This window comes from Pseudomonas sp. B414 (genome assembly GCF_055408445.1).
Genome location: NZ_JBUZTQ010000031.1, coordinates 1 through 56,896 on the forward strand (window position 1 = coordinate 1; position 56,896 = coordinate 56,896).

The 56,896-nt window shown below is 57.2% G+C and carries 49 protein-coding genes and 2 pseudogenes (1 of these 51 cut by a window edge); 26 read left to right on the forward strand and 25 right to left on the reverse strand.

Going from position 1 to position 56,896, the window contains the following annotated elements:
* Positions 1–368 precede the first annotated feature (368 nt).
* Positions 369–1,796 (forward strand): arginine-ornithine antiporter, encoded by a 1,428-nt coding sequence (gene arcD / locus ACZRMH_RS20525; RefSeq protein ID WP_464015007.1) that lies wholly within the window; start codon positions 369–371, stop codon positions 1,794–1,796.
* A gap of 127 nt (positions 1,797–1,923) precedes the next feature.
* Here the strand turns inward: arcD and ACZRMH_RS20530 are convergent, their stop codons facing one another.
* The 7 genes from ACZRMH_RS20530 to gap form a co-directional block, all read right to left on the reverse strand.
* Positions 1,924–2,343, reverse strand: a complete 420-nt coding sequence (locus ACZRMH_RS20530) for a YbaN family protein (RefSeq protein ID WP_464015052.1) — start codon at positions 2,341–2,343, stop codon at positions 1,924–1,926.
* 57 nt (positions 2,344–2,400) lie between these two features.
* Positions 2,401–3,009 carry a biliverdin-producing heme oxygenase gene (locus ACZRMH_RS20535; RefSeq protein ID WP_464015008.1) on the reverse strand — a complete coding sequence of 203 codons (609 nt, stop codon included), beginning with the start codon at positions 3,007–3,009 and terminating at the stop codon, positions 2,401–2,403.
* Positions 3,010–3,120: 111 nt separating this feature from the next.
* The gene (locus ACZRMH_RS20540; RefSeq protein ID WP_464015009.1) at positions 3,121–5,718 is read right to left on the reverse strand and encodes a TonB-dependent receptor; all 2,598 of its coding nucleotides are present in this window, start codon (positions 5,716–5,718) and stop codon (positions 3,121–3,123) included.
* 266 nt (positions 5,719–5,984) lie between these two features.
* A complete protein-coding gene (locus ACZRMH_RS20545) occupies positions 5,985–6,890 on the reverse strand; it encodes a FecR family protein (RefSeq protein WP_464015053.1) in 906 nt (301 codons plus the stop codon).
* Between the two features lie 99 nt (positions 6,891–6,989).
* Positions 6,990–7,508, reverse strand: coding sequence for an RNA polymerase sigma factor (locus tag ACZRMH_RS20550; protein WP_464015010.1), 519 nt, complete (start codon positions 7,506–7,508; stop codon positions 6,990–6,992).
* 111 nt (positions 7,509–7,619) lie between these two features.
* Positions 7,620–8,084: a methylglyoxal synthase gene (locus ACZRMH_RS20555; protein ID WP_464015011.1), complete on the reverse strand. Its 465-nt coding sequence runs from the start codon at positions 8,082–8,084 to the stop codon at positions 7,620–7,622.
* A gap of 4 nt (positions 8,085–8,088) precedes the next feature.
* A complete protein-coding gene (gap, locus tag ACZRMH_RS20560; protein WP_464015012.1) occupies positions 8,089–9,090 on the reverse strand; it encodes a type I glyceraldehyde-3-phosphate dehydrogenase in 1,002 nt (333 codons plus the stop codon).
* A gap of 209 nt (positions 9,091–9,299) precedes the next feature.
* Between gap and edd the strand changes: the two genes are divergently transcribed.
* The 4 genes from edd to ACZRMH_RS20580 all read left to right on the forward strand — a co-directional run bounded on the left by edd (position 9,300) and on the right by ACZRMH_RS20580 (position 14,583).
* Positions 9,300–11,126, forward strand: coding sequence for a phosphogluconate dehydratase (gene edd, locus ACZRMH_RS20565; RefSeq protein WP_464015013.1), 1,827 nt, complete (start codon positions 9,300–9,302; stop codon positions 11,124–11,126).
* Positions 11,123–12,079, forward strand: a complete 957-nt coding sequence (locus ACZRMH_RS20570) for a glucokinase (RefSeq protein ID WP_464015014.1) — start codon at positions 11,123–11,125, stop codon at positions 12,077–12,079. The genes edd and ACZRMH_RS20570 overlap by 4 nt, the downstream gene beginning before the upstream one ends.
* A 322-nt stretch (positions 12,080–12,401) precedes the next feature.
* Positions 12,402–13,133, forward strand: coding sequence for a response regulator (locus ACZRMH_RS20575; RefSeq protein WP_464015015.1), 732 nt, complete (start codon positions 12,402–12,404; stop codon positions 13,131–13,133).
* The gene (locus tag ACZRMH_RS20580; protein WP_464015016.1) at positions 13,123–14,583 is read left to right on the forward strand and encodes an ATP-binding protein; all 1,461 of its coding nucleotides are present in this window, start codon (positions 13,123–13,125) and stop codon (positions 14,581–14,583) included. Before ACZRMH_RS20575 ends, ACZRMH_RS20580 begins: the two co-directional genes overlap by 11 nt.
* On the opposite strand, the gene ACZRMH_RS20585 is transcribed toward ACZRMH_RS20580, so the two are convergent.
* Positions 14,516–15,199, reverse strand: coding sequence for an AP2 domain-containing protein (locus ACZRMH_RS20585; RefSeq protein ID WP_464015017.1), 684 nt, complete (start codon positions 15,197–15,199; stop codon positions 14,516–14,518). The genes ACZRMH_RS20580 and ACZRMH_RS20585 overlap by 68 nt on opposite strands.
* A gap of 352 nt (positions 15,200–15,551) precedes the next feature.
* Between ACZRMH_RS20585 and ACZRMH_RS20590 the strand changes: the two genes are divergently transcribed.
* The 6 genes from ACZRMH_RS20590 to ACZRMH_RS20615 all read left to right on the forward strand — a co-directional run bounded on the left by ACZRMH_RS20590 (position 15,552) and on the right by ACZRMH_RS20615 (position 22,228).
* Positions 15,552–16,841, forward strand: a complete 1,290-nt coding sequence (locus tag ACZRMH_RS20590) for an ABC transporter substrate-binding protein (protein ID WP_464015018.1) — start codon at positions 15,552–15,554, stop codon at positions 16,839–16,841.
* 103 nt (positions 16,842–16,944) lie between these two features.
* Positions 16,945–17,856: a carbohydrate ABC transporter permease gene (locus ACZRMH_RS20595; RefSeq protein WP_464015019.1), complete on the forward strand. Its 912-nt coding sequence runs from the start codon at positions 16,945–16,947 to the stop codon at positions 17,854–17,856.
* On the forward strand, positions 17,846–18,682 hold the full coding sequence (locus tag ACZRMH_RS20600; protein ID WP_464015020.1) for a carbohydrate ABC transporter permease: 837 nt from the start codon (positions 17,846–17,848) through the stop codon (positions 18,680–18,682). The genes ACZRMH_RS20595 and ACZRMH_RS20600 overlap by 11 nt, the downstream gene beginning before the upstream one ends.
* 3 nt (positions 18,683–18,685) lie before the next feature.
* Positions 18,686–19,846: an ABC transporter ATP-binding protein gene (locus ACZRMH_RS20605; RefSeq protein WP_464015021.1), complete on the forward strand. Its 1,161-nt coding sequence runs from the start codon at positions 18,686–18,688 to the stop codon at positions 19,844–19,846.
* 83 nt (positions 19,847–19,929) lie between these two features.
* Complete coding sequence (locus ACZRMH_RS20610) at positions 19,930–21,267, forward strand: carbohydrate porin (RefSeq protein WP_464015022.1); 1,338 nt, start codon at positions 19,930–19,932, stop codon at positions 21,265–21,267.
* A 97-nt stretch (positions 21,268–21,364) separates the two neighbouring features.
* A complete protein-coding gene (locus ACZRMH_RS20615) occupies positions 21,365–22,228 on the forward strand; it encodes a D-hexose-6-phosphate mutarotase (protein ID WP_464015023.1) in 864 nt (287 codons plus the stop codon).
* 20 nt (positions 22,229–22,248) lie between these two features.
* Here ACZRMH_RS20615 and ACZRMH_RS20620 read toward each other — a convergent pair whose 3' ends face one another.
* From ACZRMH_RS20620 to ACZRMH_RS20630, 3 genes are all read right to left on the reverse strand, one after another.
* Positions 22,249–22,494 (reverse strand): hypothetical protein, encoded by a 246-nt coding sequence (locus tag ACZRMH_RS20620; RefSeq protein WP_464015024.1) that lies wholly within the window; start codon positions 22,492–22,494, stop codon positions 22,249–22,251.
* Between the two features lie 446 nt (positions 22,495–22,940).
* Complete coding sequence (locus ACZRMH_RS20625; RefSeq protein WP_464015025.1) at positions 22,941–28,241, reverse strand: SpvB/TcaC N-terminal domain-containing protein; 5,301 nt, start codon at positions 28,239–28,241, stop codon at positions 22,941–22,943.
* Between the two features lie 304 nt (positions 28,242–28,545).
* A complete protein-coding gene (locus tag ACZRMH_RS20630) occupies positions 28,546–29,406 on the reverse strand; it encodes a MurR/RpiR family transcriptional regulator (protein WP_173430580.1) in 861 nt (286 codons plus the stop codon).
* Positions 29,407–29,610: 204 nt separating this feature from the next.
* Between ACZRMH_RS20630 and zwf the strand changes: the two genes are divergently transcribed.
* From zwf to ACZRMH_RS20645, 3 genes are read left to right on the forward strand one after another with little or no spacing between them, the layout of a single operon-like run.
* A complete protein-coding gene (gene zwf / locus ACZRMH_RS20635) occupies positions 29,611–31,080 on the forward strand; it encodes a glucose-6-phosphate dehydrogenase (RefSeq protein ID WP_464015026.1) in 1,470 nt (489 codons plus the stop codon).
* On the forward strand, positions 31,067–31,780 hold the full coding sequence (gene pgl / locus ACZRMH_RS20640; protein WP_464015027.1) for a 6-phosphogluconolactonase: 714 nt from the start codon (positions 31,067–31,069) through the stop codon (positions 31,778–31,780). Before zwf ends, pgl begins: the two co-directional genes overlap by 14 nt.
* Before the next feature lie 17 nt (positions 31,781–31,797).
* A complete protein-coding gene (locus tag ACZRMH_RS20645) occupies positions 31,798–32,463 on the forward strand; it encodes a bifunctional 4-hydroxy-2-oxoglutarate aldolase/2-dehydro-3-deoxy-phosphogluconate aldolase (protein WP_464015028.1) in 666 nt (221 codons plus the stop codon).
* 107 nt (positions 32,464–32,570) lie between these two features.
* On the opposite strand, the gene ACZRMH_RS20650 is transcribed toward ACZRMH_RS20645, so the two are convergent.
* Complete coding sequence (locus tag ACZRMH_RS20650; RefSeq protein WP_464015029.1) at positions 32,571–33,758, reverse strand: aminotransferase class V-fold PLP-dependent enzyme; 1,188 nt, start codon at positions 33,756–33,758, stop codon at positions 32,571–32,573.
* Positions 33,759–33,770: 12 nt separating this feature from the next.
* A complete protein-coding gene (locus ACZRMH_RS20655) occupies positions 33,771–34,007 on the reverse strand; it encodes a DUF3820 family protein (protein WP_464015030.1) in 237 nt (78 codons plus the stop codon).
* Between the two features lie 208 nt (positions 34,008–34,215).
* Between ACZRMH_RS20655 and ACZRMH_RS20660 the strand changes: the two genes are divergently transcribed.
* On the forward strand, positions 34,216–34,683 hold the full coding sequence (locus ACZRMH_RS20660) for a ferritin-like domain-containing protein (RefSeq protein WP_464015031.1): 468 nt from the start codon (positions 34,216–34,218) through the stop codon (positions 34,681–34,683).
* Between the two features lie 137 nt (positions 34,684–34,820).
* Here ACZRMH_RS20660 and ACZRMH_RS20665 read toward each other — a convergent pair whose 3' ends face one another.
* Together ACZRMH_RS20665 and ACZRMH_RS20670 are read right to left on the reverse strand one after the other, a co-directional pair.
* Positions 34,821–35,291: a MaoC family dehydratase gene (locus tag ACZRMH_RS20665; protein ID WP_019829146.1), complete on the reverse strand. Its 471-nt coding sequence runs from the start codon at positions 35,289–35,291 to the stop codon at positions 34,821–34,823.
* Positions 35,292–35,378: 87 nt separating this feature from the next.
* Complete coding sequence (locus ACZRMH_RS20670) at positions 35,379–36,323, reverse strand: alpha/beta hydrolase (RefSeq protein WP_464015032.1); 945 nt, start codon at positions 36,321–36,323, stop codon at positions 35,379–35,381.
* A gap of 222 nt (positions 36,324–36,545) precedes the next feature.
* On the opposite strand from ACZRMH_RS20670, the gene fadD2 reads away from it, so the two are divergent.
* Together fadD2 and fadD1 are read left to right on the forward strand one after the other, a co-directional pair.
* Positions 36,546–38,234 carry a long-chain-fatty-acid--CoA ligase FadD2 gene (fadD2, locus tag ACZRMH_RS20675; RefSeq protein WP_464015033.1) on the forward strand — a complete coding sequence of 563 codons (1,689 nt, stop codon included), beginning with the start codon at positions 36,546–36,548 and terminating at the stop codon, positions 38,232–38,234.
* A gap of 349 nt (positions 38,235–38,583) precedes the next feature.
* The gene (gene fadD1, locus ACZRMH_RS20680; RefSeq protein ID WP_464015034.1) at positions 38,584–40,275 is read left to right on the forward strand and encodes a long-chain-fatty-acid--CoA ligase FadD1; all 1,692 of its coding nucleotides are present in this window, start codon (positions 38,584–38,586) and stop codon (positions 40,273–40,275) included.
* A 153-nt stretch (positions 40,276–40,428) separates the two neighbouring features.
* On the opposite strand, the gene ACZRMH_RS20685 is transcribed toward fadD1, so the two are convergent.
* Entirely contained in the window at positions 40,429–40,806 is a 378-nt protein-coding gene (locus ACZRMH_RS20685; RefSeq protein ID WP_464015035.1) for a hypothetical protein, read from the reverse strand.
* Positions 40,807–41,084: 278 nt separating this feature from the next.
* Here ACZRMH_RS20685 and ACZRMH_RS20690 point away from each other — a divergent pair, with 278 nt between their 5' ends.
* Positions 41,085–42,038: a YihY/virulence factor BrkB family protein gene (locus ACZRMH_RS20690; RefSeq protein ID WP_464015036.1), complete on the forward strand. Its 954-nt coding sequence runs from the start codon at positions 41,085–41,087 to the stop codon at positions 42,036–42,038.
* A gap of 2 nt (positions 42,039–42,040) precedes the next feature.
* Complete coding sequence (gene def, locus ACZRMH_RS20695) at positions 42,041–42,580, forward strand: peptide deformylase (protein WP_464015037.1); 540 nt, start codon at positions 42,041–42,043, stop codon at positions 42,578–42,580.
* Here the strand turns inward: def and ACZRMH_RS20700 are convergent.
* Positions 42,570–42,980, reverse strand: a complete 411-nt coding sequence (locus ACZRMH_RS20700; RefSeq protein WP_464015038.1) for a GNAT family N-acetyltransferase — start codon at positions 42,978–42,980, stop codon at positions 42,570–42,572. The genes def and ACZRMH_RS20700 overlap by 11 nt on opposite strands.
* A gap of 706 nt (positions 42,981–43,686) precedes the next feature.
* Between ACZRMH_RS20700 and ACZRMH_RS20705 the strand changes: the two are divergent.
* A pseudogene (locus ACZRMH_RS20705) lies at positions 43,687–44,358 on the forward strand (PAS domain-containing protein); the annotation flags it as partial.
* A gap of 120 nt (positions 44,359–44,478) precedes the next feature.
* A pseudogene (locus ACZRMH_RS20710) lies at positions 44,479–44,907 on the forward strand (methyl-accepting chemotaxis protein); the annotation flags it as partial.
* Positions 44,908–45,066: 159 nt separating this feature from the next.
* Here the strand turns inward: ACZRMH_RS20710 and gntR are convergent.
* The gene (gntR, locus tag ACZRMH_RS20715) at positions 45,067–46,098 is read right to left on the reverse strand and encodes an HTH-type transcriptional regulator GntR (RefSeq protein WP_464015039.1); all 1,032 of its coding nucleotides are present in this window, start codon (positions 46,096–46,098) and stop codon (positions 45,067–45,069) included.
* A 229-nt stretch (positions 46,099–46,327) separates the two neighbouring features.
* Between gntR and ACZRMH_RS20720 the strand changes: the two genes are divergently transcribed.
* Positions 46,328–46,861 (forward strand): gluconokinase, encoded by a 534-nt coding sequence (locus ACZRMH_RS20720; RefSeq protein ID WP_464015040.1) that lies wholly within the window; start codon positions 46,328–46,330, stop codon positions 46,859–46,861.
* 85 nt (positions 46,862–46,946) lie between these two features.
* Complete coding sequence (locus ACZRMH_RS20725; RefSeq protein WP_464015041.1) at positions 46,947–48,299, forward strand: GntP family permease; 1,353 nt, start codon at positions 46,947–46,949, stop codon at positions 48,297–48,299.
* A 119-nt stretch (positions 48,300–48,418) separates the two neighbouring features.
* Here ACZRMH_RS20725 and alaC read toward each other — a convergent pair whose 3' ends face one another.
* A complete protein-coding gene (gene alaC / locus ACZRMH_RS20730) occupies positions 48,419–49,627 on the reverse strand; it encodes an alanine transaminase (RefSeq protein ID WP_464015042.1) in 1,209 nt (402 codons plus the stop codon).
* A gap of 198 nt (positions 49,628–49,825) precedes the next feature.
* On the opposite strand from alaC, the gene ACZRMH_RS20735 reads away from it, so the two are divergent.
* Positions 49,826–50,317, forward strand: coding sequence for a GyrI-like domain-containing protein (locus tag ACZRMH_RS20735; RefSeq protein ID WP_464015043.1), 492 nt, complete (start codon positions 49,826–49,828; stop codon positions 50,315–50,317).
* On the opposite strand, the gene ACZRMH_RS20740 is transcribed toward ACZRMH_RS20735, so the two are convergent.
* From ACZRMH_RS20740 to ACZRMH_RS20755, 4 genes are all read right to left on the reverse strand, one after another.
* On the reverse strand, positions 50,314–50,820 hold the full coding sequence (locus ACZRMH_RS20740) for a GNAT family N-acetyltransferase (RefSeq protein WP_464015044.1): 507 nt from the start codon (positions 50,818–50,820) through the stop codon (positions 50,314–50,316). The two genes, ACZRMH_RS20735 and ACZRMH_RS20740, sit on opposite strands and share 4 nt — an antisense overlap.
* Before the next feature lie 119 nt (positions 50,821–50,939).
* A complete protein-coding gene (locus ACZRMH_RS20745) occupies positions 50,940–52,118 on the reverse strand; it encodes a GAF domain-containing sensor histidine kinase (RefSeq protein WP_464015045.1) in 1,179 nt (392 codons plus the stop codon).
* Between the two features lie 126 nt (positions 52,119–52,244).
* Positions 52,245–52,550 (reverse strand): PepSY domain-containing protein, encoded by a 306-nt coding sequence (locus ACZRMH_RS20750; protein WP_464015046.1) that lies wholly within the window; start codon positions 52,548–52,550, stop codon positions 52,245–52,247.
* A 95-nt stretch (positions 52,551–52,645) separates the two neighbouring features.
* Entirely contained in the window at positions 52,646–53,779 is a 1,134-nt protein-coding gene (locus ACZRMH_RS20755) for a glycerophosphodiester phosphodiesterase (protein WP_464015047.1), read from the reverse strand.
* A 233-nt stretch (positions 53,780–54,012) separates the two neighbouring features.
* On the opposite strand from ACZRMH_RS20755, the gene ACZRMH_RS20760 reads away from it, so the two are divergent.
* Positions 54,013–54,336 (forward strand): DUF2025 family protein, encoded by a 324-nt coding sequence (locus ACZRMH_RS20760; protein WP_464015048.1) that lies wholly within the window; start codon positions 54,013–54,015, stop codon positions 54,334–54,336.
* A gap of 24 nt (positions 54,337–54,360) precedes the next feature.
* Here the strand turns inward: ACZRMH_RS20760 and ACZRMH_RS20765 are convergent, their stop codons facing one another.
* Positions 54,361–55,440 carry a diguanylate cyclase gene (locus ACZRMH_RS20765; RefSeq protein WP_464015049.1) on the reverse strand — a complete coding sequence of 360 codons (1,080 nt, stop codon included), beginning with the start codon at positions 55,438–55,440 and terminating at the stop codon, positions 54,361–54,363.
* A 266-nt stretch (positions 55,441–55,706) separates the two neighbouring features.
* Between ACZRMH_RS20765 and ACZRMH_RS20770 the strand changes: the two genes are divergently transcribed.
* Entirely contained in the window at positions 55,707–56,735 is a 1,029-nt protein-coding gene (locus ACZRMH_RS20770; RefSeq protein WP_464015050.1) for an MBL fold metallo-hydrolase, read from the forward strand.
* A 10-nt stretch (positions 56,736–56,745) separates the two neighbouring features.
* On the opposite strand, the gene ACZRMH_RS20775 is transcribed toward ACZRMH_RS20770, so the two are convergent.
* Positions 56,746–56,896, reverse strand: the 3' end of a protein-coding gene (locus tag ACZRMH_RS20775) for a helix-turn-helix domain-containing protein (protein WP_464015051.1). Its footprint extends 167 nt past the window's final position; only the last 151 of its 318 coding nucleotides appear in the window; the start codon falls outside the window, past its right edge — the gene reads right to left on this strand; its stop codon occupies positions 56,746–56,748.

Here is a 56,896-nt window from a genome sequence, read left to right on the forward strand (position 1 = left end):
GAAGTCATGGGAGAGGTGATGCAGGAAGCCTTGGCTATGCGGCATGATGCTCCGGCTTCAATTCAATAACCGTGTTGCACTCAGCTCCTGCAACCGCCCGTTTGTTAACCACGGTGTCGTGGGGATTGAAGCTAGATGGTATTCGCAGATATGCAAATTTCATTTTCATGTTTCATGAACCTGTCGATGAAATTAAACAGTCATCTATATATGAGCGGTTTTTTAGGTTTCAATAGATAAGATGGTTATCAGCAACGCCGGGCTTATTGCGCGGCCTTATTAAACGTTCAATGAGTTGATATATTTAGTCAGGAAACGTCTGTAGCCTGATAATCATGGGTTTTAAACCGACAACAGCAGAGGTGGCGATGTCGCAACAGACGCAGAAGCTCCGGCTAAACGCCCTGATCGCATTGGTGGTCGGTTCAATGATTGGCGGCGGAATTTTTTCGCTGCCACAAAATATTGCCGAGCGTGCCGCAGGCGGTGCCGTGTTGATCGGTTGGGCGATCACGGCGGTGGGAATGCTGGCACTGGCTTTTGTGTTCCAGACCCTGGCCAATCGCAAGCCGGAACTCGACTCGGGGGTGTATGCCTACGCCAAGGCCGGGTTTGGCGATTACATGGGCTTCTCGTCTGCCTGGGGCTACTGGATCAGTGCCTGGATGGGCAACGTCGGCTACTTTGTGTTGCTGTTCAGCACCCTGGGCTATTTTTTTCCGGTGTTTGGCCAGGGCAATACGCCGATTGCCATCGGTTGCGCGTCACTGCTGCTGTGGGGCGTGCATTTTCTGGTGTTGCGCGGGATCAAGGAGGCGGCGTTTATCAACCAGCTGACCACCGTGGCCAAGATCGTGCCTATCGTGATGTTTATCGTGCTGGCTGGCGTGGCGTTCAAGGCCGATATTTTTACCCGGGATTTTTGGGGCGCCGAGACTCCGAGCCTGGGCAGCGTGATGGACCAGGTGCGCAATATGATGCTGGTCACGGTGTTTGTGTTTATCGGCATTGAAGGCGCCAGTGTGTACTCGGGGCGTGCCGAAAAGCGCTCGGATGTGGGCAAGGCCACGGTGATCGGATTTCTCGGGGTGCTGGCACTGCTGGTGATGGTCAACGTGCTGTCACTGGGGATCATGACCCAGCCTGAACTGGCCAAGCTGCAAAACCCGTCGATGGCCGGTGTGCTTGAGCATGTGGTGGGGGAGTGGGGCGCGATTTTGATCAGTATTGGCCTGGCGATTTCATTGCTGGGTGCACTGTTGTCGTGGGCGTTGCTGTGCGCCGAGATCCTGTATGCCACGGCCCGGGACAAGACCATGCCGGCGTTCCTGAAAAAGGAAAACGTCAACCATGTACCGGTCAATGCCCTGTGGCTGACCAATTCGATGATCCAGATTTTTCTGCTGATCACTCTGGTATCGGCGGGTACTTACACCAGTCTGATCTACCTTGCATCGTCGATGATCCTGGTGCCTTACCTGTGGTCGGCAGCTTATGCGGTGCTGCTGTGTGTCAGAGGGGAGACTTACGAGCGGGCAAGCCGTCGGCGGATCAAGGATCTGCTGGTGGGGGCAATCGCGCTGATTTATGCGATGTGGCTGCTGTATGCGGCGGGCCCCAAGTACTTGTTGTTGTCGGCATTGCTGTATGCCCCGGGGGTTATCTTTTTTGCCAAGGCCAAGCGTGAACAGCATGAGCCGCTGTTCAAGACATGGGAGAAGGTGATTTTCGGCGCTGTGGTGGTGACGGCGCTGGGAGCGGCTTATGCGCTTTATAGCGGCTTGATAACCTTGTAACCCGGTGGTGATCAAAACCTGTGGGAGCGGGCTTGCTCGCGATGCAGGCGCCTCGGTGGTACAGCCATATTGCGTTGATGCCATCGCGAGCAAGCCCGCTCCCACAGGGGCAGGGGCAGCTTGTGTATCAGTCGCTTTGCACAGGGGGGACGGCCAGAGGCAAGCGCTCAGGCCGTGTCCAGATCCACAGGTTGCCCAGGCTCATGCCGGCAATCGCCAGGAACACAGGCCAGCCATGATCAAGCACATAGAGCATCAGGCCCGCGCACAGCAGCATGCTGACGGTGGCGCTGATCTTGGCTTTGCGCTGGATGATTTTGCCGTTGCGCCAGTTGCTCAGGATCGGGCCGAACAAGCGGTGATTTTCCAGCCAGGCACTCAGGCGCGGCGAGCTTTTGGTCGCAGCCCAGGCAGCGAGCAAAATAAATTCAGTGGTCGGCAGGCCGGGAATCACAATCGCGATCAGGCCAATGCCCAGGCTCACATAGGCCAGCAAACCGAACAGGATACGGGCGATTTTCGACGAAGATCGGGTTTGGCAGGTCATAAGCTCGGGACGCATAAAAGGACACCCGGTCAGCAAGCGCTGACCGGGCCTGCCAGCTTAAGCCAGTTCTGGCTGAGCAGCGTAGGCGTGCTCCAGTAATACGGTGAAACGCTCAAAGGCCGCTACTGCACCTTTGTCTAGATCAGCTTCTTCTTCAGCGCTCAGTTCCAGACCGTCGAGGGTCTTGATAAAGCTTTTCCAGCCTTCGGCACGGCCACCGGCAGGCTCGCCCAGGTGGCGGGCGCCGAAGGTGTCGCTCAGGCCCAGGCCCACGGCACGCTTGATCAGGAACGCAGCGCCCAGCTTGGAGCCTTCGGAAACGAAGATCCAGCCCAGTGCTTCTGCCTTGCTTGGCGAGTTGACCGCACCGGCAACCGGAGCAGGTACTTCGGTGTTGAGGTCAGCCAGATCGGCCTTGGCTTGCTCGGCGCGGCAGCGCTCTGGCAGGTCGGGCACGATCTCTTTCAGGGCCGGGTCGGTGTACAGCGCCTTGAGTTCCGACTGGAACAGATACTGGGCCACAACAAAGCGGGCGAAATTGGCTACTTCTTCAAACGGCTTATGCGCCTTGACCAGTGCGTCGAGCTTTTGATGCGGCTCGTTGGTGATCTGGTTCAGACGTTGTGAACGCAAGGCAGGACGTGCTGCGGATTCAGGAGCGGTCATGAAAATATCCTTGAGAATGAGATGCGCTTTGTAACTAGACGATCAAGAAGACGCATCACAGTAAAAATTCCTCACTGCGCAGAGCAAAAGCCTGCGCGGTGAGGTGCGCGTTTAGATATCCCAGACCAGATTGATCGCGAAGTTACGGCCCGGAGCCGTCAGACGCTCCATATTGGCGGGGTTGAGCACACCGGCTTCACCCACGCTGTCGTAGCCACGCACGTCATCCCAGTTCCAGTATTTCTTGTCGGTCAGGTTGTACAGGCCGGCGTTGACGGTGACGTCCTTGGTGACCTTGTAGAAACCGGTCAGGTCGAGCACGCCATAACCCGGCGACTTGAATTGCTTGCTGGTGCCATCGGGCGAGAAGAAGCTGGTGTCATCCACCTGATCCTTGCGCTTGACCAGTGTCCAGCTCACCAGGCCCCCGTAGTTCTGCTGCTCGTAGCCCAGGCCCATCACGGCGGTCAGCGGGTTGACGCTGTTGATCGGCTGGCCAGTATCGTCGTTGCGACCGTGGGCATAAGCCACCGAACCACGGGTGTAGAGGCCCTGGGGAGCGCCGAAGGCGTCCAGATTCAGGCGACCTTTGACTTCAGCGCCCTTGATGGTGGCGTGCTTGATGTTGTTGGCCTGGAACTTGAGGTCGTCATAGCCAGGGGTGATGGCGTCTTCGTTGATAAAATCGCGGTACTTGTTATAGAACACGGCGACGTCAAAAGTGCCGGCGTCAAAGTTGCCGCGCAAGCCAGTCTCGTAGCTTTTGCTCTTTTCCGGTTCCAGGTCCGGGTTTGGCTCCACCGAGTAGCCTGCCTGAAGGTTGTCAAAGCGGCCATACAGCGCTTTGGCAGTCGGGGTGCGGAAACCTTCGGCGTACTGGCCGTACCAGGTGTAGTGGTCGTTGAACGCGTAGGTGACGCCCAGTTTTGGCGACAGGCGGTGCCAGACTTTGTCTTTGTCGCTGACCGTGTCCAGGTTGTCAGGGTTAACGGTGTTGAGGAATTCCTGGGTGATATGCGGCGTCAGCTTGGTGTAGTCGTAACGCAGGCCCGGCATAAAGGTCCAGTCGTTCCAACTGATCTGATCCTGGGCGAACAGGCTGTAGGTATTGATGGTTGGGTCCGGGAAGTCGCTGGACTTGACCAGATAGTCTTTCGGACTGTTGGCGCCAACCGCGGTGCAACCCGAGCCGATGGCCAGGCAAGTGCCCGAGCCGCTGCGCGAGCCGGTGACTTTCTGATGCTTGACGGTAGCGCCGTAGGTCAGCAAGTGATCGGTGTCTGCAATATGGAAGGCCTTGTCCGCCTGGGCATCCAGGACCCACGACTTTTCTTCGTAGGTGGTGTTACGCGAGCGCATCACATGACGGCTGAAAGGGAAGTAGTCTTCCAGGGTGTCCTGGTCGGTCTTGGCGATTTGATAGTTCAGGCTCCACTTGAAGTGGTCGGCCAGCAGGGTGTCGAGCACCATGCTGTTTTCCAGGCCGAAACGCTCGCGGCTGATGGTGTCCTTGCCGTTGCGCGAAAGGTACATGCCCAGCGGCTGGCCCGCGTTGTAGGGGCCGCCGACGGCACTTTTTTCATTGACGCTGACGCGATCCTTGAACTTTTCGTAGGTGAAACCAAGACGATCATCATCGTTGTAGTTCCAGCCTGCCTTGGCCAGTACGTTGGTGGTTTTCACGTCTTCAGGGTTGGCCGCAGTGCGGGACAGGCCGGTGCCACCGTGATCGCCGTAGGATTCGGTTTCGTGACCGTCTCGCTGGCTCAGGTGCAGCAAACCGTCGAACTCGCCGGAGCGTCCGGCCACGGTGGCGGATTTCAGCCAGCTGCGATCGGCCGAGCTGTAGCCCGTTTTCAGACGGGCACCGACATCCTGGCCTGGCTTGATAATGTCATCCGGGTCCAGGGTGAAGTAGCTGACGGCGCCGCCAATAGCGTTGCTGCCGTACAGCACCGACGCCGGGCCACGCAGGATTTCGACGCGCTTGATCACTTCCGGATCGACATAGTTGCGCTGGGTCTTGGCGTAAGGGCCGTTGAAGAACGAGTTGGGGATTTCTACGCCATCGACCTGGGTCAGAATCCGGTCGCCATCGATGCCGCGAATGTTGTAGTTGCTGATCCCGCCGCGCTGGCCGGCGCCGCCTACCGAGACCCCCGGCTCATAACGCACCAGGTCTTTGATGGTATTGACGTTATCGCGGTCCATATCCTGGCGATCATGGACGGTGATGGTGCTGGGCACCGAGTTCACGTCCTGCTCCTGACGGGTGGCGCTGATGGTCACTTGTTGCAGGGCCAGGGTGCCGGTGGAGCTGCTGCGCTTTTCCAGCACGATATTGTTGTTGCTCAGTTTGCGATAGCCCAGGTTGGTGCCGATCAGCAGGCGCTCCAGGGCTTTTTCCGGGGACAGCGAGCCACGCACGCCCGGCGATGAAATATTCTGCGCCAGCTCGGCCGGCAAGCCGACCTGCCAGCCGGTGACGCTGCTGAAGTCGTTGAGTGCAGAGGCCAGTGGCTGTTGCGAGATTGCAAACTTGTAATTGCCCACGGAGCGCGTAGCCGGCTGCTCATCGGTTGCCGCCAGGGCTGGAGCCGCCTGTACGCCGGCCAGAATCATGGCAGCGGTCAACAACGACAACGTGCACTGCTGCAAACCGCCCTTGCGGGGGTTGGATGAGGACCGGCTGTTGAAACGAGTGGGCATTGATAGCGCTCCGTGGTGAACGAATCTTATAGTTGCGAAGCTGACTCAAAATGCGAATCAGTTGCATTGACTACAACGAGACGAATGACCTTAGGCTATCGAGTAAAAAAATTTACATTTAATTGCAATTTCTTCGACATGAACTCAACAGAGAGACACTCTGTGGGGCGGCGGGCTTGCTCGCGATGGCGTGACTGCGGTGTGCCTGACGAAGCTGCGTCGATTCGATCGCAGGCAAGCCAGCTCCCACAAAAGCACTGCACTTATCAGTTGAGGATTACCAGCGCCGGGAATTCCGAGATGCTGCTGGAGGTGATATGGGCCAGTGAACGGACGATGTCCAAAGGCTGATCGAGGCGGTAGTTGCCGGTCACGGCCACGCTGGCCAGTTTTTCGTTGTTGTTGACGATCCAGCCGGGGTAATAGCGGCGCACTTCATCCAGCACCTTGCCCATCGGACAGTTTTCAAACACCAGGCGCCCCTGCACCCAGGCCAGGTCGGTCTGGGGGTTGAGCCGGGCAGTCTTGCTGAAACCGTTGGGGCCGATGCGCACGGAATTACCGGCAGACAGGCGCATTTGCGCGCCGGCACTGTTTACCCGTAAATCCACATCACCCCGCTGCACCCGCACCTGGGCCTCGCCATTGAGGTAGCTCACGGCAAAGGCGGTATCGCGCACGCTGACGCGCACCGGGCCAGCATCCAGCACCAGCGGGAACTCCAGATCGGCCGGGACTTCGAAATAGGCTTCGCCCTGATACAGGCGCGCGCTGCTCTGGGCATTGACCACTTTGCTGGAAAACGCTGAGTTGGTATTGAGCAGCACTTTGGAGCCGTCTTCAAGCTCAAGGCGCTGGCGCTCGCCGACCACGGTCAGGTGATCAGCCTGCAGGCGTAGCGGCACATTGCTGTAGCTGCCGACGCTGATAATCACCACCGCTGCAGTTGCCAGGTGCTTCCAGTGCCGCCCTATGCGTCGCAACAGGCTCGGCGTGCGGCGGGCTTGCAGGTTTTGCGCAGCCGCCAGCAGCGGCTCGCCGTTCCAGATCGCATTGGCCTTGGCAAAAGCCTGGGCATGGGCGGGGTTGGCATTGAGCCAGGTTTCAAAGTCGGCTTTTTGTTCGTCGCTCGCACACTCAAGGGTAATCAGCCAGTCCAGTGCCTGATCCATGGCGCTGTCTTGCAGCACGTCTTGCGCAGAGTTGTGAGTGTCCGGCACGGGTGTTCCTTGGCAGTCTCAGGGCGGTTTTGCAGGCGTCGACGGGTAAGGTTAAGGGCGATTGAGCCTGTCGGCTACCCCGATGCAGATTGCCATGATCAATTTGAGCTCCTTTTGAACCGTGCTCAGGGACACGTCAAGATCTTCGGCAATCTCTTGATAACTGCAGCCGTGCAGGCGGCTAAGGATGAAAATTCGTTGTTGGCGGGCGCTTAACTGGCTCAGGCTCACACTCAATCGCTCCAGTAATTGCGCGGCTTGATGGGCTTCTTCCGGGGTGCTGAGGGTGGAGGCGACGCCCTCGATGACTTCCAGCGGCACATCTTCAATCACGGTGCGTGACTGGATGCGCCGGGCACGCAGATGGTCGAGCGCCAGGTTGCGGGCGGTCTGAAAAACAAAAGGTTCGAGGTGATCGACGGTACGCTCGTTCAGGGCCCGGGTTACGCGCAAATAGGTTTCCTGCAGCAGGTCCTCGGCGGTGCTGTGGTTGTTGACCATGCGCTCCAGCGTACGCAGCAGGGTTACCCGTTGGGTAAGGAAGACTTGATTGAAGTGGGACTGACTCACAGCGCTACCCGACCGATTCTGAGCGAATGATAATGCTTATCATCTATGCTATTGGTCAAGTGATGTTTTCAAATCAGGCAATTCCCCCCTTTGTGGGAGGTGTTTGCCGGTTCAGGTACGGCCTTTCAGGTACGCACTGTAATCCGGGATGCGGTGTTCATGGGGCTGGCTCATCAGCGGGCTGCTGAGCAGGTAATCGGCGCTGCATTCATTGCACGCCACCGGAATGTTCCATACCGCCGCTACCCGCAGCAGGGCCTTGATGTCCGGGTCGTGGGGCTGTGGCTCGAACGGGTCCCAGAAGAACACCAGCATGTCGACCCGCTGTTCGGCGATCCGTGCACCGAGTTGCTGGTCACCACCCAATGGGCCGCTGATCATGCTTTCGATCGGCAGCCCCAGGCGTTGGTTCAGCATCAGGCCAGTGGTGCCGGTGGCGCACAGATCATGCTGGCTGAGGGCAGCCTTGTGCCGCTCGGCCCAGTCCAGCAAGAAGCCCTTGCAATGATCGTGGGCCACCAGGGCGATACGCTTGCGCGCCGCCAGGGTGGCCGTGGTGAAGCTGATACCGATCATCGCGTTACTCCGCGTTGCACAGCGCCAGGCAGTTATCGAGCATACGGTTGGAGAAACCCCACTCGTTGTCGTACCAGGCCAGCACTTTCAGCAGTTTGCCGCTGACCTTGGTGTGATTGGCGTCGAAGATCGATGAAAGCGGGTTGTGGTTGAAATCGCTCGATACCAGCGGCAGGGTGTTGTAACCCAGGACCCTGGAGTGCTGGCTGGCTTCCTTGAACAGTGCATTGACTTCAGCCGCGGTGGTTTCGCGCTGGAGTTCGATGGTCAGGTCAACCAGCGACACGTTGATCACCGGTACCCGCACGGCCATGCCGGTCAGCTTGCCAGCCAGCTCTGGCAATACCAGGCCTACGGCTTCGGCGGCGCCGGTTTTGCTCGGGATCATGTTCTGGGTGGCCGAGCGCGCACGGTACGGGTCCGAGTGATAAACGTCGGTCAGGTTCTGGTCATTGGTGTAGGCGTGGATGGTGGTCATCAGGCCGTTTGCAATGCCGAACTCGCGGTGCAGGATCTGCGCCACTGGTGCCAGGCAGTTGGTGGTGCAGGAAGCGTTGGAAATAATCTGGTGCGATTGACGCAGAATGTCGTGGTTAACACCGTAGACCACAGTCGCATCGGCATTTTTGCCTGGTGCAGAGATAATCACCTTACGGGCGCCAGCGATAATATGCGCTTCTGCTTTGCTGCGTTCTGTGAACAAACCTGTGCATTCAAACACCACATCGACTTTCAGTGCTGCCCACGGCAGTTCCGCCGGGTTGCGAATGGCCGTTACGCTGATACGGTCGCCATTGACGGTCAGGCTTTCCTGGTCGTGCTCGACGTTGGCGTCGAATGTGCCGTGAACCGTGTCGTACTTGAGCAGATGAGCATTGATCGAACTGTCACCCAGATCGTTGATGGCGACGATCTGCAGATCCTGACGGTAGCCTTGGGTATACAGTGCGCGCAGGACGTTACGGCCGATACGGCCAAAACCATTGATTGCGATTCGTAGAGTCATGGAAAGCGCCTGTCATCGATTTGTTGTTGGAATTACAAGATTATTCGCATAAAAATAGAAAACAAGCCATTTAAGTGGCAATATTTTGTTTTATCTACAACGAGTGACCTGAATCAACGGGTCCGAATGATTGAAGTCGTGCGTCTGCACCCTTCGATCAGCATAGGACACGCACAGGTCGCCACATCCGTTAGCCTGGAGTTCAACACATGCATCCCCGCGTTCTTGAAGTCACCGAGCGTCTTATTGCCCGCAGTCGTGCAACCCGCGAGGCGTATCTGACGCTTATTCGTGGCGCTGCCGGTGACGGGCCGCAACGCGGCAAGCTGCAATGTGCCAACTTCGCCCACGGCGTGGCCGGGTGTGGTACTGAAGATAAAAACAGCCTGCGGATGATGAACGCGGCCAACGTGGCAATTGTTTCGTCATATAACGACATGCTCTCGGCACATCAGCCGTACGAACACTTCCCTGAGCAAATCAAAAAAGCGTTGCGCGAAATCGGCTCGGTAGGCCAGTTCGCCGGTGGCACCCCGGCCATGTGCGATGGCGTGACCCAGGGCGAGCCGGGCATGGAACTCAGCCTGCTGAGCCGTGAGGTTATTGCCCTGTCGACGGCCGTGGCGCTTTCGCACAACATGTTCGATGCAGCGCTGATGCTGGGCATTTGCGACAAGATCGTGCCGGGCCTGTTGATGGGCGCACTGCGCTTCGGTCACTTGCCGACCATCTTTGTGCCGGGCGGGCCGATGCCTTCGGGAATTTCCAACAAGGAAAAAGCCGATGTGCGTCAGCGTTACGCTGAAGGCAAGGCAAGCCGCGAAGAGCTGCTGGAGTCGGAGATGAAGTCCTACCACAGTCCGGGCACCTGCACCTTCTACGGCACCGCCAACACCAACCAGTTGTTGATGGAAGTCATGGGTCTGCACTTGCCGGGTGCCTCGTTCGTCAATCCCTACACGCCATTGCGTGATGCGCTGACTCGCGAAGCCGCACATCAGGTCACCCGTCTGACCAAGCAAAATGGCGACTTCGTGCCATTGGGCGAGATCGTTGACGAGCGCTCGCTGGTCAACTCCATTGTTGCCCTGCACGCAACCGGCGGCTCGACCAACCACACCTTGCATATGCCGGCGATTGCCATGGCGGCGGGTATTCAGCTGACCTGGCAAGACATGGCCGACCTGTCCGAGGTGGTGCCGACCCTGTCCCATGTGTATCCAAACGGTAAAGCCGATATCAACCACTTCCAGGCTGCGGGCGGCATGGCGTTCCTGATTCGCGAACTGCTGGAAGCCGGGTTGCTCCACGAAAACGTCAATACCGTGGCCGGTTATGGCCTGAGCCGCTACACCCGTGAGCCGTTCCTGGTGGATGGCGAACTGGTCTGGCGTGAAGGCCCGATCGAAAGCCTCGACGAGTCGATCCTGCGTCCGGTTGCCCGGGCATTTTCTGCCGAGGGCGGCTTGCGGGTAATGGAAGGCAACCTGGGGCGCGGCGTGATGAAGGTTTCGGCGGTAGCGCCTGAGCATCAGATTGTCGAAGCTCCGGCGCGGGTGTTCCAGGATCAGCAGCAATTGGCCGATGCATTCAAGGCCGGTGAGCTGGAGCACGATTTTGTTGCGGTGATGCGCTTCCAGGGCCCGCGTTCCAACGGTATGCCCGAGCTGCACAAGATGACGCCGTTTCTCGGTGTATTGCAGGACCGCGGCTTCAAGGTGGCGCTGATTACTGACGGGCGCATGTCTGGCGCGTCGGGCAAGATCCCGGCGGCGATCCATGTCAGCCCTGAGGCATCGATTGGCGGTGCGCTGGCACGGGTACAGGACGGTGACATGATTCGCGTCGACGGCGTAAAAGGTACGTTGCAACTGCTGGTGGATGAGGCAGAATTTGCCGCACGCACCCCGGCCATCGGCACACTGGATAATGCCGTCGGTACCGGGCGTGAGTTGTTTGCGTTTATGCGTCAGGCCTTCAGTTCGGCCGAGCAGGGCGCGAGTACCTTTACCTCGTCTCTGGAAAGTCTGAAATGAAGCTCGCTCTGGTCGGTGACATTGGCGGTACTAACGCACGCTTTGCCTTGTGGGAAAACGACCAGCTGCGGTCGGTCCAGGTGCTGGCCACGGCGGACTTCACCTGCCCTGAAGATGCCATCAAGCTGTACCTGGACTCACTGAATCTGGCGTTGGGCGCTGTAGGCTCGGTGTGCCTGTCAGTGGCCGGGCCGGTCAGTGGCGATGAATTCCGCTTTACCAACAACCACTGGCGCCTGAGCCGCTCGGGCTTCTGCCGCACGCTGCAAGTCGACAACCTGCTGCTGATCAATGATTTCAGTGCGATGGCCCTGGGCATGACTCGCCTGGAGCCGGACGATGTGCGCCAAGTGTGTCCCGGTATTGCCGACTCTACCCGTCCGGCAGTAGTGATCGGCCCTGGCACCGGGTTGGGCGTGGGCACCTTGCTCAACCTGGGCGAGGCGCAGTGGATGGCGTTGCCGGGGGAGGGCGGTCACGTTGACCTGCCCATGAGCAACCCGCGGGAAGTGCAGTTGTGGCAGCACATCTACAACGAAATCGGCCATGTGAGTGCGGAAAGTATTTTGAGCGGTAGCGGACTGCCGCGTGTCTATCGGGCGATCTGTGCGGTGGATGGCCATACGCCGGTGCTGGATAGCGACCGTGCCATCACGGCCGCCGCCCTCGCCGGTGATCCGGTTGCACTTCAGGTTCTGGAGCATTTCAGTTGCTGGTTGGGACGTGTAGCGGGTAACAATGTGCTGACTATCGGCGGGCGTGGCGGGGTGTATATCGTCGGTGGCGTGATACCGCGCTTTGCCGATATCTTCCTGGCCAGCGGCTTTGCCCGCAGCTTCGCCGACAAGGGCTGCATGAGTGATTACCTCAAGGGTATCCCGGTGTGGCTGGTGACGGCGCCGTATCCAGGCTTGATCGGTGCGGGGGTGGCGTTGCAGCAGGCGTTTGGCTAAAAAGTCATCCCCCGCTGCCACAATGATTCCTGCAGAGCTCGAATTTTGATAGCAGCGCAAACCCTGTGGGAGCAGGCTTGCCTGCGATGCAGGCGCTGCGGTCTGTCAGGCGAACCGCAGTGATGCCATCGCGAGCAGGCTCGCTCCCACATAATGGTCCCTGCAAACAGCAGATTTTGTGTACAGCATAAAACCTGTGGGAGCAGGCTTGCCTGCGATGGCATCACCGCTGTTTGCCTGACAGATCGCATCGACTGCATCGCGAGCAAGCCCGCTCCCACAGGGCTTTGTTCGCCGCATAAAAACAACAAGGAACACCACAGTGAGTACACCCGGCAAATCCATCTTGCTGGTCGATGATGACCAGGAAATTCGCGAACTGCTTGATCTCTATCTCACCCGCGCCGGTTTTCAGGTGCGTACCGTGGGCGATGGTGCGGGTTTTCGTGAGGCCTTGGATGCAGCTGCGAGCGATCTGCTGATCCTTGATGTCATGTTGCCCGACGAAGATGGCTTCAGCCTCTGCCGCTGGGTGCGCCAGCATCCGCGCTTTGCGCAGATTCCGATCATCATGCTGACTGCCAGCTCTGACGAAGCCGATCGTATCATCGGTCTTGAACTGGGTGCCGACGATTACTTGGGCAAGCCCTTCAGCCCGCGTGAATTGCTGGCCCGGATCAAGGCGCTGTTGCGCAGGGTGCAATTTGCCAATACCGGCTCGGGCAACGAAGTTCTGGCTTTTGAGGATTGGCGGCTCAACACCGTTACCCATCGGCTGTTTCATACCGATGGTGAAGAGGTGATCCTCTCGGGTGCGGATTTTGCCTTGCTCAAACTGTTTCTCGATCACCCACAACAGATTCTCGACCGGGACACCATCGGCAATGCGACCCGTGGCCGCGACCTGATGCCCCTGGACCGTATTGTCGACATGGCGGTCAGTCGCTTGCGCCAACGTCTGCGCGATACCGACAAGCCGCCCCGGCTGATCCGCACCATCCGCGGCAGTGGTTATCAACTGGCGGCTCAGGTCTTGTCCGCCAATGAGCTTTAACTTCCTGCGCAAATGGCATATGCCCCGCTCACTGCTGGGGCGCATGTTGTTGCTCACCTTGCTGGCCATTTTGCTGGCACAAACATTATCGAGCGCCATCTGGCTCTCGCAGTTGCGCACCACGCAACTCGAAGGGCTGGTCAACAGTGCGCGCAGCATGGCGCACTCGATGAACGCCACGGTGACCTATCTGCGCTCCTTGCCGCTGGCCTATCGCCCGCTGGTGCTGGATCAATTGCGCAGCATGGGAGGTACGCGTTTTGTCGTCAGTCTCAATGACAAGCCGCTGGATATGCAGGTGCTGCCGATAACCCAGCGCAAACAGGCGGTGCTGGACGCGGTGGATCAGGTGTTGCGCGAGGCCGTGGGGCCCAATGTCGATATGTCGGTGAAATTTGTCAGCCCGCAGGACCTGCGGATTTTCAATGCCGGTTTGAAGCTCGATGAGCTGCCGCGTTCCTGGGCGCACTTTGCCTTGACGCTGGAGCCGGTCAATCCGCCGGTGCTGGTGACGCAAATTCAGATGGTGCCGGGGGAGTGGCTGTATATCGCCTCCTTGCTGCCCCAACCCTATACCAGCCTTGAAGAAGAAGGGCTGCCCGCACTGCAGGTGTGGTTTATCGTGCTCAGCAGTGTCTTTTTGTTGCTGTTTATCGGCTTGCTGGTGCACTGGCAAAGTCGCCCGCTCAAGCGTCTGGCCCGCGCAGCCCGCGATATGTCGCTGGGCGAGGATGAGGTCAAGCCGGTCGAGATTGGTGGCGGCAGCGAAGTGGTTGAGGTGGGGCGTGCGCTTAACACCATGCGTGCCCGTATCAGCCGTTACCTGACTGAGCGCAGCCAGTTGTTCAGTGCCATCTCCCATGACCTGCGCACGCCCATCACCCGCCTGCGCCTGCGCGTCGAGCTGCTGGAAGACGAGCAACTGCAACACAAGTTCGGGCGTGATCTGGATGAGCTGGAAATGCTGGTCAAAGGCGCGCTGCAATGCGTGAAAGACACCGATATTCACGAAAATATCGAGCCCGTGGACCTCAATCATCTGCTCGATTGTTTGATCGAGCCTTATTTGCTGCCCCAGGGTAATGGTCGTGTGACGTTACAGGGGCGGGCCTTGCGTCCTTACCCCGGCAAGCCACTGGCCCTGCGTCGCTGCATGGGTAACTTGATCGATAACGCACTCAAGTACGGAAAAAACGCCCACTTGCGCATCGATGATAATGAGCAGGCCTTTGTCCTCACCGTTGACGATGAGGGGCCGGGAGTGCCCGAGCAACGTCTGGAGCAAGTGTTTGAACCGCACTTTCGCCTCGCCGGGCAACAACAGGGGTACGGGCTGGGGTTGGGGATTGCCCGCAGCATCGCCCATAGCCACGGCGGTGAAGTCAGTTTGCAAAACCTGCGCGTCGGCGGGCTGCGGGTGACTTTGCACTTGCCGCGAAATGGCGACTGATCGACAGGCTCGCCTGCTCGGCACTGATGGGTAGCAAGGGCTCCAGATTGGTAGACGGTGCTTTTTTAATCACCACGTCAGGTATTCGCGGGCTGTTCATCGCAGCATTGATACGATTTTCGCGCACGCGCCTGCTGGTTTGGCTGAAGTGTTGCTGCAGCTTTTCCATGGCCACGTCATAGGGCTCGTTGCACAGCGTCAATTGCCGCTCACGCTCTTGCAGTGCCAACGCTTTGGCTTGTTCATCACCATAACGATCAACCCGAAAACTCTTGCTCAAGTTGTAGCCATGAATACGGGTGGTCGCACGCCAGTAATCAATATGGTTGGACTGCACCCGGTAGACCCCCGGGTGGCCGCTGGTGTTGTGGGGCATCAGGCGTTGGCGGTTTTCGTAGGTGAAGGCCTGGGGCATTTTCAGCACCAGTTGGTTACGCATTTTTTCGGCTGCATCCAGGGCTTGGGCTTCACCCCCATACTCGGCGAAGTCGAACAGGTGGATATGCACTTTTCCTGAGCGCTGAATGTCCAGCTTCCAGGCATAGGGGCTACCGTCGTGATTTTTTAGCAGGCAAATAAAGCAGTGGTTCTGGGGCGTAGCCTGATGTTTTGGCATGAGTCTTATCTCCTGATGGGGACCTGCATCCGTTCTTGAATTGTGGCGACCTGTTGCAGACTCGCTGAAGTTTTTTACAGGTTCAACGTGGGAAAACGACTTCGGGATCCGTCCTACAAGTAACGCGGAAAATGCCTTGCCCGGTTGTAGGCGCAGCTTTAGGGTTTACAAGAATGCAGATCTGCAGGCAGTTGAAACATCTTCAGAACCCAATACTGCTTTCGCTCTTGATGTCACCAGGTTGTGACATTTGCGCGTCTCTTCGTTACGCGCGATCAGACAGTGATGGATACACTCACTAGCAGCGCAAGCAGAAGACTTGCACAGCTATAACAACAAGAAAGGTCACGACATGAATTCATTCAATCGCCTCGCCGTTGTCATTTCGCTTGCCACGCTATTTCCCCTGGGTGCTTATGCTGCCGCCCCTGCCGATTCCAAAGGCACGGTTGAAGTGGTGCATTGGTGGACTTCCGGTGGTGAAGCCAAAGCGGTTGATGTGCTGAAAAAGCTGATCGAAAAAGACGGTTACACCTGGCAGGACAGCGCTGTAGCAGGCGGTGGCGGTGCAGCGGCCATGACCGTACTGAAAACCCGTGCCGTCTCCGGCAACCCGCCATCAGCGGCACAAATCAAGGGCCCGGACTTGCAAGAGTGGGGCGCCCTTGGTCTGTTGACCAACCTCGACGAGGTGTCCAAGGCCAATAACTGGGACACCCTGCTGTCCAAGACCGTATCCGATACCATGAAGTACGACGGCCATTACGTGGCGGTACCGGTGAATATCCACCGGGTGAACTGGTTGTGGATCAACCCGGCAGTGTTCAAAAAAGCCGGTATCGACAAAGCCCCCACCACCCTTGATGAGCTGTTTGCGGCGGGCGACAAGCTCAAGGCCGCAGGCTTTATCCCCCTGGCCCACGGTGGTCAGCCATGGCAGGACAGCACTGTTTTTGAAGATATTGTGCTGAGCGTCATGGGCCCTGAAGGCTATAAGAAAGCCTTCGTCGAGCTGGATGAAAAAACCCTCACTGGCCCGCAGATGGCCGAAGTCTTCACCAAACTGAAAAAACTCCAGGGCTACATGGACCCGGATGGCACCGGCCAGGACTGGAACCTGGAAGCGGCCAAAGTGATCAACGGCAAGGCCGGCATGCAGATCATGGGTGACTGGGCGAAAAGCGAGTGGGCTGCTGCCGGTAAAAAGGCTGGTACTGATTTCGAGTGCGTACCTTTCCCGGGCACCCAAGGCAGCTTTACCTACAACATCGACTCGTTGGCGATGTTCAAACTGTCTGCGAAAAACAACACGCCGGGCAATATCGCTGCGCAAAACGATGTGGCCAAAGTCGCGCTTGAGCCTGAATTCCAGTACGTGTTCAACCAGAACAAAGGTTCGATCCCGGTCCGCAGCGATCTGGACATGAGCAAGTTCGACAGCTGTGCCCAGGCCTCGGCCAAAGACTTTGCTGAAGCGGGCAAGACTCACAGCCAGTTGCCGAGCATGGCGCACAACATGGCCACTTCGCTGGCGGTGCAAGGTGCGATCTTCGACACGGTCAGCAACTTTATGAGCGACAAGAATGCCGATCCTGCCAGCGCCGGGAAAAAGCTCTACTCGGCGATCAAGTCCGCCCAGTAACTCGTTGCTCTGACCTGCCACGCTCAGGCGTGGCGCCCCCTAATCCCAGGCTGTGCGGCATCTGCGTTGGCGGATGCCGGCGTACCCTCTCGGGAGTATTTCGATGAGTTCCGTGGCTGTGTTCAGCAAGGCCTCGCCCTTTGATGCGCTGCAACGCTGGTTGCCCAAGCTGGTTTTGGCGCCGAGCATGCTGATCGTATTGGTTGGCTTTTATGGCTACATTTTTTGGACGTTCCTGCTCTCGTTCACCAATTCCAGCTTTATGCCCAGCTACAAGTGGGTAGGCCTGCAGCAGTACGCACGCTTGATGGACAACGACCGCTGGTGGGTCGCGAGCAAGAACCTGGCGGTGTTTGGCGGCATGTTTATCGCCATCAGCCTGGTGATCGGGGTGTTCCTGGCCATCCTGCTCGACCAGCGGATCCGCAAGGAAGGCTTTATCCGCACGATTTATCTGTACCCGATGGCGCTGTCGATGATCGTCACCGGTACGGCCTGGAAATGGCTGCTCAACCCGGGCCTGGGCCTGGACAAAATGCTCCGTGACTGGGGCTGGGAAGGCTTTCGCTTTGACTGGCTGCTGGATCAGGACCGGGTGGTGTACTGCCTGGTGATCGCCGCGGTATGGCAGGCATCGGGTTTTGTCATGGCGATGTTTCTGGCCGGTTTGCGCGGGGTCGACCAGTCGATCATTCGTGCAGCCCAGGTGGACGGGGCGAGCTTGCCGAGCATCTACCTGCGCATCGTATTGCCGAGCCTGCGCCCAGTGTTTTTCAGTGCCTTCATGATCCTCGCGCATATTGCGATCAAGAGTTTCGACCTGGTGTCGGCGATGACCGCTGGCGGCCCGGGTTACTCCTCGGACTTGCCGGCCATGTTTATGTACTCCTTCACCTTCAGCCGTGGGCAAATGGGCATAGGTTCAGCCAGTGCCATCATGATGTTGGGCGCGATTCTGGCGATCCTCGTGCCGTATCTGTATTCCGAGCTGAGGAACAAACGCCATGATCACTAATCAGCGCTTTACCTTCAGTCGGCTGGCGATTTACGCCACCCTGATTTTCGCCGCAGCGGTGTATCTGATCCCGCTGGTGGTGATGCTGCTCACCAGCTTCAAAACCCCGGAAGACATCCGCACCGGCAACCTGCTGAGCTGGCCGCAAGTGATCGACGGCATTGGCTGGATCAAGGCCTGGGATACGGTGGGCGGGTACTTCTGGAACTCGGTGAAAATCACCGTGCCTGCAGTGCTGATCTCCACCTTTATCGGCGCAATGAACGGTTACGTACTGTCGATGTGGCGCTTTCGTGGTTCGCAGCTGTTCTTCGGCCTGTTGCTGTTTGGCTGCTTCCTGCCGTTTCAAACCGTGCTGCTGCCAGCCTCGTTCACCATCGGCAAGCTGGGCCTGGCCAATACCACCACCGGCCTGGTGCTGGTGCATGTGGTGTATGGGCTGGCCTTTACCACGCTGTTTTTCCGCAACTACTACGTGAGTATTCCGGATGCGCTGGTCAAGGCTGCGCGACTGGATGGCGCAGGTTTTTTCACCATCTTCGGGCGGATTCTGCTGCCGATGTCGGTGCCGATCGTGATGGTCTGCCTGATCTGGCAATTCACTCAAATCTGGAACGACTTTCTGTTTGGTGTGGTGTTTGCCAGTGGCGATGCGCAGCCGATTACGGTGGCGCTCAACAATCTGGTCAATACCAGCACCGGTGCCAAGGAATACAACGTGGATATGGCTGCGGCCATGATCGCGGGGCTGCCGACGCTGCTGGTCTACATCTTTGCGGGCAAGTATTTTCTGCGCGGGCTGACGTCCGGCGCGGTCAAGGGGTAAGGCATGGCGACTCTCGAATTACGCAACGTAAATAAAACCTACGGCAAGGGCTTGCCCGATACGCTGAAAAACATCGAATTGAAAATCGATGATGGCGAGTTCCTGATTCTGGTGGGGCCTTCGGGCTGCGGTAAATCGACCCTGATGAACTGCATTGCCGGGCTTGAGAACATCAGCGGCGGGGCGATTCTGGTGGACGATGCCGATATCAGCGGCATGAGCCCCAAGGACCGTGATATCGCCATGGTGTTTCAGTCCTATGCGCTGTACCCGACCATGAACGTGCGCGACAACATCGCCTTCGGCCTCAAGATCCGCAAGATGAGCGCAGCAGCCATTGATGAAGAAGTGGCGCGGGTGTCCAAGCTGCTGCAAATCGAGCACCTGCTGACCCGCAAGCCCGGCCAGTTATCCGGTGGCCAGCAACAGCGCGTGGCCATGGGCCGGGCGCTGGCGCGGCGGCCGAAGATTTATCTGTTCGACGAGCCGTTGTCCAACCTCGACGCCAAGCTGCGGGTCGAGATGCGCACTGAAATGAAGCTGATGCACCAGCGCCTGAAAACCACCACCGTCTACGTGACCCATGACCAGATCGAGGCCATGACCCTGGGTGACAAAGTGGCAGTGATGAAGGACGGCATCATCCAGCAGTTCGGTACGCCCAAACAGATCTACAACGACCCGGCCAATCTGTTTGTGGCCAGCTTTATTGGCTCGCCACCGATGAACTTTATCCCCCTGCGTTTGCAGCGCCGCGATGGCCGCTTGCTGGCTGTGCTCGACAGCGGTCAGGCACGCTGCGAGCTGCCCCTGGGCATGCAGGATGCGGGGCTTGAGGACCGTGACGTAATTGTCGGTATTCGCGCCGAGCAAATCGTGCTGGCCCCGGCCGAGCCCAACGGCTTGCCAATGATTCGCGCCGAAGTGCAAGTCGTCGAGCCGACCGGTCCGGACACCCTGGTGTTTGTCAGCCTTAACAGTATCAAGGTGTGTTGCCGCCTGGCCCCTGATGATGCGCCAGCGGTCGGCCAGAGCCTCAACTTGCAGTTCGATCCAGCCAAAGTGCTACTGTTTGATGCGAATACGGGTGAGCGCCTGGGAGCGATGAGTTCGCCCCAGGCTCAAGGCCGGGCTGATAACGTGGCGCAATTCAAGGGTCGTTAAGTCAACAGGGAGCCTGTTATCGGGCCTCCTTGAGTGGTGCCGCGTTAAACAAAGCCAATAAGAAGACAACGAGGATTAAAGGGATGACTAACAGAATGACCCGCACCCGTCTGGCCTGCCAGCTATCGGCTATTATCGCGCTGAGCCTGGGGGCAAGCAGTGTCTACGCGGACGAAGCGTTCAGTGCCGATTCGAAATGGATGACCGGCGACTGGGGCGGCGAGCGGACCAAATTGATCGAGCAGGGCATCGACATCAAGGCCGATTACGTCGGTGAAGTCGGCGCCAACCTGCATGGCGGTTACAACCATGACAAGACCGCGCGCTACAGCGACCAGTTCGGCTTGGGCGTGGCCTTGGACCTGCAAAAGCTGTGGGGTTGGGATAACACCCAGGCCAAGATCCAGCTGACCAACCGTAATGGCCAGAACATCTCCAATGATCGCGTCGGCGACCCGCGTGCCGGCACCCTCAGCTCCTCCCAGGAAGTCTATGGCCGTGGCCATATGGTGCGTCTGACCCAATTGTGGATCCAGCACCAGTTCCTCGACGGCAAGCTGGACGTCAAGGCCGGTTACTTCGGCGAAGGCGAAGACTTCAACACCTTCCCGTGCGAATTCCAGAACCTGGCGTTCTGCGGCTCGCAGGTGGGCAACTGGGCCACCAACGTCTGGTACAACTGGCCGGTCAGCCAGGCGGCGCTGCGGGTGAAGTACAACATCACCCCCGAGTTCTATGCGCAGATCGGCGCCTATAACCAGAACCCGTCGCAACTGGAGCACGGCAACGGCTTCAAGCTCAGCGGCAGCGGCACCAAGGGTACCGTGCTGCCGGTCGAGCTGGTCTGGTCGCCGAAGGTTAACAACCTGCCGGGCGAATACCGTGTCGGTTACTACAAGAGCACCGCGCCTGCCGATGATGTGAAGGTCAATATCACCAATGACGGCCAGGATTATCGCGTACGTGACAGCAAGCACGGTTACTGGTTCGTCGTGCAACAGCAACTGACCAGCCACAACGGTGATGCATCGCGCGGCCTGCATATCGCGGCCAACGCCACATTCCACGACAAGGCCACTAATATCGTCGACAACTACCAGTCGCTGATGTTTGTGTACAAAGGTCCGTTCGATGCCCGTCCCAAGGATGATATCGGCATCGGTGCCGCCCGTATCCATGTCAACGATGACGTGAAGAAAAGCGCCGAACAGATCAACGCCGCCATTGGTGCCACCGACTACAGCGATCCGCTGTACTCGCCACTGCGCTCCACTGAGTACAACTACGAACTCAACTACGGCATCCACGTGACCAACTGGCTTACCGTGCGTCCAAACCTGCAGTACATCACTCACCCGGGTGGTGTGGACAAGGTCGACAACGCATTGGTAGCCGGACTGAAAATTCAGTCGACGTTCTAAATGCGCTAAGCTCCTTGCTTTTCCAGCGGATAGCCTTGGCTATCCGCTTTTTTTCGGGGCTGCACACCTCGGCGCATGATTTTCAGGACTGCGGCACATGCATGAGCATCCGCTTCACCGTTTTTTCAAATCCAGGCGCGAGCAGCCGGTCTTCCAGTGGGAGCGCTTTCAGCAGCGCGACGTGCTGGTGATTGACCATCCGCATTGCCAGGCGGTGTTCAGCCGCCAGGGCGCGCAGTTGCTGCATTTCAAACCGACCGGGCAAAAACCCTGGTTATGGTGCGCAGCCAAGTGGCCGCAGGTGGGTGCGATTCGCGGTGGGGTACCGATTTTCTGGCCCTGGTATGGCCGTCATCCCAGTGAAAACGCATGGCCATCCCATGGCTGGGCGCGGTTGATCGACTGGAAACTACTCGACAGCAAAAGCGACGAAGAGGGCGTGACCCTGCATTGGCGCTTGCAGCTGTGCGATTGGCAGGTGGATTTGCATGCACGATTGGGTGAAGAAATGGAGCTGCGCCTGAGCACCGAGCATCAGGACGATGAGCCCTGCCAACTGAGCCAGGCGTTGCGCGCTTACTGGCGTATTGGTGATGTTGCAGAGGTAGCGCTGTCCGGTCTGGACGGTGTCCACGGCTATGACCAGTTGAACCGTGAGGTTTGCCAGCAGAAGGGCGAATTGCGCGTGGCGGGCGGATGCCAGCGGGTGTTCCAGCATGATGGTGAAATGAAACTTAATGATCACGCCTGGCAAAGGGCGCTGAACATCGACACGGGCGATCATGCCAATACGGTGGTCTGGCATCCGGGCAAACGGCCATTGCTGGGCGTGAGCTGGAATGAGGTGATGGGCTTTGTGTGCGTGGAGTCCACCAGCGGCGGCACGCATAACCAGGCCCTGGCCCCGGGCGAGCAAGCGCATTTGAGCTTGCAGGCGCGGGCGGGGTTGGTAGCGGGTTGAGGCTCACTGTCGCAGTGTGCTCAAACGTAATAATGGGTCACCACGGAGGCTGAGCTTGTGCCTGCTGCATTTTTGCCCGGACCTTTGTAAGACAGATTCGCTTTTGAAATGGTCATGCTGTGAGGGACGAGTAACTGTGGTCTAAACAAGCTGTTCATGACCACGTCCGATTGCCCGGAGCGTTGCAGTTCATACACCGATTCTTTTGTATCGCTGCTGAACGGTTGCAATTCGTTGACGATACTCAAGGCGAGTCCTTCGATCATGTCTATGCCCATAAAGAGGGAAGGCAGAATCGTGTTCGACTCTGCAGACCTGAAAAACAGGGTGCAGGTCTTGCAGGTTGTGTGCCGGCGCCGTCATCGTTGCGAATCAGTCGAGCATACTGGTTGTGAGCCGCCGCCTGGGCAGTGCCATATTCAAGGCGTGTGACCACTTGTTCAGGCTGTCCCGCACCCTGTTCATAACGGGTCATCGGTCGTGCCAGATCATTGAAATCGGTCCGCCAATGGCTGCCTCGGCTGTCCCAGCTTTCCCTGTGATTGCCATTGGCGTCGGCCAAATGCATCGTATTGCAGGCGTGTGATCCGTGCCCCAGCAGGTTCTTCAGGGCTGCAGCGATGGTAGGCAACCATGCGAATTATCAGGCCGCGCGGGTCGGTTGCTGCAAGCTGCGGAGTCTGGGTATCGTGCAGGTTTCGCGAGGTGATGGTCATTGCAAGCCACCCGTATAGCCGACGATGTTCAACGTCTTGATCGGGAAGGCCAGGGCAGACGCCTGGGTGGTATCACTGCTTGAGAACGCTACATTGAAGATCACCTTGAGCGTACTTCCGTCTGCCAGTTCCCTCAGATAACTGGCTGGGGCTACCTTGCGCAAGTACCCTCTATTGAGCTCAGTGGTGATCACGGCGGAGGCTGTCCAGAGCTGTTTGTTGTACACCGTGCCATCGGCCTTGCGGCCTTCCAGGTACAGCCAGACTTTCTGGCCGAGGGCTATAAAAGGCCAGTTAGTGATATCCACATTCACGCCATTAGGGGTGAAATTGACATTCAGTTGCCCGTTGGCTTCATGTTCAACGTTGAGCAGGTCGCGTAGTAGTGCGTCGGGGAGCGGCGAGATATGCAGATGCAACGGCTCTGAGTGCAGAAGCTGCCCGGCTCGCAGCACTGTGTAGGTGATCTCGACGGTTTTGCCGATATTGGCCCCTACCGTTTGGCTCGTGACAGCAAATATGACCATCCCGTTTGCGCTGCCGGGCTGGGCCGTTATGTTTGGCACGGCGGGTATAGTTGTTACGTTTGCACCGGCAACACCTTTCCAGTTGAGGGTTATGCTGTCCGTGACCTGCATGCCCAGGTATTCGACGCGTACCATGACGCCCTCTTCGGCTTGCAGGGGGTCGAGCTCAGTGCCCAAGGCCTGCACAACGCTAGGGGCTTTGGGGTGTTCAACAGCCTCCAGATACAGATCGTTTTCATCCTCGCTGATGCTGTACCAGGTCAGGTATGTCAGGCGGCGCCAATAACCACTGGCGGTAATGGTTTTGGTCGGGCGACCCAGCGGGTCGTAGAACTGCTGGTCGCTGTAGCCGAACTGGCGAAAAGACTGATCGTTGATGTAACGGTATGTATTGGCGAAGTAAGGCCGGTAAACACGAACCGCCAGGCCTTTGTTGTTGTATTCCACGCGCTCACTCACACGCCAGCGTTCAGTGGTCTGAATCTGTTCGGAGGAGGTCAGGTTGCCTTCAACGTCGACGGCATAGGCCAGCCCCGGTTCGACTTTCTGTTTGCTTTGCAAGGCTCGGCCAAAACCATCCGAGGCGCTGATGGACATGCGCACTTGCCGTTGTGGATCGTTCGGGTAGCGGTCAGCCTGCAACAGCGCAGAAAACGCAGGCTCCCGAGGCAAGGCCAGCAAAGCCGAGCGGGTTTGTGCCGAGATCTGGCTTTGAGGGTACTCATCTTTGACCAGGCGTTTACGTGCGCTGGCGCGCAAATGCCCGGTGGGCATCAGCACGCCCAGATCAACGCCATTGTGCAGTAAATTTAGTGATGCCAACCCCATCCAGCTGCAGGGCTCGTAGAACATGGCCGAGGCGAGATCACCCATCACCGAGCTGTCGGCAATGGCATGCCCTGCGCTGACCGATGCCCACGCATGGCTGGCCATGTTGCCAAAGCCAGTATCCTTGACGGTCTGGGTTGTGTCGTCCCATTCGGTACCCCAGAACGTGGTCAGCACAACCCTGGCCATCGCGTCGTACCGGGCTTCACTGACATTCTGGTTAGGGTCGCGAATCCATTTGGCCTGCAGCGAGTTGTAGTCGTAGACCACTTCGGTGACACCTGCATCAGGTGCGATGAACCTCTCAGGCATCAACCAGAGGCTGTCATAGCTGACGCTGGAGGGTGTGACCCACACCACCGGTTTTTGCTCGAGCAGTTTGTTGAAATGCTCGATCCCGGCGAAGGTTGAGTACCCCGTGCGCGCGGCCCAAAGGGGGGTGCTGGTATCGACCGTATTGCTTGTGGGTCGCCATAGGCCAACATCCACATAGCCGGCGGATTCGAGCCTGGCCTTTATCTCGGCGGGTGTGTTGCCCAGCAGGTTTGTTTCTGCGCCCTGAGCATCCTTGATCACGTATGCATGCAGGGCGTTGGCGTCCAGTTCGGCCTGTTCGCCATATTCGGGCAGGGCATCAAAGTTTACCGTGCCGTCCGGGCAACCCTGGTACTGCACACGGCTTTGGCCTGCGAGCATGCGTTGACCATTGATCGGGTTTTTGCCCAGAGGCGATTGGGCTCCCACAAAGGCTTCGTAACTGATGGGCAGGATCGACAGATGATCAGCGTTCAGTACGTAAGCCATATTCTGGCTGCGGTAGGGCAGGCCAAGTCGCAAGTAGTCGGCCTGCTTGACATGCAGCAACCGCTCGCGGCTTTCACTCAGGTAGACACTCAACTGGGCATCATCCCGGGCATCGGACCACCAACGGCGCAAGTGGGCGTGGTCTTCATCGTCCGGGTATGGCGCGAGGGCATCCGCGCGTCTTGAGCAGGCAACGGAAACTGCGTGGTTTACGCTGCCATATTCATCCATGGCCAGATTGAGTTGGTGCTGGCAGAGCGGGTCGTCGGCCTGACGCTCGTATTGCAGGCTGCGTTGTTCGATGACAAAAGGCAGCATGACACTGTAGTTGTCGTGCTCGGAGCGCGCTTGCAGCAGACGCACCCCGTAGCGGTTTTGCATGACGTTGAAAGGCACCGGGTTGCCATCGGTGCCCAGCGTTTCCGTGCGCAATACCGATCCACTCAGGGTGCGGGCTGCATCGTGCAGGGTCGGCAAATCCCAGTCTGCGTGTATCTGTTCAGTGCCATCAATCCTTTGGGTACACAGTGTGTTACCCAGTGGCGCAAGTTGCGGATCACCATCCCAGGCATCCTGTACGTCCATGTGCAGGGTCTTGCCGGTGTGAAACCAGGTCTTGCTCAGTACCGGTGCGCTAAAGCTTTGGGGGGCTGTGGGGGGGGCAGATTCCGTATCGGTTTGCAGGAGCAGACCAAATCCGCGAAATTCCCGTTCCACGCCATCGTAGTAACCGTGCCTGTAAGCAAAAAACTGGGCCAGGTGGTTGCCGGTAATCTGATCAAGCTGACGCTGCTCACTGACCAGGTGCGTTGCAAACGGCATTTCAGATACCGCTTGGGACGGGTCTGGCAGCAGGGCTTTTTCGTCCAGCCATTCCTGTGCCGATGAGCGATACACCACCTCACCCGCAGCGCCCATATTGTTGTCCGTGGCGCATAGCAAATATGGCTTGTGGCCCGCAGTAAAATCACAGCGCCAATGATGGGGCGCAAGTTCTGGGACGTGAGTGTTGCTGCTAAGCACCAGGCTTGAACAGCCCAGCCCTTGCAAGTCGGCAGCGCTGATTGTGCTGAGGTTGTCATACCGCAGCCCCTCAGGCAGGGCGACAGTAACGGGGGCGGCAAAACCATGCCCGCTCAGATTCATGAAAATCTGCACCGCGCCGCTCTGCAAGTAGAGGATGTCGGCGGCGCCGGAGCCATCCAGGTCAGCGAACCGGATATGGGCGGGGTTGAATTCACCTGCGAATTCCAGCTTGCCTAAATTGATTGGCTCGCCAAATCGCCCGCGTCCAAGGTTTGGAAAACAGCTTACGGCCTGCCCGGTAATACGTACCAGATGCTGCTGGCCAGAACCTAATACGTCACTGAATGCCACCAGTTCGTAACGATCGTCACCGGGTACCGGTAGCGCGGTTTGGTCGGGGGTGCGCTCGACCATAACGGGCGTATCGAAACCTGTGCTTTTCAAGTTGGCATAGAGCCGCACGCTGCGTGTGCCGATCATTGCCAGGTCCGACAGGCCAATCCCCATCAGGTCGGCAAGCTGTGACTGCGGATGAAAGAACTCGGTAGGGAAGGCGGCGTAAGGAGTGAACTGGCCCCATTGCCGGTTGGTGTCGAGGGTGAAAAAACCGGCGATTGAGGGTTGGGCCACCAGCCAGTCGAGCTTGCCGTCACCGTTGATGTCTGTGAGCACTTGCAGTGTTGCAGACCTCGAACTGGCAACAGGAATCTGTGTGAGCAGCTCCCGCGCCGCATAGCTCACTGCGTCTTTGTCCAGGCCGGGGGATGGGTGACGTACAGGTCGCCGGTAATACCAGGCATCTTGCTGGCGATACAGAATACCGGCCAGGCCATCACCCAAAAGGTCCACCAACTGATAGTTGCCAGCATCAATGCCCGGGTCTTGCCTGGGGGGCTGCTCGGCAAAGAAGGGTGAAAACCGTGCCGACTCAGGGGTGAGGGTAAATGAGCTGTAGTCGAATTCCATCGGCGGGTTGTATTGCGCTTCTTGCCCGACATAGCCAATCAGGTGAGCCGCCGTCAGCATGGAGGCCGCCGGCTGTTGGTCGTACTCCAGTTGCAGGCGCTGTACCAGCGTCGGCTGGCCTTCAAGCAATACTGGGCCGGTATTGTCCGGGCCGTCGGCACACCAGTGATACATCAGTACCTGATGGCACAGGCGCAGCGTGCGGTCTTCGAAGCCGTAGCGGTGACTGCTCAGCGGGTCGGCGCGTAGCGGCCATGTTGTCCCGGTGGTTAGCGGGTACTCGGGGTGAGCCACCAGCCGGGGGTCGCATTCGCCATAATCGAAAACCAGATCAAAAAGCCATACGGGTTCACTCGTTTCCTGCAGCAAAAAGGGCACTCGATCGCCTGTCAGATTGCCGTAGCGAATACGCTGAAAATACCTATGGGTGCTGCTGTCCCGGCTACGCCAGGCATCTGCTGCAGACCCTGTCAGGGTGTTCAGCGATACATCGTTTTCTGCTACATATTCGTACAGCACATGCTCGCCGTTCACTGCGACTGACTCTTCAAGGTGCCACTCAGCCACCCAGGTCGTGGTGCCATTGTCATGCTGTAGTCGAGCCGTTTCGTTGTGGCCATAGATATGGATACTGCCGTCAGCGATCTGAATCAGCCAGAACGATTCGCTCGTGCCCACATAGTGTTCGTAGGTGCTGAAATTGCCTTCTACCCGTGGCTTGTAAGCAGTTATGCGATAGGTTTGCGCTAGTGGTTGATCACGAAACACAGACGAGTCGCGGGTGCTGATTTCGCCGTTGGCATAGCGCTCGGGCAATAACACGTCGCCACTTGGCGAGAGGTAAACCGGCTCGCTCAAGTTGCCATTGGAGTCGGGTTCAAACTGCGGAGTCCCCTTGCTGGTTTGCCGGCTGATTGAGGGTCGATTGATTGACCACCCTTGGCCGAACTCGGTTCGTCCGCTGCCGCTGTTGTAGTTCAGGTCCAGTGCTGGCGCATAGCCGCGACCCGGGGTGATGGGCAATGGGATGGACACTGACGCAGCGCCAGTAAAGCCGACAGCCGCCCAGCCTTTGCCAATGCTTTGAATGGCGCCGCCGCCTTTGGGCAGTGAGGGTGCAGAAATACTTAGCGGTTCTTGGGCCATGATCATGAACTCCTGCCACGGGGCGATAGTCCGAGCTGTATGCGTTGTGGGGCAGGAGGGGCAGGCGCAGGAGCGTCTGGGCTCCTTGTATAAAAGAGACCCCGAGGCATTCACGTTATGACTGTTTTGGGCGGCTGTAACCTGTCAGATCTGACAGTTACATGGGGAGGTGAAAGGCATAACAAGACCTATTGCCCTGGAGGGCAGGGGGCAGGCCGGGGGGTGGCAAAAAAATGGCGAAGCCGCTTGTCGGTTGTAGCCGCTGACGAGCTTGGCGACTACAACCTCAGGTGCGGCTGGTGAATCAGTTGAACTCATCCCCCACCGGATACCGGCTGGCGTTGAGGCTTTCCTTGATCTTGCGCAGGTGCGGCTGGAAGTCCACCCCACGGCGCAGGGTCATGCCGGTGGCCAGTACATCGAGTACGGTGAGCTGGATGATGCGTGAGGTCATCGGCATATAGATGTCGGTGTCTTCGGGCAGCGGGATATTCAGGCTCAAAGTACTGGCCTTGGCCAGTGGCGAGTTTTCCGCCGTCAGGCCCAGCACCGAAGCACCATTGGCCCGTGCAATACGTGCCACTTCTACCAGCTCGCGGGTACGTCCGGTGTAGGAAATAATCACAAACAACTCACCGGTATGCGCCACCGAGGCGATCATGCGCTGCATCAACACGTCGGCATGGGCTGTGACGGCCAGGTTGAAGCGGAAGAACTTGTGTTGCGCATCCAGCGCCACAGGGGCTGAAGCACCAAGGCCAAAAAAGTGGATCTGCCGGGCCTGGATCAGCAAGTCGACAGCGCGGCTGATAAGGTTGGGGTCCAGTGCCTGGCAGGCGCTGTCCAGCGAGGCAATGGCGCTGCCGAAAATCTTCTGCGTGTAGGCGGCCGGATTATCGTCAGCCTCAACCGCGCGGCTCACGTAAGCTGCGCCACTGGCCAGGCTTTGTGCCAGTTGCAGCTTCAGCTCGGGGTAACCGCTGACGCCAAACGAGCGGCAGAAACGGTTGACCGTCGGCTCGCTGACCGAGGCCGCCTGAGCCAGCGCGGCGATGCTGAACCGGGTCGCCTGCTGCGGATTCTGCAAAATGATTTCCGCCACTTTGCGCTCGGCCTTGTTCAGCTCTTCGAGGCGGCCCTTGATCTGTTCGAGTAAATTTCGCACGCGGTCCATTTATGATCCTTGGGTCAGCGATGCAAGAACCGGACTAAAGCGGTTCGCAAGGTGGCCTATCCTACTGGTGGCCTGAGATGACCACTAGCAGGAATCTGTATTTTGAGAAAATGTTGTGTTTATTACTACATTTTTCCTTGAGTGATGCCTTGAAAAAAGGTATTTGTAGCTTAACTTGATAAAAGAACAAACATCATGCCTTCGATTACGGTTGAACCGTGCACCTTTGCCTTGTTCGGCGCCCTTGGCGATTTGGCCTTGCGCAAGCTGTTTCCTGCTTTATACCAACTGGACCGCGCCGGTCTGCTGCATGCCGATACACGCATTCTGGCGTTGGCCCGTGAGCCGGGCGATGCCGCCACGCATCTGGCGCATATCGACAGCCAGTTGCGCCAGTATCTGGGCGAGAAGGAAATCGAAGTTGAAGCGCTAAACCGCTTCCTGGCTCGCTTGAGCTACCTGCATGTGGATTTTTTCAAGACTGAAGATTACCTGTCGCTGGCGGAGCTTGCCGGCACAGAGCAGCGTTTGATCGCTTACTTCGCCACACCGGCAGCCGTGTACGGCGCCATTTGCGAGAACCTGGCCGCCGTCGGTCTGGCTGAAAACACCCGTGTGGTGCTGGAAAAGCCCATCGGTTCGGACCTGGAGTCCTCGCGCAAGGTCAATGATTCTGTGGCGCAGTTTTTCCCCGAGAATCGCACCTATCGCATCGACCATTATCTGGGCAAGGAAACCGTTCAGAACCTGATCGCCCTGCGCTTTGCCAACAGCCTGTTCGAAACCCAGTGGAACCAGCGCTACATCTCCCACGTTGAAATCACCGTGGCCGAGAAAGTCGGCATCGAGGGCCGCTGGGGCTATTTCGACAAGGCTGGCCAGCTGCGCGACATGATCCAGAACCACCTGTTGCAGTTGCTCTGCCTGATTGCGATGGACCCGCCTGCGGACCTGTCGGCCGACAGCATTCGCGACGAAAAGGTAAAAGTGCTCAAGGCCCTGGCCCCGATCAGCGCCGAAGGCCTGACCACCCAAGTGGTGCGCGGCCAGTACATTGCCGGTTACAGCGAAGGCCAGTCGGTGCCGGGTTATCTGGAGGAAGAAAACTCCAACACCCAGAGCGACACCGAGACCTTTGTTGCCCTGCGTGCCGATATTCGCAACTGGCGTTGGGCGGGAGTGCCGTTTTACCTGCGCACCGGCAAGCGCATGCCGCAAAAGCTGTCGCAGATCGTCATCCACTTCAAAGAGCCGTCGCACTACATCTTCGCCCCCGAGCAGCGTCTGCAAATCGGCAACAAGCTGATTATTCGCCTGCAACCGGATGAAGGTATTTCCTTGCGGGTGATGACCAAGGATCAGGGCCTGGATAAAGGCATGCAGTTGCGCAGCGGTCCGTTGCAATTGAATTTTTCCGACACTTACCGCAGCACTCGAATTCCGGATGCCTACGAGCGTCTGTTGCTTGAAGTCATGCGCGGCAACCAGAACCTGTTTGTCCGCAAAGACGAAATTGAAGCCGCATGGAAATGGTGCGACCAGTTGATCGCCGGCTGGAAGAAGTCTGGTGATGCGCCCAAGCCGTACGCGGCGGGCTCCTGGGGACCGATGAGTTCCATTGCATTGATTACGCGGGACGGGAGGTCTTGGTATGGCGATATCTGATTTGAAACTGCCTGAAGGTGTCAATGCGCACACCTTCAAGAACCCGGCGTTGCTGGCCGAAGGGCTGGCAGCCAAGGTTGCCGGGCAATTGAACCAGGCTATCGCCGAGCAGGGCGTTGCCACCCTGGTGGTGTCCGGCGGGCGCAGCCCGGTCGCGTTTTTTCAGAGTCTGATCAAGCAACCGGTCGACTGGTCGAAAGTGGTTGTCAGCCTGGCTGATGAGCGCTGGGTGCCCGTGGAGCATGCTGACAGCAATGCTGGCCTGCTTAAAAAACATCTGCTGCAAGGCCCGGCCGCCAAGGCCCGTTTTGTCGGTTTGTATAACGCCGCAGCCACGGTTGAAAAGGCCGCGCTGGAAGCAGATCAGGGACTGGCCGAACTGCCGCCGATCGATGTGCTGATTCTGGGCATGGGTGATGACGGCCATACCGCGTCGCTGTTCCCCAACAGCCCGAACCTGAGCGAAGCCCTGCAACTGGGCAACCCGCGCCGTTGCTGGGCGATGCTGGCGCCAACCGTGCCCCACCAGCGTTTGAGCATGAGCCGCAGCCTGTTGGCGAGCGCGAAGCACAAGGTGCTGTCGATCCAGGGCCAGTCCAAATTGAACACCCTTAACGAAGCGCTGGGGGGTACAGATGTTGCCGCCTTGCCGATTCGTGCCTTTCTGCAACCTACGTTAGAGATTTACTGGTGCCCATGAGCCAAGGATCAGCTGCCATGACAACAACAATTGCGAACGTATCGATGGCGGATAAAGTCGCCCTGATCGACAGCCTGTGTGAGCGAGCACGAATTCTGCCGGTGATTACCATTGCCCGCGAACAAGACATCCTGCCGTTGGCGGATGCGCTGGCGGCCGGTGGTCTGACGGCCCTGGAAGTGACTCTGCGCTCGTCGTTCGGCCTCAAGGCCATCCGCATTCTGCGTGATCAGCGCCCAGAGCTGGTGACCGGTGCGGGTACCGTGCTCGATCGCCATATGCTGGCGGCGGCTGAAGAAGCCGGTTCGCAATTTATTGTTACCCCGGGCATTACCCGTGACTTGCTGCAGGCCAGCGTTGCCAGCGATATCCCGCTGTTGCCGGGCATCAGCAATGCATCGGGAATCATGGAAGGCTACGGGTTGGGCTACCGTCGCTTCAAGTTGTTCCCGGCTGAAGTCAGCGGCGGTGTGGCTGCTATCAAGGCTCTGGGCGGCCCTTTTGGCGACGTTAAATTCTGCCCGACCGGCGGTGTTGGCCCGGCCAATATCCGCAACTACATGGCGTTGAAAAACGTGATGTGTGTGGGCGGTAGCTGGATGCTGGACAGCGAGTGGATCAAGAACGGCGACTGGGCCCGAATCCAGGAATGCACCGCCGAGGCGCTGGCGCTGCTGGATTGATGTTTTAGTCACGAATTTGTTGTGTGTTCTACGGTTTTTGGTGCGCTTGGTCGGCGCACCTTTTTTTTGCCCGCAAAACACATCACCCGCTCCCACAGGGGTCATGCTTAAGCCTGTGAAAGTACGCGCAGCGCCCTGACCAGCTGATTGATCTCATCCAGCGTAGTGGCAAACCCCACGGTAATACGAATACAGCTGCCCCAAGCTGCGCCACTGCGCGCCACGGTAAACAGGTTGTACTCCTTGAGCAGGCGATCAACCATCGGCTGCTGATCCTTCAAATGGGTAAAGCGCAGCGAGGTAATCGCGCAACGCAGGCGTGGGTCATCCTCTATCAGTACTTCAATCCCCGGTATTTTTCGCGCCTCACTCACCCACAGATCACGCAGGTAGTTCAGCCTGGCGCCCTTGGCCCGTGTACCGCCCATGTCCTTGTGCTCTTGCAGTACCTTGGGCAGGGTCAGCCACGCCGGGATATTGGGTGTGCCATAGGGCGAACGGTTGCGGATATCCGGCTCGGGGTAGTGCTGGCTGCCCATATCGGGGTCGATATCGGCCAGGCGCTGCGGGTCGATATACATAAAGCCCAGGGTCAACGGGGCGCCGATCCACTTGTGCAGGTTGTAACCGGCAAAGGCCACGCCCAGCGCCGGCAGGTCGAACTCGATCTGGCCCAGGGCGTGGGCGCCATCCAGGATCACATCGACCCCATGCTCCCTGGCCGCCGCAACAATTTCCTGCACCGGCAGCACCAGCCCGGTGCGGTGGGTCACATGGGTGAGGGCCATCAGCTTGATCCGCGGGTAGCGCTCAAAAGCTTCGCGATAGCTGTCTATAAGGCTGTCGAAAGTGGCCGGGTGCTTGTGGGTGATTTCAATGACTTCAAGCCCGCGTTGCCGGGCCACCCAGCGCATTGCGTATTCGACGCTGTGGTATTCCAGATCGCAGATCAGCAGTTGATCGCCGGGCTGCAGGCCGTTGTAGTTGCGAATCAACGACTGCAAGGCGTCGGAGGCTCGGCAGGTCAGTGCAACACCAGCCGGGTCAACGCCCAGCAGGTCGGCAAGCTGGTCGCGGATCTCGATATTTTGCGTGGTATCGAAGTGCTGGCGCACCGGCTGCGCGTTATGCCGGTTGATAAAGTCGATATTGCGCTGGTAGTTCTGCGCCACGTCGCGGGTCATGCGCCCGAAGTAGCCGTTTTCCAGATTGATCGGGCCGGGCGCCAGGTCATAGCGCTCGGCAATGGTGTGCCAGAAGTTTTCGTCACGGGCGTTGTCTTCAATCCTTGGCATGGGGCAACTCTGTCAATGGCGGGGTTTGGGTTTTCCGTGTTTGGCGCGCAACGGGTCGAGCAGGTCCGACAGGCCGTTGTGATCGATCTCTTGCATCAGGGCCAGCAAGCCACCCAACTCACCGTGGGGAAAGCCCTGGCGGGCAAACCAGTTGAGGTACTGGCCGGGCAGGTCGGCGATGATTCGGCCCTTGTATTTGCCGAAGGGCATTTCGCGGGTCAGCAGCAGTTCGAGTTTTTCGGGGTTCATGCAACGGCCTTCAGATGCGTAAAGCTGTGGAAATGAAAATACAGGCAATTTGCATGAAGGCCAATTGACAGATCATGCAGAAAAACCGGATACAGATTTTTCGTGTTTTATTAACTTGTTGATATATAACGTTTTTATCTAATTCTAAAACTGGCACGAGCCCTGCAATCTCTATTGCACGATCCTCAACCTTGTAAGGAATTGAACAATGACTGACCTCAATAAAGAAGCCATTAGCGTCCTGAACGATTTGATCGAAACCAGCAAAGACGGTCAGGAGGGGTTTAAATCCTGCGCCGAAGATATCAAGCATCCGGAGCTCAAGGCGCTGTTTGCCAAGCGCTCCGCCGATTGCGCCGCCGCCGCCGCCGAATTGCAGGCTCAGGTGCGTGCCTTGGGTGGTGATCCGGAAACCAGCACCAGCGTGGCCGGTGACCTGCACCGCCGTTGGGTCGACGTGAAATCGGTGTTTACCGGCAAGGACGAAGAGGCTGTGCTCAACGAAGCCGAGCGCGGCGAAGACCATGCGCTGAAGGCTTATAAAGAAGCGCTGGAAAAAATCAGCAAGCACAACCTGGTCGGTATTCGTGATCTGGTAGAGCGTCAGTATCACGGTGTGCAACGCAACCACGATCAGGTCAAGGCCTTGCGCAATCAGGCTCGCGCTCGGGCATAACCAGCTCGATGCAGTAGATCTCATGTAGATCTACTAATGTGGGAGCGGGCTTGCTCGCGATGCATACAACTCGGTTGGTCAGAATGACCGAGGTGATGCTATCGCGAGCAAGCCCGCTCCCACTTGTGCGTTACGTGTTAGCCAATGCTGATCGCTGGCAGCACCGGCAATGTCACGGTCTGCTGCTTGCGCGGGGCAATGATTTCAGCTTCGCCATCAACGACGATTTCGTCGCGCTGATTGAACACGCGGGTGGCAATACGCACGCGGAACTTGGGTAGCTTTTCCAGGATTTCCAGGCGCACAGTCAGGGTGTCACCGATTTTCACCGGTTTCTGAAAGCTCATTTGCTGGCCGACATAGATGGTGCCCGGGCCAGGCAACTCGCAAGCCACGGCGGCACTGATCAGCGCGCCACTGAACATGCCGTGGGCAATGCGCTCTTTGAACATGGTGGCGGCGGCGAATTCAGGATCGAGGTGCACCGGGTTGTGGTCGCCGGACATGGCCGCAAAAAGCTGAATGTCGCGCTCTCCAACGGTTTTGCTGTAGCTGGCGGTCTGGCCGACTTCGAGGGCTTCGTACGGGGTGTTGGTAACCTGGGTCATCTAGCGCATGTCCTGTGACGAGTGTTTGGTTTTAAAGCCATGATTTTAAAAGATTTAAAAACCTTTTAGATGAAAAAGCCATACTGCTTATTCGCTGTGCGACGGGCGATTGCGGCTCAATGCCTGATTGAGCCACTCAATCACATCTGCCATCACTTCGTCGCGATTGGTTTCGTTGAAGAGTTCATGCCGCGCTTGCGGGTACAGATTCAACTGCAACTGGCGGTTGCCGGCCTTTCGCAAAGCCGTGGCCAGATCAGTGAGACGCTTGCCTTCGCTTACCGGATCACATTCTCCGCCCATAATCAGTAAAGGCAGGCCCGGATCTATCTGAGCGAGATTGGACGCTTTGCTGATTTGCTGCAACCCGCCAAGCAGATCGATCCACAGTTGGTTGGTGCAGCGAAAACCGCACAAGGGGTCGCTGGCGTAGGCATCGACCTGCACCGGGTCGCGGCTGAGCCAGTCATAGGCCGTGCGATTGGGCTTGAAGGCTTTGTTGAACGAGCCGAAAGACAACCACTCAATCAGCGCACTGCGACCTTTGGGCCCCTGGCGCAAACGTTCGAAGCGGGCGATCAGGCTGGCGGCACGATAGAGCCCCACCGGTTGAAAATTGGAGGCGCTGAGAATGGCGCCCTGCAGGCTGGCGCTGTGATGCATCAAGTAAGCCTGGGCGATATAACTGCCCATGCTGTGGCCCAGCAGAAAAATCGGCACGCCGGGATGGGTCTGGCCGATATGCTGGCTCAGGCTGGCGAGGTCGCTGACTACTGCGCACCAGCCATCGTTGTCGGCAAAGTAGCCCAGGGTGCCACGCTCGGCGGTTTTGCCATGGCCACGCTGGTCATGGGCATACAGACCAAAACCGGCATCGCTCAGGGTTTGGCCCAGACGGGCATAACGACCACTGTGTTCGGCCATGCCATGAGCCAATAAAACCATGGCCTTGGGCGTGCCAGCAGGCAGCCACTGGTTAACGAAAAGACCACTGCGGTCATTCGCTTCCAGCCAAAAAGTCTCAGCGGTCATGGCAATTCCTTTATCTGTTGTCGTAGCAGTGTATAGCGCATTTGCACAGGGGCCGCTTCACAGGTAATCACGTACCAATAAGATTCAAGATGTAAATGGCGAAGATCGCTGTATTTGCCTACAACTTTATAACTGTTAACGTCCGCACATTCCGCTGTTCATTGAAGCTGTTCATTGAGTGAAAGAGGCGGCCAGGCACGCTCAGGTACGAGGATAAAAATAATGCAAGCCGATTTCTGGAATGATAAACGTCCTGCCGGTGTACCGCTGGATATTGATATGACGGCCTTCAAGTCGGTTGTTGATGTGTTTGAACGCTCCTGCAAGAAGTTCGCCGATCGCCCGGCGTTCAGCAATCTGGGTGTGACCATCACCTATGCCGAGCTTGAACGCCACAGTGCTGCTTTTGCCGGATACTTGCAGGAATACACGGACCTCAAGCCCGGCGACCGCATTGCCGTGCAAATGCCCAACACCCTGCAATACCCGATTGCCGTTTTCGGTGCGATGCGCGCCGGGCTGGTGGTGGTCAATACCAACCCGCTGTACACCTCGCGCGAGATGCGTCATCAGTTCAAGAGCGCAGGCATTCGTGCACTGGTGTACTTGAACATGTTCGGCAAACGCGTGCAGGAAGTGCTGGAAGACACCGAAATCGATTACCTGATTGAAGCCCGAATGGGCGACATGATGCCTGCCGTCAAAGGCTGGATCACCAACCTGGTGGTCGACAAGGTCAAGAAGCTGGTGCCGGCCTATCAGTTGCCCCAGGCAATCTCTTTCAAGACCGTTTTGCGCCGGGGCGCTGGGCGGGTTATCCGGCCGCTGACGGTAGCGCTGGATGACACCGCGGTGCTGCAATACACCGGTGGCACTACCGGCCTGCCCAAGGGCGCGATGCTCACTCACGGCAATCTGATCGCCAACATGCAGCAGTTGCGCGCGTGCCTGTCCCAGCATGGGCCCGATGGTCAGCCGATGCTCAAGGACGGTCGCGAGATCATGATCGGCCCGCTGCCGCTCTACCATATCTATGCATTTACGGCCAATTGCATGGGCATGATGGTTACCGGCAACCATAACGTCCTGATTACCAACCCGCGTGATATCAAGGGCTTTATCAAGGAACTCAAGAGCTGGAAGTTCACCTGTTTTCTGGGCCTGAACACCCTGTTTGTCGCACTGATGGACCACCCAGACTTCAAGGACGTTGATTTCTCCGGGCTTAAAATCACCAACTCGGGCGGTACGGCGCTGGTCAAGGCCACTGCCGAGCGCTGGGAAAAACTCACGGGCTGCCGCATCGTCGAAGGCTACGGCCTGACCGAAACTTCGCCGGTGGCCAGTGCCAACCCGTGCGGGTTGCTGGCAAGGCTGGGCACGGTGGGCATGCCGGTGCCGGGCACGGCCATGAAGGTGATCAACGATGACGGCGTCGATCTGGGCCTGGGCGAGCGGGGTGAGTTATGTGTCAAAGGCCCGCAAGTGATGAAGGGCTACTGGCAGAACCCCGAAGCCACGGCCGAAGTGCTGGATGCCGAGGGCTGGTTCAAAACCGGTGATATCGCAGTGATTGACCCCGATGGGTTTGTCCGCATCGTCGATCGCAAGAAAGACCTGATTATCGTCTCGGGTTTCAATGTGTACCCCAACGAAATTGAAGACATCGTCATGGCCCACCCTAAAGTGGCCAACTGCGCAGTGATCGGCGTGCCGGACGAACGTACCGGGGAGGCGGTCAAACTGTTTGTGGTGCCGCGCGCAGGCGGCGTGACCGTCGAAGAACTCAAGGCCTACTGCAAGGACAATTTCACCGGCTACAAGGTGCCCAAGCAGATCGTATTGCGCGACTCCTTGCCCATGACCCCGGTGGGTAAAATCCTGCGTCGCGAGTTACGAGATATCGCCTGATTCGTTCAACCCGGCGACAGACGCCCGTCAGCCTGAAAGCTGCGGGCGTTTTTTTTAATGCCTGATAATGATCTCAGGTCCCTGCCAGCGCCCTGTAACACCTGATATAGAGGGGTTTTACAATAAATAGAGTTTTTGCACTAATGATGACTTCAGATTGTCCTACAGTCAGGTTGGTGACTCGGAACCCGGTTTTTGGCTCTAGGCGGCCTTTGGCAAAGCTGCTACTCTCGGCGCGCTTTGTGACTTCTGAGTTAAGTAAAGTCAGAACTGTCCATTATAAAAATCAAACAAATAAGAACCGCAGCCAATGCGGTGAAGAATTCGCGACGCTGAGGAGTGGGCTTCCATGATTGAAGGCTTTTGGAAGGATAAGTACCCAGCTGGGATTGCTGCTGAAATCAATCCTGATGAATATCCAAATATTCAGACGGTACTGCGGGAATCTTGCCAGCGGTTCGCCGACAAACCGGCGTTCAGTAACCTCGGCAAAACCATCACCTACGGTGAGCTTTATGAGCAGTCCGGCGCGTTTGCCGCCTGGTTGCAACAGCACACTGATCTGCAGCCGGGCGATCGCATCGCCGTGCAGTTGCCCAACTTGCTGCAATACCCGATCGCTGTGTTCGGAGCTATCCGCGCCGGCTTGATTGTGGTCAACACCAACCCGCTGTACACCGCGCGGGAAATGGAACACCAGTTCAAGGATTCTGGCGCCAAGGCGCTGGTGTGCCTGGCGAACATGGCGCACCTGGCCGAAAAGGTCGTACCGCAGACTTCAGTCAAGTATGTGATCGTCACCGAAGTGGCCGACATGCTGTCGCCCTTCAAGCGCGTGTTGATCAATACGGTCATCAAGTATGTGAAGAAGATGGTCCCGGCCTATCACTTGCCCCAGGCCATCAAGTTCAACGATGTACTGCGCAAGGGGCTGGGCCAGGCGGTCAGGGAAGCCAGCCCGACAAGCAGTGATGTAGCCGTGTTGCAATACACCGGCGGCACCACGGGTGTGGCCAAGGGCGCGATGCTGAGCCATCGCAACCTGATCGCCAACATGTTGCAGTGCAAGGCGCTGATGGCTTCCAATCTTGAAGAAGGTTGCGAAATCCTCATCACGCCACTGCCGCTGTACCACATCTACGCCTTTACCTTTCACTGCATGGCGATGATGTTGCTGGGTAACCACAACATACTGATCAGCAACCCGCGTGATCTGCCAGCGATGGTCAAAGAGCTGTCCAAGTGGAAGTTCACCGGCTTTGTCGGCCTCAATACCCTGTTTGTGGCGCTGTGCAATAACGAAGCGTTCCGCAAGCTGGACTTTTCGGCCCTCAAGGTGACCTTGTCGGGCGGCATGGCCTTGCAACTGTCAGTGGCTGAACGCTGGAAAACCGTGACCGGTTGCCCGATCTGCGAGGGTTACGGCATGACCGAGACTAGCCCGGTGGCCACGGTAAACCCGGCCCAGACCATCCAGGTTGGCACCATTGGCATTCCAGTCCCTTCGACCCTGTGCAAAGTGATCAACGATGCCGGTGAGGAACTGCCGCTGGGTGAGGTTGGCGAGTTGTGCATCAAGGGCCCGCAGGTCATGAAAGGCTATTGGGAACGTCCTGACGCGACTGCCGAGATCATGGACAGCGAAGGCTGGTTGAAGTCCGGTGATATCGCGGTTATTCAGCCTGATGGCTATATCCGGATTGTCGATCGCAAGAAAGACATGATTCTGGTCTCGGGTTTCAATGTGTACCCCAATGAGCTGGAAGACGTGATGGCTTCCTTGCCTGGCGTATTGCAGTCGGCGGCCATCGGTATTCCGGATGAGAAGACCGGTGAGCTTATCAAGGTCTTCATCGTGGTCAAACCGGGCATGACTCTGACCAAGGATGATGTCATGAAGCATATGCGTGCCAATCTGACCGCTTATAAAGCTCCGAAATTCGTCGAGTTCCGCGACAGTCTGCCGACTACCAACGTGGGTAAAATCCTGCGTCGTGAGTTGCGTGATGAAGAGCTGAAAAAACTGGGCCTGAAAAAGTAGTTTTCCCGGAAACGAAAAAGCCCCGCATTGCGGGGCTTTTTCGTTTTGAACACGCCGAAAATCTGTAGTGATTGCAACTTTCTTGATACTTGCAGCGCGGTCTATCAAGTGAGTCAAGGTTGCTGTGCGACCCTTCGCAGCCTTCGGCAGCGACTACAGCATAAACTGCGCGAAATTTACGCCTGTACCTGTCGGGCGTACGTCCTGCAGGTAAGAGTCCTTGTCTGCGCTCAGCTCAAGGCTCATGGTCGGCGTACGCTTGTGCGTCGCACGTACTACCATGCCTTCGCGCTTTTCACGCAAAAATGCAGTGGTCACCTTCAGGTGCAACAATTCGTCGGTGTTCGGGGTGTGCAGCAACAGATGCACCCATTCGTACTGGCCGACAGCCAGACGGGCCAACGGAATATCGAACCACCAGATGTTCTTGTTGGTGTTCAGTGCGGCGAAATGGCAGTTGTTGACGCCGAGTACCGCGCCGCCGAGTTCCTGGTTTCTGCGGGCAATAGCCAGCTTTTTATCGAGTTTCATAACCTTCCTACAATTGCGGATCTTCAGCGCCATAGCCTGAATACGTCGTGTATTCTCGGGGGTTAGCGGGCAAACATAAAGCCCAACCTGCAATGAACGACGAAATGTTGGGTACAAATTAATGAAACTCGATGCGGGGCAGGCTGGTCTACCATGGGTGGCCTTTTCACCGGTTTGGTGATCAAGTGCTTTCAAAGTCGCCAATTGGGCTACTTTTAGGTAAAACCCTTCGCTTGGAGGCGTGTGATTTCAATAACTCAGCGGCGAAAGGAGACGCTATGCTTTTTCCAGGCTTGAACGGCCTGCCTTTGGGCAAAGTCTTGATCCGTACGGTAAAGGAATTTATCGACGATGAAATGTCGACCTATGCTTCGGCGTTGGCCTATCAGATGCTGTTTTCGTTATTCCCCTTCATTCTGTTTCTGATCGCGTTGATCGGCTTTTTGCACCTGCCCGACTTTTTTACCTGGTTGCGCCTGCAGTCCGAACTGGTGCTGCCGCCACAGGCGCTGGAACAGGTCAACCCGGTGATCGATCAGTTACAGCAATCCAAAGGCGGCTTGCTGTCAGTGGGTATCGTGATTGCGTTATGGACCGCGTCGGCTGGCGTGCGTCTGATGATGAGCGCGATGAATGCCGCCTATGACGTAGTTGAAGGGCGGCCTGTCTGGAAGCGTTTTCCGCTGTCGATTTTTTACACCATCGGCATTGCCGGCATGCTGCTGGTCGCCGCTGCGCTGATGGTGCTCGGGCCACAGGTGATGAGCTGGCTGGCGGGGCAGGTGGGGCTTGAAGACTTTGTGGTGACGCTGTGGACCATCCTGCGCTGGCCGGTAATCATCCTGTTGATGATGGTGGCTGTGGCACTGATCTATTACGTAACGCCCGATGTAGAGCAGAAATTTCGCTTTATTACCCCGGGTTCGGTGCTCGCGGTGGTGGTGTGGATTATTGCGTCATTGGGTTTTGCCTTTTATGTCAAAACCTTCGCCGACTACAACGCCATGTATGGCAGTATCGGCGCAATCATCGTGCTGTTGCTGTACTTCTATATTTCGTCTGCCGTGTTGTTGCTGGGGGCGGAAATGAATGCCGTGATCGAACATATGTCGGCAGAAGGCAAGAACCCGGGTGAGAAGACGTTCGATGAATCTGACGACCCTGATCCCAAGCAGCATGTCTCCGGCCTTGGCCGCGACCATTCCCTTAAACCCACTTCTGATGAAAACTGACCATGATTCGTGAAATCCTGAAAATGGGCGACGAGCGTTTACTGCGTGTGGCCCAGCCGGTGCCGGATGAGATGTTCGACACGCCAGAGCTCTGGCAGTTGATCGACGACATGCTGCAGACCATGGAGCATGCCGGCGGTGTCGGGTTGGCCGCCCCGCAGATCGGTGTTGATCTGCAACTGGTCATCTTTGGTTTCGAGCACAGTGAGCGTTACCCGGATGCTGAAGCCGTACCGCAGACCATCCTGATCAATCCGCTGATTACGCCTCTTAGTCCGGCGCTTGAGGAGGACTGGGAGGGTTGCCTGTCAGTGCCTGGCCTGCGCGGGGTTGTAGAGCGTTTCCAGAGGATCCGCTACGAAGGCTTTACCCCAAAAGGTGAGCCGATCGTACGCGAGGCCGAAGGTTTTCATGCGCGGGTGGTGCAGCATGAATGCGATCACCTGATCGGTCGTCTGTATCCGTCACGGATCAAGGACTTCAGCAAGTTCGGCTTTATCGAGGTGCTGTTTCCTGAGCTGGAGCCAGGCACTAAAGAGTAGTGCCCATCGCTATCATCGCCTTGTTGCGTTGATAGCGTACCAGCCGTTCATGCAGGGCGTGGGGCAAGTCTACATCCAGGCTGAACCCCAGGCTTTCATAGAAGCCTTGCAGTTCAGGGTCACAGAACAACCAGACCGGTCCATCTCTGCTCGCCACTGCACGCCTGACCAGTTCGCCAGCGATGCCTTGCTTGCGCTGCGCTGGCGCAACAAACAGCCCGGTCAGCCAGTAGCCCTGTGCCATCGGCCGCAAGCACAACCCCGCAACAATGTCCTCCTGACGGGCTACCCACAATTGCGCGTCCTTGACCGCTTTCATTGACGACTGGTGAGCACGGTAAAACTTGTTCATCAACGGCCATAAAGGCGCTTCAAGCGGGGCGTAAACAATGGCAGTCATAAGTCCACAGGCTTAGGGTAGGGGGGCGCAGTATAAACAAACAGGGATGGGGATTTGTGCCGTTGCCGATATTTGTTGTTGAGATTTATTCGAAATTAAAATCGGAATTTATCGCTATTATTTTGCATAACAGGTTTTAAATAATTGTTGGTGCCATAACAGTGCTATACCTGAGTTTATATTCCTGCACTCTGGAGCGCAGAACATGGCTAAAGGTATGGATTCAAAAAAAGCAGCAAAAAAGAAACCGGCCAAAACTGCCGATGAAAAACGCGCTGATAAAAAATCCAAAAAGTCTGATGCCGGGCTGTTTGGGCATTAATTAAATTGCCGGGGGCTTGGTTCACGGGCCCCTGCACCGTTTCTAACAGCCGAACATCCCCCTTTTGATATTTTTCACCAGCCTGAGCATTTCGTCGCAGGCTGATGGCCTTTTGCTTGCGTGTGTTATTTGACTGTCTATGCTCCATGTTCATGGGGCCTGAGCGATGTGTGCTTAATCCCTCGAAGTGCGTACAGCTCTAACGTTAAGAGTTAAAAGCGCAGGTGGTTTGTGTGTCTTGAAACTTTTGAATTATCAATAGACAGCACCTCCAGGTAATCAGCCATGTTCAACTCCCATCGCAAAGCCGACCTGCTTGAGAATCAGCGCCTTAATGGCTCATTAAATGACATGGCTGCCAAAGTGCAGGCCATCAGCCGGTCGATGGCGATTATTGAGTTTGCCCCTGATGGCACCATCCTGGAGGCCAATGAAAACTTTTGTCGGGTAATGGGCTATTCAGCCGACGAAATTCGGGGCAAGCATCATCGGCTCTTTTGCGAGCAGGCTTACGTTAAAAGCAGCGAATACAGCCATTTCTGGAGTGACCTGGCCCACGGCGAGCCATTGACCGGCACTTTCTCGCGGCTCGACAAAGCGGGGCGCGAGGTATGGCTGGAGGCCTGTTATATGCCTATTGTCGGGGCAGACCAGCAAGTGACTCGGGTGATCAAGGTAGCCTCGGATATCACCGATCGCATCAATAAAGAACATGAAAACCAGAGCATCGTGAATGCCCTGGGCCGCTCCATGGCTGTGATCGAGTTTTCACCGGATGGCCGGGTGATCAATGCCAACCAGAACTTTCTCGACACTATGCATTACGCTCTGAGCGAAATTGTCGGCCAGCACCACGGCATGTTCTGTCGGCGAAGTGAGGCCGAGTCAACCGGGTACAAGGCGTTTTGGGCTTCGCTCAATCGCGGCGAATTTCATTCCCGGCGGTTTGAGCGCGTCGATAAATATGGGCATACGGTTTTTCTCGAAGCCTCCTATAACCCGATTTTCGATGCCAAGGGCCGTCTGTACAAAGTGGTGAAGTTCGCCAGCGATATCACCGCCCAAGTCACCAACCTGCAAACCGCAGCCGAATCGGCCCACAGCACCTCGGTACAAAACGACGCCTGTGCGCAGAAAGGTTCGCAGGTGGTTCAGCAAACCGTGCAAATCATCGAAGCCATTTCCAGGGACCTCAACGAAGCGGCACAAAGCATTGATGCAGTGAGCAAGCAGTCGGACAGCATTGGCAAGATTGTGCAGACCATTCGCGGCATTGCCGATCAAACCAATTTACTCGCGCTCAATGCTGCAATCGAGGCGGCGCGGGCGGGTGAGCATGGTCGCGGTTTTGCCGTGGTGGCGGATGAAGTCCGCAGCCTGGCGGCGCGTACCAGTGCGGCCACCCTGGAAATTGTCGAAGTGGTGCGCAAAAATCATGACCTGTCGCTCAGTGCGGTCACCAGCATGCAGTCGAGCCTGAGCCGAACCGGCCTTGGGGTTTCGTTGGCCAATGAGGCAGGGGAAGCCATCCTGGAAATCCAGCAAGGCTCTCGGCATGTAGTCGATGCCATCAGCCAGTTCAACTCAACGTTGCAACTGCATTGATTTTGAGTACGACTATTAAAGTGTGGGAGCCGGGCTTGCCCGCGATGGCATCACCGCGGTTAGCCAGATATACGGTGGCGCCTGTATCGCTGGCAGGCCCGCTCCCGTACTTATCCTCTCCTGTCATTGCCGCATGGGTAAGGCCAGGCTAGTCCGTGCTTAACTGCTCTCACGCACCATCAGCTCAAACCCCATGTCCTGCACCGGGTTGGCGACTTTGTTGCCAGCCATCAGCGTGAGCATCTGCTCGGCTGCGCGACGGCCAATGGCTTCGCGAGGTGTGCGAATGCTGCTTAAGCGCGGCACCATAAATTCCGACGACGGCAGGTCGTTAAAGCCCAATACGGCAATTTGCTCAGGGATTTTAATGCCAATGCGTGCAGCTTCCAGCAGCGCTCCCTGGGCAAGGTCATCGTTGCCGAAGAAAATCGCGTCCACTTGCGGGTGGCTGGCAAGCAATTGCAGGAACAGCTCACCGCCAAGGCCCACGGAGGACGGGCGCGGTGTCAGCACTTCCAGATCCGGGTTGTACAGCCCGGCTTCCTGCAGGGCACGACGATAACCCTCGCCACGCAACAGCGTGCGCTGATCAAGCTGGGCGCCGATATAAGCCAGGCGTCGACGGCCACGGGAGATCAGGTGGCGGGCAGCGGTTTCACCTGCCTGCAACTGCGAAAAACCGACACAGTTGACGCCCTCTGCGGCATCCAGCTCCATCATGTACACACAGGGCACATTGCTGGTCTCGATCATCCGTCGTGAGCTTTCGGAGCGGTCAAAGCCGGTCAGCAGCAGGCCCCGTGGTTGGTAAGCCATATAGTTGCGCAACAGGTTTTCTTCTTCATCGCGCGAGTAGTGAAAGTTACCGATCAGTACTTCAAACCCCCGGGGGCGCAATACGTCATGGATGGCTTCGAGGGTGTCGATAAACAGCAGGTTGGACAATGAAGGCACCAGCACCACAACCGAGTGGCTCTGCGCCGAAGCCAGTGCCCGGGCAGCCGGGTTGACCACATAATTGAGCTCGTCAGCGGCTACGCGCACTTTCTCGGCGAGCTCGGTGGCGACGCTGCTGATACCGCGTAATGCACGCGAGGCAGTGATCGGGCTGACCCCCGCAAGGCGGGCAACTTCATTAAGGGTTGGGCGACCCGTGGTTCGGGTGTTTTTATCGTTTTTGGAGGTGGTCATCAGGGCGGCTTGCCAAACAAAAAACAAGTCACTAAGGTAGCGCTGTCCTGAGGACCCTGCAATTGCCTGATTGCGTGTAAATCAGTTACCCCAGCTTTGTATGTTGAGAGCGTCACCGCGTCTCCCCATAAAAATGAGAAATAGACGTCGGTAGCCTAGGCTTTGTGCTTTGCTTTCAAGTATTGAACGCATGAACAAAGACAGCGCTGTCTACGGACTGAGGTGTTTCATGAGTCAACCTATCACTGCTCTGGTCATCATGGGTGTTGCCGGCTGCGGCAAGTCCAGCGTGAGCCAGGCTCTGTGCCAGCTCAATGGTGCAACCCCGATTGAAGGCGATGCGTTTCACCCTGCGGCCAATATCGACAAGATGAGCGCCGGTATTCCCTTGACCGATGAAGATCGTGCCGGCTGGTTAGACAGCCTGTGCGATGAATTGCGTCATGCGATTGCTAATGGCCAGCGTCCGGTCCTGACCTGTTCGGCGCTAAAACTGCGTTATCGCGAGCGCCTGCGCAGTGCGGTAGACGGTTTGGGCTTTGTATTCCTTGAGCTGACCCCCGAGGTTGCTGCTGCTCGAGTGGGCGATCGTCCGGGGCACTTTATGCCCAAGACACTGATCGACAGCCAGTTCGCTGCGCTCGAGTCGCCAACCAATGAAGCATTGGTGCTGACCTTGAACGCCGCTGAAATGAACGTAAAACAACTGGCGAGCGCTGCCCGAGACTGGTGGTGTGAGCAGACGGTAATGGCAACTTCATGATGTTGTTTCAAACAGATAGCGCTACCTGCCTCGGCCGTAGCGGCACATACGTACTTGATAACAACAAAAAGGCAGGAGACGCCCCATGCTAGGCATGTCCCACAATACGTTTCTGCTGCTTGATGCGGTGGTGACCATTATCGGCCTGATCGTACTGATCACCCGATTCAAGCTGCACCCCTTTATTGCCTTGATCATCGCTTCTGCGTTTCTGGGCCTGACGGCCGGTATGCCAGCCAACCTGATCATCAAATCGTTCCAGGACGGTTTTGGTGGGGTGCTGGGCTTTGTTGGGATCATCCTGGCGCTGGGCACCATGCTTGGCAAAATGATGGCTGACTCCGGTGGCGCAGACCAGATTGCCCGCACGCTGATCCGCGCTTTCGGCAAGGAGCGGGTGCAATGGGCAATGATGTTTGCCGCATTCCTGGTCGGCATTCCGTTGTTCTTTGAAATCGGCTTTGTGCTGCTGATCCCGCTGGTGTTTATCGTTGCGCGCCGTACCGGCGTGTCGATCATCAAAATCGGTATTCCGTTGCTCGCCGGTTTGTCGGCGGTACACGGGCTGGTGCCACCGCACCCGGGACCGCTGCTGGCCATTGGCGTATTTGGTGCTGATATCGGCAAGACCATTTTGTACGGTCTGATCGTTGCTCTGCCCACCGCGATTATCGCGGGTCCGATTTACGGTACTTTTATTGCCAAATACATCCCCGGCCATGCTTCTGAAGAGCTGATGGATCAGTTGGCAAGCGAGCCGGAATCGAGCACCCTGCCAAGTTTCTCCATCACCTTGATCACCGTGCTGTTGCCGGTGTTCCTGATGCTGCTCAAGACCTTTGCCGACGTAGCACTGCCCGATGGCAACGTGTTCCGGGTGTGGATGGACATGGTCGGTCACCCGATCAGTGCCCTGTTACTGGCCCTGCTGCTGGCGCTGTACACCTTTGGCGCGCGTCAGGGTATCGATTCCAAGCGCATCCTCAAACTGCTGGACGCAAGCCTGGCCCCTACCGCGGCGATCATCCTGATCATCGGTGCGGGCGGTGGTTTCAAGCAGATGCTGGTAGCCAGCGGTGTAGGTGACGTGATCGGCCATATGGCGGTGAACGCGCAAATCTCGCCGATTCTGCTGGCCTGGCTGGTGGCCGCAGTGATTCGTATCGCTACAGGTTCTGCGACCGTGGCGACCATTACCGGGGCGGGGATTGTGTTGCCGGTGGTGGACATGATTCCGGGAGTGAATCGTGAGCTGCTGGTACTGGCTACCGGTGCTGGCTCGTTGATCCTGTCTCACGTCAACGATGCGGGTTTCTGGCTGGTGAAGCAGTACTTCAACATGACCGTGGCTGAAACCTTCAAGACCTGGACTGCGATGGAAACCATCCTGTCGGTTGTAGGCTTGATCTTTATTCTGCTGCTGTCGCTGGTCGTTTAAGCGCTACTGACACCTGAACCTGTGGGAGCGGGCTTGCTCGCGATTGGATCGACGCGGTTTCACTGAGGCACCGCAGAGTTCCTGTCGCGAGTAAGCCCGCTCCCACATGGGCGGCTGATTTAGCCAGCGCTGAAGCCATCGGCGCGGAACATGGCGCGAATCCCGCGTAGCGCCTGACGGATACGATCCTGGTTTTCAATCAGGGCAAAGCGCACATGGTCGTCACCATATTCACCAAATCCTACCCCTGGCGACACACAGACCTTGGCATCTGCCAGCAGCTTCTTGGCGAATTCCAGTGAGCCCAGGTGGGCGTAATGCTCGGGGATCTTGGCCCAGATATACATCGAGGCTTTCGGGTTTTCGACCATCCAACCCAGTTCGTGCAGCCCTTTGACGATCACGTTACGGCGCTGGCGATACTGCTCGGCAATATCCTTGACGCACTGCTGGTCGCCTTCGAGCGCGGCAATCGCCGCCACTTGCAGCGGGGTGAAGGTGCCGTAGTCGTGGTAACTCTTGATCCGCGCCAGGGCATTGACCAATTCCGGATTGCCCACCATAAAACCAATGCGCCAGCCGGCCATGTTGTAGCTTTTGGACAGGGTGAAGAATTCCACGGCAATGTCCTTGGCACCCGGCACTTGCATGATCGAAGGCGCTTTCCAGCCGTCATAGACGATATCGGCGTAGGCCAGATCGTGAACCACCAGCACATCGTACTGTTTGGCCAGGGCCACCACGCGCTCGAAGAAATCCAGCTCGACGCACTGCGCCGTGGGGTTGGACGGGAAGCCCAGGATCATCATTTTTGGCTTGGGGATCGAGCCGCGAATGGCTTTTTCCAGTTCGGCAAAAAAGTCCACGCCGGGGATCAGCGGTACCGAACGCACCTGGGCGCCGGCAATCACGGCACCATAGATGTGAATCGGGTAGCTGGGGTTGGGCACCAATACGGTATCGCCCTGGTCCAGGGTGGCGAGCATCAAGTGCGCCAGGCCTTCCTTGGAGCCGATGGTGACAATGGCTTCGTGTTCGGGGTCGATCTCAACGTTGTAACGGTCGGCATACCAGCGAGAAATGGCCCGGCGCAGACGTGGAATGCCACGCGAAGTCGAGTAGCCATGCGTGTCTTCACGCTGTGCGACCGTGCAGAGTTTTTCGACGATATGGGGAGGCGTAGGGCCGTCAGGGTTGCCCATGCTGAAGTCGATAATGTCTTCGCCACGGCGTCGGGCGGCCATCTTCAGCTCAGCAGTGATATTGAAAACGTAAGGGGGGAGTCGATCTATGCGCGCAAAGCGGCGCGGCGAACCTTGGTCAGCCATGTGTGCCTCTGATACGTAAGCGCCCGGAACCGTCCGAGCGACGTTGACCACTGCGGTGGTCTGGGCAAAACAATACGGGCGGTGATGGCCTTTTGTCTAGATGGGGGAAGTGTCTATTTTTCGCTCATCCGACCCGGTTGTGTTTTTGTTCCTATACTAAGCAGCTAGGTTTCCTACTTACTCCATCGAGTATGCCCCATGGATCAGATAAAAAAGTTCGAACTGGCAGCGCCGCGATTTACCAAAGGTCCGTTTCAACTGATCGCAGGTTTTGGTGGTCGTTTCACTCAAGAGTCCGCAGGTCGAATTCCACAGCTATGGGACACATTCCTCCCGGAGCTGGGAAAGGTACCTAGCCAGTTAGGCGAAGAAGCCTATGGTGTGTGTTGTAATCCCGATGGTGAGGGCGGGTTTGAATATATTGCCGGTGTGGCCATCAGCAAGCTGGACGACCTGCCCGAGCGCTTTCGCTGGATTGAGCTGCAAGAGCAGTCATACGCGGTCTTCGAGCACCGCGGGCCACTGGACACCCTTGCACAGACTTTTCAGGCGATCTGGAAGGAGTGGCTGCCGCAGTCAGGCTACGAAGCCGTTGACGCGCCCGAGTTTGAGCGTTACAGCGCAGATTTCAATCCGGATGCTGGCACGGGGCTAGTAGAGATCTGGTTGCCAGTCAAAAAGGCTGCCTAGCCAGCTTGCAGGTGGGGCAGTGGCTCAGACACCAGAGATAGCACCAGACGCCGTTCGCCCCGATAGGCCTCGCCTCGCTCGACCCAGCCCTGGCTCAGGTAAAAAGCCAGGGCGTTGGTGTTGAACGGGCTGACTGAAAGCATCAACTGAGTGATCCCGGGCCAGAACTGATAAATGGCCCGGGGCAGATCGCGCAAGCAGGCCTTGCCCAGGCCCTGGGCCTGAACCCGGCTATCGACCTGCAAGGCATGCAAGGTGGCACTGCCAGCTTCAGCCCAATGAGCCAGCAGCGGCTCGCGCTTGAGCAGCATAAAGGCCACCGGCAGTTCATCGCTGAGTAGCACCAACCCTTTGATTCCCGCGTGCGGTGTGGTCGGCAACGAATGCAGGGCAGACTCGACAGTACCGCAAAAAGCGATTTGCTCAGGTCGGACCTCAATCTGGCGCAGTTGCTCGCGCTGGCGGGGTGTGAGGTCTTCGTAAGCGCAGAGGCGGGTGTTCATATCGGAATTCTGTCGAGGCGCAATAGGAAGTATCTGATACTTGCATCAGATACCACTGAACAGCGCGTCAGTTTCTACCTATCGCCTATGCAAATACAGATTTTTTCGCGTATCAGTCTTCAGATCATCGGCAAGCTGAAGGTGAAGACCGTGCCCTGTATTTCATTCGAAGCCACTTCAAGATGGCCGCCGTGGGACAAGGCGATCTGACTGGCTATGTACAAGCCAAGGCCGAGACCGGCTTGCGGGGTGTGGTTGGCCGGGCGTGAGTAAGGCTTGAACAAGTTCGGCAGCAACTCGGCAGCAATCGGCTTGCCCTGGTTGTAAACCCTGAGGCTGAACACCCCGTTGAGTATCAGGGCAGTGACTCGCACGGCCCCGCTGGGGCAGCCGTGGGTTATGGCATTGATCAACAGGTTGGAGAGCAGTTGGGCCAAACGGCCACTGTCACATTGAATGCCTTTGAGTGGCTCGATGTCTGACTGGATCAAACGGTTCGGGTGCACGCTTTGAATTTCTGAAACGACGTGACTCAATACCTGGTCAAGATCGTTGCACTCCCTGAGGGAGAGAGGGATGCCGCTGCCCAGGCGGCCCCGGGCGAAGTCCAGAACGTCCTCCACCAACTGTGAGGCGCGATTGCCACAACTCAGAATATGCTGCACCAGCACATCGGCGGGCGGGTTGGAGTGTTTGCGTAACAAGCGTTCAGCGGCGGTGGTGATGGCGAAGAGCGGGTTGCGCAAGTCATGACCGATAACGGCGATAAACTGTTCGCGCAGTTCAGCGTTTTCGCGCTCTTTGAGCAGTTCTGTTTCGGTACGCTGCAGACTTTCTTCGGCGTCAATCTGCAGCGAGAGCAGGCGCGCAAAAGACTCCATTGTCGATTGGATGGTGCTGCCCCTCAGGCTTGCAGGCTCCGGGTCCAGAGCGCACAGGGTGCCGAAAAAACTACCGTCAGTGCGCCACACCGGGATCGTGATATAGCTCTCGAAACGGTACATTTTTGGCGTGTGATGATCTTGGTAGAGCGGGTCTGCGCTGGCATGGTCGATGATGATCGGCAGGTGCGAGTTCATGCTCTCAAAGCATAAGGTACTGACCAGATCCAGTTCACCACCGGCTTGCAAGCCGAAGCCCAACTTGTCGAGTACCGCACAGGCTGTCCAGGTTGTCTGGGTGACACGGGCAACGGCGGCAAAGCGCATGCCGGTCATTTCAGCAATAACCTGAAGCATTGCTGGCACTGCACTGATCCGGTTAATCGTTGCGATATCGTCGACCGCGCCTGTTGCCATGGGAAGTGCTCGTGTCTAAAAAGTAGATTCTAGCCATAACGCTTGAAGGTGGCACATATTCATAAGCGGGCGCCCAATAAAAAACCGCGCCACTCATATCGAGTGGCGCGGTTTATTTAAATCAACTCAAGTGTCTTGTTTGTCTTGCAGCACTTCGGCAGTTTTTGCGTCGAGATCCACGTCCCACTTGACGCCGTTGGTGTCGCGCAGTTCAACTTCGTAAACCAGCTTGCCGTAGGAGTGGTCAAGCTCGGTATCGAGAATGGTCGCGCCAGGGTGCTTTGCCAGCGCTGCTTGATTCAACTTTTCAAACGAGGTGATTTCACCCGATTTGATCAGGCCAGGAATATGGTCAGGGCGAACATCGGCCTGGGCAATACCGGCAGTCAGGGCCAGGGCAACAGTGGCGAATACTACGTTAAGTGTTTTCATGTTTAGTCCCTTGGGGTTGATCTGTTTAAGTGGGATCAGATTAACCGGCGCAACTTAACTCATCCTTAATTTCGCCCTGTTGCGCAATCGCAGACTTAGAAGCCATTTTTCTCCAGCAACTGATTGACACTTTGTGACGCTGGACGCTGGTAGTACTTGAGCAACTCGCTGGCGCGATTGGTAAAGATACCGTCGACCCCTGCGTCCATGGCTTTCTTGAAGTCTATGGGGGCGTCGAGGGTGTACACGTGTACCAGCATGCCCCTGTCATGGGTGGCCTGGTTCATCCATGGCTGAATCAGGTCGAAGTAGCTCTGGTCACCGCCGTGGGTCAAGGCTGCCGAAGGGCCAGTACCGATGGCGCCATTGGCCTTGGCAAAGTCCAGCCACTGGATAAATTCGGCTTTGTCCCTGGGCTGTTGTTTGGCGTAGTAGGCGGCCTTATCCTTTTCGCCAGAGTCGGCGAAACTGAGTGTGGAGTTGGGCGTCATACCGCCTTCACCCACCCATAACAGCAGGATTTTCGGCGTGTCGGGCATTTCTTTTTGCAGCAGCTCAAGGCTGCTTTTCTCAAAGGTTTGCAACATGACCCGGGCTTTGCCCTGGCCGACCTGTGGTTGGCCCTTCACCTCTGTTGAGGCAACAGGTTGCAGCCAGCCGCGTTCGCTCAGCTTGTTTTTCAGGTCATGCTCAAGGCCCGGGAACTGCTTGGGCTCTTTGGTTTCGATGTACAGGCCCGGCTTGTGCTGCGGGTTGCCTTGGGCGATATCGATGATTTCATCCAGGGTCAGAATCGGCAGACCGACATAGGACGGGCGCGCGCGGTCCGGGTAAGCCTGGTTGTACCAGCTGCCAGCATCCAGGGTTTTAAGCTCGGCCAGAGTAAAGGCGCTGGCCGGGCTGTCCTTGCGCTCCGGGAATTTTTTGGCCACATCGGTGGTGCGCAACAAACTGTTGTCGTGGAGCGCAAACAAAACGCCGTCCTTGCTGCGCTGCAAGTCCATTTCCAGATAGTCGGCGCCCAGATCCCGTGCGAGGGTGTAGGCGGCTGCGGTTGATTCCGGAGCATCGAAGGATGCGCCGCGGTGGGCGATAACTGCCGGGCGCGGGATGCCATGAGCGTTGGCCAGTGCTGCCTCGGTCGTGTTGGCCGCGCCAGCAGTCTGTACGCCACCCAAGCCCAGAATAAGGCTCAGCAGCAGGGCGTTTTTGCCAAAAGTGTCAGGCATTGGTTGAATTCCTTTCAATCAGAAAAATAGAGGGCGCCTTTTTAACAATAAGACCGCCACGCTTGCTATCGAGAAACCGACACAAACGTGTGTGATGTTTATTTTTAAGCGTTTTTTCTTACAAATGTGCAGTACTCTTGGGTTTAACAGCGTCCCCAGTAGAGGGGCAAGCGTTCTACCTTGCGTGTAAACCATCGTCCCAGAGCCTTTCGGGCTCGTTAGTGAGGTTTACCATGCGCACCACTTCGCAACTTATTTGCCAGGCCGCCGACCTACTTAACGGCTTTGTTGGTTTCAATCGTAAGACAGGCCAGCACATTGTCCGTTTCAGTGAGGATTCCTTCGGAATGGATGTCGCCGACGACAACATCACGCCTACCAGCGAATTTGTCTGGCAGGCCGATGGCGCAGACACCATGACCCTCAAGCGCGAGTTGATTCAGTTGTTGCTGGATCAGAATATCGATGACCGTCTGAACATCACCGAACCCCTGAGGGTGTATATGCAGCGTCAGGACGTACCCGAGATTTCGGCTGTGCGTCGCTGTATCAGCTGAGCAGGAGCGCCCGCGAGCCTGTTTTTAAAGCGGGCCATTGCTCAGAACTGACTCTGGAAGAGTGTCTGCTGCGCCGACACTGATTTTGTTGCGCCCCGTATTCTTGGCGATATACAGCGCTTTATCGGCCTCGTTCAGCCACATGCTGGCGTGGGGGAATTCGGGGCGGCACGTGGCGAGCCCGATGCTCAGGCTTACGCACAGATCAGGCTCGTCGGCGTGTTGATAGTTGGCAAACACATGGCGCAGCCGCTCCATGATTTCCCGGGCCTGTTCCAGGGTGCGATTGGGCAGGATGACGCAGAATTCATCACCACCGTATCGACCTGCCAGGTCTTCGGCGCGCAAGTTGTCCTTGAGCTCCTTGCTGAGCTGGCGTAACACGCTGTCACCGACGATATGCCCGTAGGTGTCATTGATCTGCTTGAAATGGTCGATATCTATCAGCGCCAGCGTCGCCGGTGAATGACGCTCCAGGCTCTGCTGGTAGCTAAGTTGCAGCAGGTCTTTCCATGAGCCGTGATTCAGCAGCCCGGTCAGGCTGTCGGTACGGCTAAGGGTGCGCAGAGTGCGTTTATGCTCGGCCAGGGTGATTGCCAGCCCATAACTGACCATGCCTACAGCGAAAGGATAAAGAATCAGCACGGGTACGCAGGCATAGACTTGCACGCTGGTGGTATGGGCCGTAAAGGCAAAACCGAATAGCAGTGACGCAATCAGGGCGCCTGCCAGTTGCGCCAGGGCTCCACGCCACAGCAGCTTTGGCCCGCCGGCGGCAACGTTGTGCATCATCATCATCGACACAATGATGACCGTAGGCAGCGGATTGAACTGAATCACCCCCGCCCAAAATCCCCCGCACAGGGAGTCAATCAAGATATTGCGCCGCTCTGTCCGATAGGGATATGTCGCACGCGACGACAACTGATATGCAAGATGCGGCCATACAAACGCATTGATAAGCAGTAGCGCCCACACCCAAGTGGATCTTTCGAGAGGGTAGAGGGCGGCCATTAGACCGACACTGCCAAACCCTGAGCCAATCACTCGCGGCGCATAAATGCGCTTGGCGAATGACAACCCTTTGCCTCTTTTATTGTCCATGGTTATCTACGCAAGATGTTCGGGCCGGGTTTTTGGCTACTGCCGGGTGCTGCCCCGCCGATTGTTGGCGGGTCGGTTACCCTTGTCGAGAAGACATCGCACATATTCTGAAAAATTTTTGAAACAGTTATGGGGTCTAGATTAGCTTACTTAAGGCGAGCACAAATCTGCGGCGCTGATGACGATTGATACCAGTAGAATGATGATCACCTTTTAAACGGCCTGGAAGCAGAGCATTAATCACTTTTTACTGGAGTCTTCAAGCCATGGCACTCGACTCAAGCAGTACAGAGGCGTCTAAACCCGCAGAGCGTCATCAAGGTGCATTTCTAAATACCGGCGTCAGGCCGTCCTCCAGCCTTGGTAAAACCTTGGGCATTTTTTGGAAGATGATTTTCCAAAAACCTGCGAGCACACGCCCAACGGGCGTGATCCCGGTCAAGCCATTGACCCGCGAACAATTGGCCGAGGCGGCGGATTTCAGCGTGTACCGGTTGGGTCATTCGACCTTGCTGCTCAAGCTCAGGGGGAAGTACTGGTTGACCGATCCGGTCTATGCCGAGCGCGCCTCACCGTTCCAGTGGGCTGGCCCCAAGCGCTTTCATGCGCCGCCCATCAGCCTGGATGAGCTTCCACCCCTGGAGGCGGTGATTCTTTCGCATAACCACTACGACCACCTGGACCAAAAAACCGTATTGCAACTGGCTGCCAAAACACAGCAGTTTTTGGCGCCGCTGGGTGTTGGTGACTTGCTTGTCAAATGGGGAGTGCCGGCCAGCAAGGTTCAGCAACTGGATTGGTGGCAGGATACCCATCTTGCAGGTATCCGCTTTATCGCTACCCCGGCACAGCACTTCTCGGGCCGCGGCCTGTTTGATCACAACCAGACGCTTTGGGCATCCTGGGTGATGATCATCGATGACGTGCGGATTTTCTTCAGTGGTGATTCAGGCTATTTCGACGGTTTCAAGCGGATCGGCGAGCAGTTCGGGCCCTTTGATCTGACCCTGATGGAGACAGGCGCCTACAACGTGGACTGGCCACATGTGCACATGCAGCCCGAGCATAGCCTGCAAGCTCATATTGACCTGAATGGGCGCTGGTTATTGCCGATTCACAATGGCACCTTTGACCTGGCCTTCCATGCCTGGTCAGAGCCATTTGACCGTATTGTGGCATTGGCCGAGCAACGCAATGTGCTCATTACAACGCCACAAATGGGGGAAGCGTTCAACCTGATAACGCCTCACTCGGGCCGTGCCTGGTGGCTTGAGGTCCAGCACCCAGGGCAGTAGGCGTGCCTTGTTACTCGATCAGGGCAAAATCTTCACGGCCCATCGGGTCTGGCGTTGTACCGCGAACATTACCCCCGCGGCCGGGAGAAAACCCGGGGAAGAACACCAATCCTTGCGCTTCCAGGCTGTAAGCGAGGGCTAGTCGAGTGACATCGCGTATC

Bases quoted from the DNA above. Each gene is read 5' to 3' on its own strand.
- ACZRMH_RS20750 (WP_464015046.1), bottom strand. From the start codon at position 52,550: ATGAAAACACTTAACGTAGTATTCGCCACTGTTGCCCTGGCCCTGACT.
- ACZRMH_RS20765 (WP_464015049.1), bottom strand. From the start codon at position 55,440: ATGGACAATAAAAGAGGCAAAGGGTTGTCATTCGCCAAGCGCATTTAT.
- ACZRMH_RS20595 (WP_464015019.1), top strand. From the start codon at position 16,945: ATGAGTTCCGTGGCTGTGTTCAGCAAGGCCTCGCCCTTTGATGCGCTG.
- ACZRMH_RS20655 (WP_464015030.1), bottom strand. From the start codon at position 34,007: ATGAACCCCGAAAAACTCGAACTGCTGCTGACCCGCGAAATGCCCTTC.
- ACZRMH_RS20685 (WP_464015035.1), bottom strand. From the start codon at position 40,806: ATGAAACTCGATAAAAAGCTGGCTATTGCCCGCAGAAACCAGGAACTC.
- ACZRMH_RS20545 (WP_464015053.1), bottom strand. From the start codon at position 6,890: ATGGATCAGGCACTGGACTGGCTGATTACCCTTGAGTGTGCGAGCGAC.
- ACZRMH_RS20725 (WP_464015041.1), top strand. From the start codon at position 46,947: ATGCTAGGCATGTCCCACAATACGTTTCTGCTGCTTGATGCGGTGGTG.
- ACZRMH_RS20760 (WP_464015048.1), top strand. From the start codon at position 54,013: ATGCGCACCACTTCGCAACTTATTTGCCAGGCCGCCGACCTACTTAAC.
- ACZRMH_RS20755 (WP_464015047.1), bottom strand. From the start codon at position 53,779: ATGCCTGACACTTTTGGCAAAAACGCCCTGCTGCTGAGCCTTATTCTG.
- ACZRMH_RS20660 (WP_464015031.1), top strand. From the start codon at position 34,216: ATGACTGACCTCAATAAAGAAGCCATTAGCGTCCTGAACGATTTGATC.
- fadD1 (WP_464015034.1), top strand. From the start codon at position 38,584: ATGATTGAAGGCTTTTGGAAGGATAAGTACCCAGCTGGGATTGCTGCT.
- ACZRMH_RS20570 (WP_464015014.1), top strand. From the start codon at position 11,123: ATGAAGCTCGCTCTGGTCGGTGACATTGGCGGTACTAACGCACGCTTT.
- fadD2 (WP_464015033.1), top strand. From the start codon at position 36,546: ATGCAAGCCGATTTCTGGAATGATAAACGTCCTGCCGGTGTACCGCTG.
- ACZRMH_RS20720 (WP_464015040.1), top strand. From the start codon at position 46,328: ATGAGTCAACCTATCACTGCTCTGGTCATCATGGGTGTTGCCGGCTGC.
- ACZRMH_RS20645 (WP_464015028.1), top strand. From the start codon at position 31,798: ATGACAACAACAATTGCGAACGTATCGATGGCGGATAAAGTCGCCCTG.
- pgl (WP_464015027.1), top strand. From the start codon at position 31,067: ATGGCGATATCTGATTTGAAACTGCCTGAAGGTGTCAATGCGCACACC.
- ACZRMH_RS20600 (WP_464015020.1), top strand. From the start codon at position 17,846: ATGATCACTAATCAGCGCTTTACCTTCAGTCGGCTGGCGATTTACGCC.
- gntR (WP_464015039.1), bottom strand. From the start codon at position 46,098: ATGACCACCTCCAAAAACGATAAAAACACCCGAACCACGGGTCGCCCA.
- ACZRMH_RS20770 (WP_464015050.1), top strand. From the start codon at position 55,707: ATGGCACTCGACTCAAGCAGTACAGAGGCGTCTAAACCCGCAGAGCGT.
- ACZRMH_RS20535 (WP_464015008.1), bottom strand. From the start codon at position 3,009: ATGACCGCTCCTGAATCCGCAGCACGTCCTGCCTTGCGTTCACAACGT.
- ACZRMH_RS20625 (WP_464015025.1), bottom strand. From the start codon at position 28,241: ATGGCCCAAGAACCGCTAAGTATTTCTGCACCCTCACTGCCCAAAGGC.
- ACZRMH_RS20615 (WP_464015023.1), top strand. From the start codon at position 21,365: ATGCATGAGCATCCGCTTCACCGTTTTTTCAAATCCAGGCGCGAGCAG.
- ACZRMH_RS20590 (WP_464015018.1), top strand. From the start codon at position 15,552: ATGAATTCATTCAATCGCCTCGCCGTTGTCATTTCGCTTGCCACGCTA.
- ACZRMH_RS20665 (WP_019829146.1), bottom strand. From the start codon at position 35,291: ATGACCCAGGTTACCAACACCCCGTACGAAGCCCTCGAAGTCGGCCAG.
- arcD (WP_464015007.1), top strand. From the start codon at position 369: ATGTCGCAACAGACGCAGAAGCTCCGGCTAAACGCCCTGATCGCATTG.
- ACZRMH_RS20745 (WP_464015045.1), bottom strand. From the start codon at position 52,118: ATGGCAACAGGCGCGGTCGACGATATCGCAACGATTAACCGGATCAGT.
- ACZRMH_RS20700 (WP_464015038.1), bottom strand. From the start codon at position 42,980: ATGACTGCCATTGTTTACGCCCCGCTTGAAGCGCCTTTATGGCCGTTG.
- ACZRMH_RS20580 (WP_464015016.1), top strand. From the start codon at position 13,123: ATGAGCTTTAACTTCCTGCGCAAATGGCATATGCCCCGCTCACTGCTG.
- ACZRMH_RS20740 (WP_464015044.1), bottom strand. From the start codon at position 50,820: ATGAACACCCGCCTCTGCGCTTACGAAGACCTCACACCCCGCCAGCGC.
- edd (WP_464015013.1), top strand. From the start codon at position 9,300: ATGCATCCCCGCGTTCTTGAAGTCACCGAGCGTCTTATTGCCCGCAGT.
- gap (WP_464015012.1), bottom strand. From the start codon at position 9,090: ATGACTCTACGAATCGCAATCAATGGTTTTGGCCGTATCGGCCGTAAC.
- ACZRMH_RS20555 (WP_464015011.1), bottom strand. From the start codon at position 8,084: ATGATCGGTATCAGCTTCACCACGGCCACCCTGGCGGCGCGCAAGCGT.
- def (WP_464015037.1), top strand. From the start codon at position 42,041: ATGATTCGTGAAATCCTGAAAATGGGCGACGAGCGTTTACTGCGTGTG.
- ACZRMH_RS20610 (WP_464015022.1), top strand. From the start codon at position 19,930: ATGACTAACAGAATGACCCGCACCCGTCTGGCCTGCCAGCTATCGGCT.
- ACZRMH_RS20540 (WP_464015009.1), bottom strand. From the start codon at position 5,718: ATGCCCACTCGTTTCAACAGCCGGTCCTCATCCAACCCCCGCAAGGGC.
- ACZRMH_RS20690 (WP_464015036.1), top strand. From the start codon at position 41,085: ATGCTTTTTCCAGGCTTGAACGGCCTGCCTTTGGGCAAAGTCTTGATC.
- ACZRMH_RS20650 (WP_464015029.1), bottom strand. From the start codon at position 33,758: ATGCCAAGGATTGAAGACAACGCCCGTGACGAAAACTTCTGGCACACC.
- alaC (WP_464015042.1), bottom strand. From the start codon at position 49,627: ATGGCTGACCAAGGTTCGCCGCGCCGCTTTGCGCGCATAGATCGACTC.
- ACZRMH_RS20670 (WP_464015032.1), bottom strand. From the start codon at position 36,323: ATGACCGCTGAGACTTTTTGGCTGGAAGCGAATGACCGCAGTGGTCTT.
- zwf (WP_464015026.1), top strand. From the start codon at position 29,611: ATGCCTTCGATTACGGTTGAACCGTGCACCTTTGCCTTGTTCGGCGCC.
- ACZRMH_RS20620 (WP_464015024.1), bottom strand. From the start codon at position 22,494: ATGATCGAAGGACTCGCCTTGAGTATCGTCAACGAATTGCAACCGTTC.
- ACZRMH_RS20605 (WP_464015021.1), top strand. From the start codon at position 18,686: ATGGCGACTCTCGAATTACGCAACGTAAATAAAACCTACGGCAAGGGC.
- ACZRMH_RS20530 (WP_464015052.1), bottom strand. From the start codon at position 2,343: ATGACCTGCCAAACCCGATCTTCGTCGAAAATCGCCCGTATCCTGTTC.
- ACZRMH_RS20585 (WP_464015017.1), bottom strand. From the start codon at position 15,199: ATGCCAAAACATCAGGCTACGCCCCAGAACCACTGCTTTATTTGCCTG.
- ACZRMH_RS20735 (WP_464015043.1), top strand. From the start codon at position 49,826: ATGGATCAGATAAAAAAGTTCGAACTGGCAGCGCCGCGATTTACCAAA.